Annotated in this window: 49 protein-coding genes and 2 riboswitches (1 of these 51 only partly in view); of the genes, 19 read left to right on the top strand and 30 right to left on the bottom strand. The window is 72.9% G+C overall.

Features of this window, described 5'->3' with window-relative positions; translation table 11 throughout:
* Positions 1 to 1,004, top strand: partial view of an exonuclease domain-containing protein gene (locus ACGIF2_RS11160; protein WP_396046567.1) — the 3' portion only. Its footprint begins 220 nt before the window's first position; only the last 1,004 of its 1,224 coding nucleotides appear in the window; its start codon lies off the left edge, out of view; the stop codon is at positions 1,002 to 1,004.
* A 19-nt stretch (positions 1,005 to 1,023) separates the two neighbouring features.
* Here ACGIF2_RS11160 and ACGIF2_RS11155 read toward each other — a convergent pair whose 3' ends face one another.
* Together ACGIF2_RS11155 and ACGIF2_RS11150 are read right to left on the bottom strand one after the other, a co-directional pair.
* Complete coding sequence (locus tag ACGIF2_RS11155; RefSeq protein ID WP_396046565.1) at positions 1,024 to 1,392, bottom strand: hypothetical protein; 369 nt, start codon at positions 1,390 to 1,392, stop codon at positions 1,024 to 1,026.
* A gap of 101 nt (positions 1,393 to 1,493) precedes the next feature.
* The gene (locus ACGIF2_RS11150) at positions 1,494 to 2,483 is read right to left on the bottom strand and encodes a TIGR03557 family F420-dependent LLM class oxidoreductase (protein WP_396046563.1); all 990 of its coding nucleotides are present in this window, start codon (positions 2,481 to 2,483) and stop codon (positions 1,494 to 1,496) included.
* A 99-nt stretch (positions 2,484 to 2,582) separates the two neighbouring features.
* On the opposite strand from ACGIF2_RS11150, the gene ACGIF2_RS11145 reads away from it, so the two are divergent.
* Both ACGIF2_RS11145 and ACGIF2_RS11140 read left to right on the top strand, forming a co-directional pair.
* On the top strand, positions 2,583 to 3,293 hold the full coding sequence (locus tag ACGIF2_RS11145) for an HNH endonuclease family protein (RefSeq protein ID WP_396046561.1): 711 nt from the start codon (positions 2,583 to 2,585) through the stop codon (positions 3,291 to 3,293).
* A 52-nt stretch (positions 3,294 to 3,345) separates the two neighbouring features.
* A complete protein-coding gene (locus tag ACGIF2_RS11140) occupies positions 3,346 to 5,280 on the top strand; it encodes a heavy metal translocating P-type ATPase (RefSeq protein WP_396046559.1) in 1,935 nt (644 codons plus the stop codon).
* Positions 5,281 to 5,437: 157 nt separating this feature from the next.
* Here the strand turns inward: ACGIF2_RS11140 and ACGIF2_RS11135 are convergent, their stop codons facing one another.
* The 5 genes from ACGIF2_RS11135 to ACGIF2_RS11115 all read right to left on the bottom strand — a co-directional run bounded on the left by ACGIF2_RS11135 (position 5,438) and on the right by ACGIF2_RS11115 (position 9,911).
* Complete coding sequence (locus ACGIF2_RS11135; protein ID WP_396046557.1) at positions 5,438 to 6,157, bottom strand: M50 family metallopeptidase; 720 nt, start codon at positions 6,155 to 6,157, stop codon at positions 5,438 to 5,440.
* A 1-nt stretch (position 6,158) separates the two neighbouring features.
* Entirely contained in the window at positions 6,159 to 6,848 is a 690-nt protein-coding gene (locus tag ACGIF2_RS11130; protein ID WP_396046556.1) for a DUF2993 domain-containing protein, read from the bottom strand.
* A 94-nt stretch (positions 6,849 to 6,942) separates the two neighbouring features.
* Positions 6,943 to 8,421 carry an SPFH domain-containing protein gene (locus tag ACGIF2_RS11125; RefSeq protein ID WP_396046554.1) on the bottom strand — a complete coding sequence of 493 codons (1,479 nt, stop codon included), beginning with the start codon at positions 8,419 to 8,421 and terminating at the stop codon, positions 6,943 to 6,945.
* Between the two features lie 125 nt (positions 8,422 to 8,546).
* A complete protein-coding gene (locus ACGIF2_RS11120) occupies positions 8,547 to 9,014 on the bottom strand; it encodes an NfeD family protein (RefSeq protein ID WP_396046552.1) in 468 nt (155 codons plus the stop codon).
* A 129-nt stretch (positions 9,015 to 9,143) separates the two neighbouring features.
* Positions 9,144 to 9,911: a DUF4190 domain-containing protein gene (locus ACGIF2_RS11115; protein WP_396046550.1), complete on the bottom strand. Its 768-nt coding sequence runs from the start codon at positions 9,909 to 9,911 to the stop codon at positions 9,144 to 9,146.
* A 147-nt stretch (positions 9,912 to 10,058) separates the two neighbouring features.
* On the opposite strand from ACGIF2_RS11115, the gene ACGIF2_RS11110 reads away from it, so the two are divergent.
* Positions 10,059 to 11,507, top strand: a complete 1,449-nt coding sequence (locus ACGIF2_RS11110; protein ID WP_396046548.1) for an MFS transporter — start codon at positions 10,059 to 10,061, stop codon at positions 11,505 to 11,507.
* Positions 11,504 to 12,043, top strand: coding sequence for an amidohydrolase family protein (locus ACGIF2_RS11105; RefSeq protein WP_396046814.1), 540 nt, complete (start codon positions 11,504 to 11,506; stop codon positions 12,041 to 12,043). Before ACGIF2_RS11110 ends, ACGIF2_RS11105 begins: the two co-directional genes overlap by 4 nt.
* On the opposite strand, the gene ACGIF2_RS11100 is transcribed toward ACGIF2_RS11105, so the two are convergent.
* The 4 genes from ACGIF2_RS11100 to ACGIF2_RS11085 all read right to left on the bottom strand — a co-directional run bounded on the left by ACGIF2_RS11100 (position 12,034) and on the right by ACGIF2_RS11085 (position 18,867).
* A complete protein-coding gene (locus tag ACGIF2_RS11100; RefSeq protein WP_396046546.1) occupies positions 12,034 to 14,607 on the bottom strand; it encodes an ABC transporter permease in 2,574 nt (857 codons plus the stop codon). The two genes, ACGIF2_RS11105 and ACGIF2_RS11100, sit on opposite strands and share 10 nt — an antisense overlap.
* Positions 14,607 to 15,386 carry an ABC transporter ATP-binding protein gene (locus ACGIF2_RS11095; RefSeq protein ID WP_396046544.1) on the bottom strand — a complete coding sequence of 260 codons (780 nt, stop codon included), beginning with the start codon at positions 15,384 to 15,386 and terminating at the stop codon, positions 14,607 to 14,609. Before ACGIF2_RS11095 ends, ACGIF2_RS11100 begins: the two co-directional genes overlap by 1 nt.
* Positions 15,387 to 15,487: 101 nt before the next feature.
* The gene (locus ACGIF2_RS11090; protein WP_396046542.1) at positions 15,488 to 18,058 is read right to left on the bottom strand and encodes an FtsX-like permease family protein; all 2,571 of its coding nucleotides are present in this window, start codon (positions 18,056 to 18,058) and stop codon (positions 15,488 to 15,490) included.
* On the bottom strand, positions 18,058 to 18,867 hold the full coding sequence (locus ACGIF2_RS11085) for an ABC transporter ATP-binding protein (RefSeq protein WP_396046540.1): 810 nt from the start codon (positions 18,865 to 18,867) through the stop codon (positions 18,058 to 18,060). The genes ACGIF2_RS11090 and ACGIF2_RS11085 overlap by 1 nt, the downstream gene beginning before the upstream one ends.
* A 243-nt stretch (positions 18,868 to 19,110) precedes the next feature.
* Between ACGIF2_RS11085 and ACGIF2_RS11080 the strand changes: the two genes are divergently transcribed.
* Positions 19,111 to 19,575 (top strand): hypothetical protein, encoded by a 465-nt coding sequence (locus ACGIF2_RS11080; RefSeq protein WP_396046538.1) that lies wholly within the window; start codon positions 19,111 to 19,113, stop codon positions 19,573 to 19,575.
* Between the two features lie 15 nt (positions 19,576 to 19,590).
* On the opposite strand, the gene ACGIF2_RS11075 is transcribed toward ACGIF2_RS11080, so the two are convergent.
* From ACGIF2_RS11075 to ACGIF2_RS11045, 7 genes are all read right to left on the bottom strand, one after another.
* Entirely contained in the window at positions 19,591 to 21,477 is a 1,887-nt protein-coding gene (locus tag ACGIF2_RS11075) for an ATP-binding cassette domain-containing protein (RefSeq protein WP_396046535.1), read from the bottom strand.
* Positions 21,478 to 22,632, bottom strand: a complete 1,155-nt coding sequence (locus tag ACGIF2_RS11070) for a peptidoglycan-binding protein (RefSeq protein ID WP_396046533.1) — start codon at positions 22,630 to 22,632, stop codon at positions 21,478 to 21,480.
* Complete coding sequence (locus ACGIF2_RS11065; protein WP_396046531.1) at positions 22,629 to 23,555, bottom strand: hypothetical protein; 927 nt, start codon at positions 23,553 to 23,555, stop codon at positions 22,629 to 22,631. Before ACGIF2_RS11065 ends, ACGIF2_RS11070 begins: the two co-directional genes overlap by 4 nt.
* A gap of 704 nt (positions 23,556 to 24,259) precedes the next feature.
* Positions 24,260 to 27,388, bottom strand: coding sequence for an AAA family ATPase (locus ACGIF2_RS11060; RefSeq protein WP_396046529.1), 3,129 nt, complete (start codon positions 27,386 to 27,388; stop codon positions 24,260 to 24,262).
* Positions 27,388 to 28,614, bottom strand: coding sequence for an exonuclease SbcCD subunit D (locus ACGIF2_RS11055; protein ID WP_396046527.1), 1,227 nt, complete (start codon positions 28,612 to 28,614; stop codon positions 27,388 to 27,390). The genes ACGIF2_RS11060 and ACGIF2_RS11055 overlap by 1 nt, the downstream gene beginning before the upstream one ends.
* A gap of 87 nt (positions 28,615 to 28,701) precedes the next feature.
* Entirely contained in the window at positions 28,702 to 29,049 is a 348-nt protein-coding gene (locus tag ACGIF2_RS11050) for an STAS domain-containing protein (protein ID WP_396046525.1), read from the bottom strand.
* Between the two features lie 152 nt (positions 29,050 to 29,201).
* Entirely contained in the window at positions 29,202 to 29,714 is a 513-nt protein-coding gene (locus ACGIF2_RS11045; RefSeq protein ID WP_396046523.1) for an aminoacyl-tRNA deacylase, read from the bottom strand.
* Positions 29,715 to 29,825: 111 nt separating this feature from the next.
* On the opposite strand from ACGIF2_RS11045, the gene ACGIF2_RS11040 reads away from it, so the two are divergent.
* Positions 29,826 to 30,695, top strand: a complete 870-nt coding sequence (locus tag ACGIF2_RS11040; RefSeq protein ID WP_396046521.1) for an alpha/beta fold hydrolase — start codon at positions 29,826 to 29,828, stop codon at positions 30,693 to 30,695.
* Here ACGIF2_RS11040 and ACGIF2_RS11035 read toward each other — a convergent pair.
* The 3 genes from ACGIF2_RS11035 to ACGIF2_RS11025 form a co-directional block, all read right to left on the bottom strand.
* A complete protein-coding gene (locus ACGIF2_RS11035) occupies positions 30,676 to 31,197 on the bottom strand; it encodes a hypothetical protein (RefSeq protein ID WP_396046519.1) in 522 nt (173 codons plus the stop codon). The two genes, ACGIF2_RS11040 and ACGIF2_RS11035, sit on opposite strands and share 20 nt — an antisense overlap.
* A gap of 3 nt (positions 31,198 to 31,200) precedes the next feature.
* Positions 31,201 to 32,172 carry a manganese catalase family protein gene (locus tag ACGIF2_RS11030; protein WP_396046517.1) on the bottom strand — a complete coding sequence of 324 codons (972 nt, stop codon included), beginning with the start codon at positions 32,170 to 32,172 and terminating at the stop codon, positions 31,201 to 31,203.
* Between the two features lie 398 nt (positions 32,173 to 32,570).
* Positions 32,571 to 32,726 carry a hypothetical protein gene (locus ACGIF2_RS11025; protein WP_396046515.1) on the bottom strand — a complete coding sequence of 52 codons (156 nt, stop codon included), beginning with the start codon at positions 32,724 to 32,726 and terminating at the stop codon, positions 32,571 to 32,573.
* A 264-nt stretch (positions 32,727 to 32,990) separates the two neighbouring features.
* Between ACGIF2_RS11025 and hrpA the strand changes: the two genes are divergently transcribed.
* The 5 genes from hrpA (at position 32,991) to metE (ending at position 42,118) form a co-directional block, all read left to right on the top strand.
* Positions 32,991 to 37,517 carry an ATP-dependent RNA helicase HrpA gene (gene hrpA, locus ACGIF2_RS11020; protein WP_396046513.1) on the top strand — a complete coding sequence of 1,509 codons (4,527 nt, stop codon included), beginning with the start codon at positions 32,991 to 32,993 and terminating at the stop codon, positions 37,515 to 37,517.
* Positions 37,518 to 37,613: 96 nt separating this feature from the next.
* The gene (locus ACGIF2_RS11015; protein WP_396046511.1) at positions 37,614 to 37,826 is read left to right on the top strand and encodes a hypothetical protein; all 213 of its coding nucleotides are present in this window, start codon (positions 37,614 to 37,616) and stop codon (positions 37,824 to 37,826) included.
* A gap of 48 nt (positions 37,827 to 37,874) precedes the next feature.
* The gene (locus ACGIF2_RS11010; RefSeq protein WP_396046509.1) at positions 37,875 to 38,477 is read left to right on the top strand and encodes a DNA-3-methyladenine glycosylase I; all 603 of its coding nucleotides are present in this window, start codon (positions 37,875 to 37,877) and stop codon (positions 38,475 to 38,477) included.
* 103 nt (positions 38,478 to 38,580) lie between these two features.
* A riboswitch (SAM riboswitch) is annotated at positions 38,581 to 38,678 on the top strand.
* Positions 38,679 to 38,744: 66 nt separating this feature from the next.
* A complete protein-coding gene (locus ACGIF2_RS11005) occupies positions 38,745 to 39,782 on the top strand; it encodes a methylenetetrahydrofolate reductase (RefSeq protein ID WP_396046507.1) in 1,038 nt (345 codons plus the stop codon).
* 2 nt (positions 39,783 to 39,784) lie between these two features.
* Complete coding sequence (gene metE, locus ACGIF2_RS11000; protein ID WP_396046505.1) at positions 39,785 to 42,118, top strand: 5-methyltetrahydropteroyltriglutamate--homocysteine S-methyltransferase; 2,334 nt, start codon at positions 39,785 to 39,787, stop codon at positions 42,116 to 42,118.
* A 116-nt stretch (positions 42,119 to 42,234) separates the two neighbouring features.
* Here metE and ACGIF2_RS10995 read toward each other — a convergent pair whose 3' ends face one another.
* From ACGIF2_RS10995 to ACGIF2_RS10955, 9 genes are all read right to left on the bottom strand, one after another.
* On the bottom strand, positions 42,235 to 42,726 hold the full coding sequence (locus ACGIF2_RS10995; RefSeq protein WP_396046503.1) for an Hsp20/alpha crystallin family protein: 492 nt from the start codon (positions 42,724 to 42,726) through the stop codon (positions 42,235 to 42,237).
* 166 nt (positions 42,727 to 42,892) lie between these two features.
* Positions 42,893 to 43,315 (bottom strand): (deoxy)nucleoside triphosphate pyrophosphohydrolase, encoded by a 423-nt coding sequence (locus tag ACGIF2_RS10990; RefSeq protein WP_396046501.1) that lies wholly within the window; start codon positions 43,313 to 43,315, stop codon positions 42,893 to 42,895.
* Between the two features lie 47 nt (positions 43,316 to 43,362).
* Positions 43,363 to 44,448, bottom strand: a complete 1,086-nt coding sequence (locus tag ACGIF2_RS10985) for a YeiH family protein (protein ID WP_396046499.1) — start codon at positions 44,446 to 44,448, stop codon at positions 43,363 to 43,365.
* Positions 44,449 to 44,560: 112 nt separating this feature from the next.
* Positions 44,561 to 44,794 carry a LuxR C-terminal-related transcriptional regulator gene (locus ACGIF2_RS10980; protein ID WP_396046497.1) on the bottom strand — a complete coding sequence of 78 codons (234 nt, stop codon included), beginning with the start codon at positions 44,792 to 44,794 and terminating at the stop codon, positions 44,561 to 44,563.
* 252 nt (positions 44,795 to 45,046) lie between these two features.
* A complete protein-coding gene (gcvH, locus tag ACGIF2_RS10975; RefSeq protein ID WP_396046495.1) occupies positions 45,047 to 45,418 on the bottom strand; it encodes a glycine cleavage system protein GcvH in 372 nt (123 codons plus the stop codon).
* 80 nt (positions 45,419 to 45,498) lie between these two features.
* Entirely contained in the window at positions 45,499 to 46,641 is a 1,143-nt protein-coding gene (gcvT, locus tag ACGIF2_RS10970; protein WP_396046493.1) for a glycine cleavage system aminomethyltransferase GcvT, read from the bottom strand.
* Complete coding sequence (gene gcvP, locus ACGIF2_RS10965; protein ID WP_396046491.1) at positions 46,641 to 49,730, bottom strand: aminomethyl-transferring glycine dehydrogenase; 3,090 nt, start codon at positions 49,728 to 49,730, stop codon at positions 46,641 to 46,643. The genes gcvT and gcvP overlap by 1 nt, the downstream gene beginning before the upstream one ends.
* A 156-nt stretch (positions 49,731 to 49,886) precedes the next feature.
* Positions 49,887 to 49,985: riboswitch (glycine riboswitch) on the bottom strand.
* A gap of 100 nt (positions 49,986 to 50,085) precedes the next feature.
* Complete coding sequence (locus tag ACGIF2_RS10960) at positions 50,086 to 50,544, bottom strand: hypothetical protein (RefSeq protein WP_396046489.1); 459 nt, start codon at positions 50,542 to 50,544, stop codon at positions 50,086 to 50,088.
* The gene (locus ACGIF2_RS10955) at positions 50,541 to 51,668 is read right to left on the bottom strand and encodes a lactate dehydrogenase (RefSeq protein ID WP_396046487.1); all 1,128 of its coding nucleotides are present in this window, start codon (positions 51,666 to 51,668) and stop codon (positions 50,541 to 50,543) included. The genes ACGIF2_RS10960 and ACGIF2_RS10955 overlap by 4 nt, the downstream gene beginning before the upstream one ends.
* A gap of 130 nt (positions 51,669 to 51,798) precedes the next feature.
* Between ACGIF2_RS10955 and ACGIF2_RS10950 the strand changes: the two genes are divergently transcribed.
* From ACGIF2_RS10950 to ACGIF2_RS10920, 7 genes are all read left to right on the top strand, one after another.
* Positions 51,799 to 52,755 carry a hypothetical protein gene (locus ACGIF2_RS10950; RefSeq protein ID WP_396046485.1) on the top strand — a complete coding sequence of 319 codons (957 nt, stop codon included), beginning with the start codon at positions 51,799 to 51,801 and terminating at the stop codon, positions 52,753 to 52,755.
* A 190-nt stretch (positions 52,756 to 52,945) separates the two neighbouring features.
* Positions 52,946 to 53,752, top strand: coding sequence for a hypothetical protein (locus ACGIF2_RS10945; protein WP_396046483.1), 807 nt, complete (start codon positions 52,946 to 52,948; stop codon positions 53,750 to 53,752).
* A 76-nt stretch (positions 53,753 to 53,828) separates the two neighbouring features.
* On the top strand, positions 53,829 to 54,386 hold the full coding sequence (locus tag ACGIF2_RS10940; RefSeq protein WP_396046481.1) for an MOSC domain-containing protein: 558 nt from the start codon (positions 53,829 to 53,831) through the stop codon (positions 54,384 to 54,386).
* A 90-nt stretch (positions 54,387 to 54,476) separates the two neighbouring features.
* Positions 54,477 to 55,361, top strand: a complete 885-nt coding sequence (locus ACGIF2_RS10935; RefSeq protein ID WP_396046479.1) for an HNH endonuclease — start codon at positions 54,477 to 54,479, stop codon at positions 55,359 to 55,361.
* Positions 55,362 to 55,439: 78 nt separating this feature from the next.
* Complete coding sequence (locus ACGIF2_RS10930) at positions 55,440 to 56,090, top strand: DUF6318 family protein (protein WP_396046478.1); 651 nt, start codon at positions 55,440 to 55,442, stop codon at positions 56,088 to 56,090.
* 126 nt (positions 56,091 to 56,216) lie between these two features.
* Positions 56,217 to 56,840, top strand: a complete 624-nt coding sequence (locus ACGIF2_RS10925; protein WP_396046476.1) for a DUF6318 family protein — start codon at positions 56,217 to 56,219, stop codon at positions 56,838 to 56,840.
* A partial coding sequence (locus ACGIF2_RS10920; RefSeq protein WP_396046474.1) for a hypothetical protein occupies positions 56,833 to 57,162 on the top strand: 330 nt, incomplete at its 3' end. The genes ACGIF2_RS10925 and ACGIF2_RS10920, both read left to right, overlap by 8 nt.

Here is a 57,162-nt window from a genome sequence, read left to right as displayed (position 1 = left end):
CGTGGGTCGCCCGGCTGCTCACCGACCGCGTCGTCGTGGGGCACAACGTCGCGTTCGACGTGCGCTTCCTGACCGCCGAGCTCGCCCGCGCCGGACTGCCCCTCGAGATCGACGCCGCGACCAGCCTGTGCACCATGCAGCTCTCGCGCGCCTACATCCCGGGCGCGTCGCGCGGTCTCGCCGTGTGCTGCGAGCTGGCGGGCGTACGGCACGACGGCGTGCACTCGGCGCTGGGCGACGCCCGGGCCGTCGCCGGCCTGCTGCGCCACTTCCTGAGCCTGGTTCAGCCCGAGGTCCCGTGGTCGGCGACGATCGAGAGCGCCACGCACCGCGCGTGGCTGCCCCCGAGCGACGTCCCGGCGCGTCCGGTGCCCGTGCACCGCGGCGACAGCCGGGCGACGCACCACTGGCTCGCCACGCTCGCGGACCGCCTGCCGCGGGTCACGAACCCGCCGCACGCCGACGAGTACCTCGCGCTGCTCGACCTGGCCCTGCTCGACCGCGCCCTGTCGGTGCACGAGCGCACGTCGCTGCTGGCCGCGGCGCACGAGATCGGGCTGAGCCGGGCCGACGTCGACCAGCTGCACCGCGGCTACCTCGCCGCGATCGCGCACGCCGCGCTCGCCGACGCCGCGCTCGAAGGGCGTGGGCTGAGCGGTGTGGAGGCCGGTGAGCTGCACGGCATCGCCGGGGCCCTGGGCCTCGACGGCGACGACGTCACCGCCGCGCTCGCCCCCGCCGGCATGTCGGTGCGGCGTCCGGTGTTCGCGCTCGCCGAGGGCGACCAGGTCGTGTTCACGGGCGAGCTGGGCCGCCCCCGCGACGAGTGGCGCGGGATCGCGCGCGACGCGGGGCTCGTGCCCTGGCCGCACGTCACCGAGGTCACCCGGCTCGTCGTCGCGGCAGATCCCGACTCGCTCTCCGGCAAGGCGCGGGCCGCCCGCCGCTACGGCATCCCCGTGGTCGACGAGCCCACGTTCGCCGGGCTGCTCGCCCGGGCCTGACCGACGCGCGGGTCGGGCTTCACCCGCTCCCCCACGGCGGCTCCTCGCCGAGCTTCTCGTAGTAGCGGGCGAGCTGGTCCTTGACCGCCGGGACGTCGGCCGCAGGCAGCCGGATGCCGCCACGGGACCCGTCGATCACGGCAGCCGCCGCGAAGATCGCGTGCGGCACCGCCTCGAGCGAGCCGTCCACGACGTCCGCGATCAGCAGCTTGTACGCCGTGAAGTCCTGCCTGCGGGACGCGTCGTACCAGAGGTGCGTGTCACGGTAGGCCGCGTTCGGGCCCTGCTGGGCGTGCGTGAACGCCCGCACCCGCCTGTTCGCGACGGCGCTGTCCCAGTGGCGGTCTCGCGGCGCCAGGGGGAAGTCCTGAAAGGCCGGGACTGCCATGAGCTCGTTCCTCTCGGTCGGACCGGTCGGGACGACCGGCGGTGCGGCAGCGGTGCGGTGGGCTGTGCGGTCGGCTGTGCGGTGGGACTGTGCGGCGGGGATCAGTCCGCGGGTGCCGCGGCCCGCAGCAGGTCGAGCAACGGGCCGGCGGCGAGGTCGAGGAACTCCTGCTGCTTCTCGTCACCCACCTGCACGAGCGCGATGTCGGTGAACCCCGCCTCCCAGTAGGGCGCAACGGCCGCGACGATCGCATCGAGGTCAGGGCCGCACGGGATCGCCCGGGCCACGTCCTCGGGCCGCACGAACTGGGTCGCCGCCTCGAACGCCTGCGGCGTGGGCAGGTCCGCGTTGACCTTCCAGCCGCCGCCGAACCAGCGGAACTGCTCGTAGGCGCGCGTGATCGCGGCGTCGCGGTCCCGGTCCCAGCTGATCGGGATCTGCCCGAGCGTGCGAGAGACGGGCAGGCCCATCGACCGGCGGGTCGTGCTCCAGCGGCGGACCAGGTCAGGGTCGGGCGCGGTCGCCACGAGGTGGTCGGCGACGGGCGCGAACCGGGCCACCGCCTGCTCGCCCGAGACGGCGATGCCGATCTGGACCCGGGCGTCGGGCAGGTCCCACAGCTGTGCCGAGTCGACCCGGAAGTGCGTGCCCTCGAACGTCACCCGTTCCCCCGCGAGGAGCTTGTGCACGATCCCGAGCGCCTCCTCGAGCATGTCGTGGCGCTCCCCGACCATCGGCCAGCGCTGACCGACCACGTGCTCGTTGAGGTTCTCCCCCGCCCCCAGCCCCAGCAGGAACCGGCCCTCGGACAGCACAGCCAGCGTCGCGGCCATCTGCGCGACCACCGGCGGCTGGTAGCGCATCGTCGGGCACGTCACATACGTCATGAGCTCGACGTCGTGCGTCGCGTGAGCCACCGCACCCAGCACCGACCACGCGTGCGGCGAGTGACCCTGCGCCTCGAGCCACGGGAAGTAGTGGTCGCTCGAGGCCTCGAAGTCGAACCCGATCCGGTCCGCGGCGACGGCGTAGCGCACCAGCTCGCGTGGCCCGCTCTGCTCGGTCATCAGCGTGTACCCGAATCGCGTCATCCTCCGAGCCTCGCACCGGTGCACCCCCCGGGCATCCGGTGCGCCGGCCACGCACTGACCTGCGTGCAACCTGTGGGCGGGATGTGGCAACGTGCGCCCGTGCCGAGAACCACGACAGACCGAACGAACCGCCGGGCGCCCTGGTGGCTGCTCCTGATCGTCGCCGTGGCGCTCGGCGTCGGGGTGCCGGTGTGGAACGAGCAGCACACGGGTGCCGACGTCCCCGTCACCGCGACCGACCTGGCCGACGCCCGGGCCAAGCTCGACGCGCTCCCCGTCAAGGGCCGCGCCCCGCGCACGGGGTACGAGCGCAGCCTGTTCGGCGAGGCGTGGGCCGACGTCGACCGCAACGGCTGCGACACCCGCAACGACGTGCTGCGCCGTGACCTGACCGACGTGACGTTCAAGGAGGGCACTGACGGGTGCACGGTGCAGACCGGCACCCTGGTGGACCCCTACGGCGGGGCGACCATCGCGTTCGAGCGCGGTGAGCGCAGCTCCGAGGTGCAGATCGACCACGTCGTCGCGCTGTCCGACGCGTGGCAGAAGGGCGCCCAGCAGTGGACCACCGAGGTCCGCACCGCGTTCGCCAACGACCCCGCGAACCTGATGGCTGTCGACGGGCCGCTCAACCAGCAGAAGGGCGCGGGGGACGCGGCCACCTGGCTGCCTCCGCTCAAGGGTTTCCGCTGCGTGTACGTGGTGCGCCAGATCCGCGTCAAGGCTGCCTACGGCCTGTGGGTGACGGCCGCCGAACGTGACGCGATGACCCGCGAGCTCGACCGCTGCACCACCGCCCCACCAGCCTGAGCGCAGCCTTTCCTTGCTGGCGGTGGCTGCAGCGCTGGCGTACACCAGAACCATGCACCGGTTCCGCGAGCTCGTCCGCACCTACCCGCTCGTCGTCGCCACCGTCGTGGTGGGCGTCGTCGGCGGGGTGCTCGTCGCCGCCGGTCAGGACGACGTCTCACGGTGGGTCATCAGCGGCTACGCCCTGCTCGTGGCGGCGGTCCAGGCCTGGGACATGCTCAAGGAGATCCGGCACGGAGCCTGGGGCATCGACGTGCTCGCAGTCACCGCGATCGTCTCGACGGTGGTCGTGGGGCAGTACTGGGCGGCGCTCCTGGTCGTGCTCATGCTCACCGGCGGGGAGGCCCTCGAGGACTTCGCCGCGGGCCGGGCGCGACGCGAGCTGAGCGCGCTGCTCGCGGGTGCCCCGCAGACCGCGCACCGCCTGACGGCCGACGGCACGGTGGCCGACGTCCCCATCGACGACGTCCGGCCGGGCGACGAGCTGGTGGTCAAGCCCGGCGAGCTCGTGCCCGTCGACTGCACGTTGCTCTCCCCTGCGGCGACGTTCGACGAGTCGTCGCTCACGGGCGAGTCGATGCCCGTCGAGCACGTCGAGGGCGACGCGCTGCTCTCGGGATCGGTCAACGGGTCGGCGGGGATCCGGGTGCGCGCGACGGCCGCCGCGGCCGACTCGCAGTACCAGCGGATCGTGGCCCTGGTGCAGGAGGCCGCCCGTTCCAAGGCTCCGTTCGTGCGGCTCGCGGACCGGGTCGCGGTGCCGTTCACGCTCGTCGCGTTCGTGATCGCCGGGGTCGCCTGGGCGGTCTCGGGCGAGGGGTTGCGCTTCGCCGAGGTGCTCGTGGTCGCGACCCCGTGCCCGCTGCTCATCGCGACCCCCGTGGCGTTCATGGCCGGCATGTCGCGCTCGTCGAAGAACGGCATCATCGTCAAGAACGGCGGGACGCTCGAGAAGCTCGCCCGCATCCGCACCGTCGCGTTCGACAAGACGGGGACCCTCACGTACGGCTCACCCGAGGTCGTCGACGTGGTCCCGCACGACGGCGTGACGCCCGACGAGCTGCTGCGGCTGGCGGCGAGCGTCGAGCAGTACTCGAACCACGCGCTCGCCGCGTCGATCGTCGCTGCCGCGACCGGCCGGGGGGCGACGCTGAGCCCCGCGCAGCACGTGCGCGAGAGCGCGGGCCACGGGGTCAGCGCCCGCGTCGACGGCCGCACCGTGGTGGTCGGGAAGGCGTCCTACGTGGCCGATCGCGTCGCGTCGCTGGCCAGCGTCGCGGACCGCGAGCCCGGATCGGGCGCGTTCCAGGAGATCGACCTGGAGCCCGGGCAGATGGCCGTGTACCTCGCGGTCGACGGGGTGTACGCGGGGGCCGTGCGGCTCGCCGACGTGGTCCGCGCCGAGGCCCTGCACACCGTCACCCGGCTGCGCGTGCTCGGGGTGCGCGACACGGTGATGCTCACGGGCGACGGCGAGGCCACCGCCCGCTACGTCGCTGACGCGCTCGGCATCGACGAGTTCCGCGCGAGCTGTCTGCCGGCCGACAAGGTCGCGGCGGTCGAGGCGCTCCCCGACCGGCCCGTGATGATGGTCGGTGACGGCGTGAACGACGCGCCCGTGCTCGCGGTCGCCGACGTGGGCGTGGCGATGGGCGCCAAGGGTTCGTCTGCGGCGTCCGAGTCGGCGGACGTCGTGATCCTGCTCGACGACGTGTACCGGACCGCGAAGGCCGTGAGCATCGGGCAGCGCACCATCCACGTCGCGATGCAGGCCATCGGCATCGGCGTCGGGCTGAGCCTGTTCCTCATGGTCCTCGCCGCGTTCGGCGCGATCCCCGCGATCGTCGGTGCGGGGCTCCAGGAGCTCGTGGACCTGACGACCATCCTCTGGGCGCTGCGGGCTGCGGGACCCGGTCGTCGCGAGCCCGCGGACCAGGTCCGCCCCGCCCCGCGCACCGCGGTCACGGCGTTGGCCCGCGCGGCCTGACCGGCTCGCGGGCGACCCGTGGGCGGCCCGTCCGGACTCCGGCCGTCCACAGGTGCACCAGTTCGCGTGATTCGTCGTGAACAGGGTGATCCACAGTTGTGGACAACCGTCCTGAATGTCGGAATCTGCGGCTGACCTGCGGCGCACGTGTCCGCGACTACCGCAGGACGGGTCCCGCGAGCCAGTCCGCCCCCAGCACGAGCGCCCCGAGGCACACCACGAAGAAGATGCCCACCCACACGATCCCGGGCAACGGGGTGAGCCGCGCGAGAGCGTCCGCGTCGGACGTCCCCCGCCCCCGGGCGCGCCGCCGGGAGGACTGCAGCTCGAGCACAGCGCGCGGCGCACCGAGCAGCAGGAACCACGTCACCAGGTACGCGAACGCCGACTGCACCTCCGCGCTGCCCCACCAGGTGACCGCCACCAGCAGCGCCCCGCTCACGAGCACCGACCACAGGCCGTACCAGTTGCGGATCTGCACCAGCAGCAGCGCCAGAGCGATCACGAACAGCCACAGCAGCCCCACGGCGTACCCCCGGCTGAGCAGCCAGGCGGCGCCGAGGCCCAGCAGCGCGGGCCCCACGTAGCCGGCGAACGCCGTCGCGACCATGCCCGGCCCGCGCGGCCTGCCGACCGACAGCGTCAGCCCCGACGTGTCCGAGTGCAGGCGGATGCCGGCGAGCCGGCGGCCCGTGAGCACCGCCGTCGCGGCGTGCGCCCCCTCGTGCACGATCGTGAGCACGTGCCGCGTCAGGTGCCACAGCACGGGTATCACGAGGCAGACGAGCGCCACCGCGGCCGCCCCCAGGACGACGCCGTCGGGCGGGGCGCCCTGCGGGGTGGTCGCGTGCCGCCAGATCTCCCGCACCACGTCCACGTCAGCGACCGCCCGTCAGCAGCACGTCGGTCCCGGTCGCTGTGAGCCGCACACCCTGGGCGACGACGCGCGCGTCGGTCACCGTCACACCCTCCGGGAGGGAGTCGAGCGGGATCGTCAGGTCGCTCAGCGCCGCGCCCGCACCCCCCGGCAGCGAGTCGACGTCGATGCTCGCGCCGGCCAGCTGCACGTCCGTCACGTCGACGCGCAGCTGCCCGTCCTGGGCGTGCGGCGACAGGCGCGCACCGAGCGGCAGCCCCAGCACGGTCCCGGTGGCGACGAGCTGGTCGCCCTCGACCGCCACGGCCACGTCGACCCCGGTGCGTTCGCGGACCAGGTCCTGGAGGGTCTGCGTGGTCAGCGTCGCGCTGAGCTGCACGTGCTGCACGGCGTACGGCTCGGTCGTGCTGACACCCTGCGCGGAGACGTCCACGTCGGTGAGCGTCGTTCCGTCGACGGTGAGCCCCTCGGCGTGGCCCGTCACGTCGTCGAGCGACCCCGCGAGGACCTGCGTGAGGAACGGGAAGCCGTGCACGTCGATCTCGGGGGTGCCCGTCAGGTCGAGCCGCTGCTCGACCTTCTCCCTGGCCAGCCGTTCGGCGGCCGCCGCCCCGACGCGGTCCACGACCACCGCGGCCACCACCACGAGCACGAGCACGACGACTGCCACGATCCCTGCGCGTCTTCCCATCGGGTCAGCGTAGAGAAACCGACGGGCGCGGGTGGCCGGGACGCTGGTCCCGGACGCCCGCGCCCGTCGGTCGGTGGGGCCGTGGCCCCCGTGGTCAGTTCTGCCGGGCGCTCCCGGCCTGGTTCGATCCCTGGACCAGACCGGCCACCGCGCCGCCCGCGACGCCGCCGAGCAGCGCGTTGAGGTCCAGACCGGTCAGCGACCTGACGACGTCCTGGCCCTCGCTGAGCACCTGGGCGACGTTCTTCGTCAGGGCCGACGCGCCGTCGGTCGAGACGACGGTGAGCGAGTCGATCGCGCTCATGGGCTCGGCCGCCGCCCGCACGATCTCGGGCATGAGCGCGATGACCTGCTGCGCGAGGACCGCGGCCCCCTGCTCGCGGAGCGCGTCCGCCTGCGCCTTGGTCGCCTCGGCGGCGGCCAGGCCCTCGGCCCGGGCGGCCGCGGCACGCGCGAGACCCAGGGCCTCGATGGCCTTGGCCTCGGCGAGCTGACGGTCACGCTCGGCGTTGCCCGCACGGATGGTCGCCTCGGCCGCGGCCTCGGCGTCCTGCACCGCGGCGACCTTGTTCGCCTCGGCGATGCGGGTGCGCTTGAACGCGTCGGCCTCGGTGGCCGCGTTCGCGGCGTCACGCTCGGCGTTGGCCTGCTGGACCGCCGCGTACGCCGCGGCCTCGGCGGGCTTGCGCACATCGATGTCGAGCTGCTCCTCCGTGACCTTGGCCTGCTCGGCGAGGGCCTCACGCTGCTGGGTCGCGACGAGCCGGTCCTGCTCGGCGCGGGCCAGCTGACCTGCCGCGTCGGCGTTCGCGTTGGCGCGGTCCGTCTCGGCCTTGATGCCGGCCTGCTTGAGCGAGAGGTCCCGCTGACGCTCGGCGATCTGCTCCATCGCGCTGATCTTGGCGAACTCCGAGACCTGCTGGGCCTCGGCCTCCTTGACCTCGGCGACCTGGCGGGCGCGGGCAGCCTCGGCGCGACCGAGGTTCGCCAGGTAGTCCGAGCCGGGCGTCGAGATGTCGGAGATGTTGAGCAGGTCGACCTGCAGGCCCTGCTCGGCCAGGTCCGCCTTGGTCGAGGCGACGACCGCGTCCTGGAGCGACTTCCGGTCGGAGATGATCTGCTCGATCGTCATGTCGCCGATGATGGCGCGCAGCGAGCCCTCGAGGGACTCCTTGATCACGTCGTTGAGCGTGGCCTGCTGCGACAGGAACCGCTGGGCCGCACGACGCACGCCCTCCTCGTCACCGCGGACCTTGAAGTTGATCGACGCCTTGATCGCGAGCTTGATGCGGTTGCGGTCCACACCCTCGACCGTGATGCCGATCTGGCGCTGCTCGAGCGAGATCGGGAAGCCCTGCTGCAGCACGGGCCACACGAACACCCGGCCACCCACGACGACCCGCTGGCCGGTGTCCTCGGCGTTCTTGCCGGCACCCCGCCCGACGATGATGAGCGCCTCGTTCGGGGGCACCCGGCGGATGCGCTTGGTGACGAGGGCGATGACCGCGACGAACGCGATGATGAGGGCGGCGACCGCGAGGACCGCGGCACCCCCTTGGAAGATGTCGGTCATGGTGGTCCCCGGTGACCCGGGGCTCCTTTCGTCGATGCGGACGGTCGGGCGTGCGGTCGATCAGGTCGAGGAGATCGACCAGGTCGGGCGAAGGTCCGTGCGGCAGGTGCTCAGGTGTCGGCGGGTCACGCCTTCGAGACCCGGACCCGCGACCCGGACACCCCGATCACGACGACGCGCTGCCCGGGCTCGAGCACCTCGTCGGCCCAGGCCAGGCGGCTCTCCAGGTCGCGCACACCCTCGAGCCGGACCTCGCCGCCCTCGGGCCCGGTCGTCGCCGTGAGCACACCGAACGCGCCCTCGAGCGGCGGCGGCGGAGCGTCCTCGCTCGCCGCGAGCCGGTTGATGAACTGCTGCGCGACCGCCGTCGAGAGCACCGCGAACACCACGCCGATGACGTAGGTCCAGAACGACGGCAGGTCGTTCGCGACAGCGATGACCCCGCTCGCGCCGAACACGACGGCACCGATGCCCATTGCGGAGCCGGACAGCCCCACGTCGCCGAGGCTGATCTCCTCGAAGACCTCACCGACCACCAAGGAGACGACCAGGAGCAGAAGGCCGAGGCCTCCGATGACGGAGAAGATGAGCACGGTGGCTGCTTTCGACGCGGGGGATGCGTCCGGTCAGTATGGCGGGGTGCGCCACCTCAAGGGCAGCCCCCGATCAGGTCATGTCCGACGCAAGAGACGACGACCCGCCGGGCCCGACGGCGCCGGCTCTCAGCCCAGCTCGACGCCGCACGCCGCCGCGAGCCGGTTGCCGGCGGCGTCGCCCGCCTCCGTGGCCGCCGTGAGCTCGGGCTCGGTCAGCAGGTACGTCTCGGGGGCGAACAACGTCTGCAGCGTCGTGACGTCCGCCGCGAGCGCCGGGTCCAGGTCGGCCCGGGCGGCGTCGAAGATCTGCCCGACGGTCGCGATCAGCCCCTCCGGGTCGGTGCCGTCGTCGGCGGTGAGCACCGACATGAGGCTCTCCGGGTCGCCGGAGAACAGGATCTCGCACGCACGCGCCTGACCCGTCAGGCCCGCCGCGGTCGCGGGCGCCGTCCACGTGCCGTCGGCGGTCGGGGTCTCGACCGCCTCACCGGCGGCGGCCGAGTCGTCGGCCGCGGTCGGGGACGGCTCTGCGGCCGTCGCGGTGGGCTGCGACGACTCGAGCGCCTTCATCTCGTCGTCGATGGCGTCCGAGAGCGGGCCACCCACCAGGACGAGCATGACGACGCTCAGGACCGTGCCGACGAACCCGAGCGAGGCGACCACGATGCCGCCGATCGCCAGACCCCTGCCACCCTGACCGCTCCGGCGCGTGCGCACGAGCGCCGCGATCGACAGCCCCAGCCCCACGGGCCACACGAGGAACGCGCACACGAGCCCGGCGATCGCCAGCGGGTCGGTGCCCACCGGGACGGGGGCGTACGTCGGCGGCCCGAGAGGGGGCGCGAGGGTGGGCGCAGCGGGCTGGGCGGGCTCGGCGGGGGTCTGGTCAGTCACGGTGTCTCCGTCTGCGGCGCGGTGAAATGGGGCGAAGCGTTCGACAGCGAGGGGAAGATGGCTGGTCGCGACACCCAACCACAGCGGGGTCCGACCTGTCCTGAACTTCTGTCTGGCGGCACGGCCCGATCTGCACCTGGAGTCATCGTGAGCACCCCCACGCCCCCCGCCCCGGCCTCGACCAGCCCGTGGCGCGGCGAGCACCGCATCGTGACGGCCGGGCTGGTGGCGCTCGCCACGCTGTCGGCGTTCGAGGCGCTGGCCGTCTCGACGGCGATGCCGACGGTCGCCGAGGCCCTCGACGGCTTCTCGTTGTACGCGATGGCGTTCGCGGCGCCGATCGCGTCGAGCGTCGTGGGCATGACGATCGCGGGGCGGTGGTCGGACAGGCGCGGTCCCGGTCCGGCGCTCGTGTGGGGCGTCGTGGCGTTCGTCGTGGGCGTGGTCGTCGCGGGCCTCGCGCAGAGCATGCCGATGCTCGTGGCGGGGCGCGTCGTGCAGGGCGTCGGCTCGGGGCTCGAGATCGTCGCGATGTACGTGGTGGTCGCCCGGGCGTACCCGGCGCTGGTGCGGCCCCGGGTGTTCGCGGCGTTCGCCGCGGCGTGGGTCGTGCCGGGGATCGTCGGCCCGTTCATCGCGGGGCTCGTGGTCGAGCACCTCGGGTGGCGGTGGGTGTTCCTCTCCGTCCCGGCCCTCGCGGTCCTGGCCCTGCTCGCGGTCCGGCCCGCGCTGCGCGGGCTGGGCCCGGTGCCGAGCACGGCGGCCTCGACCGCGACCGGTCGGCGCGCGCCCGGCAACCTCGCCCCCCTCTCGGTGCTGACCGCCGTCGCGGTGCTCGCGCTGCACCACGGCGGCCAGCAGCCCGGCGGGTCGGCCGTGGTGTGGGTGGTGCTGGCCGCGGTCGGGCTGGCCGTCGGCCTGCCGCCGCTGCTGCCGGTGGGGACGCTGCGCGCCCGGCGGGGGCTGCCGACTGCGATCCTGCTGCGCGGGCTGCTGAGCGCCGCGTTCTTCGGCGCCGAGGTGTTCTTGCCGCTGCTGCTGCAGACGCGCCACGGCCTGAGCCCGTCGGCCGCGGGGGCGGTCCTCACGTTCGCCGCGGTCACGTGGTCGCTCGGCTCGTGGGTCCGGGGCCGTGCGGTCACGGTGCCGGACACGGTGTTCCTGGGCGGCGGTGCACTGGTGATGGGGGTGGGCATCGTCGTGGTCGCGCTGCTCATCTCGCCGTCGGTACCCGTGGCGGTCGGGTATGCCGGGTGGGCGCTCGCCGGGTTCGGGATCGGCGTGGCGATGCCCACGACGTCGATCCTCACGCTGCAGCTGTCGCCGCCCGCCGAGCAGGGGGCCAACAGCTCGGCGCTGCAGACGATGGACGCGGTCGCCAGCGCGACGACCCTCGCGCTCGGCGGCACGCTGTTCACGATGCTCGGCGGGACCGCTGCCGACAGCGCGTTCCTCGCCGGTTTCGCGGTCGCGGCGGGCATCTCGCTCGTCGCGATGCTGCTCGCGGGCAGGGTCCAGACCGGTGCCCGGAGCTCGCGGATCCGGGGCGTCGAGCACGGCGCCGAGGGCGTGGTCGCCACGGACGACCTGGGCTGACCCGACCGCGCTGCTCGGCTCTCCGCGTTGCCGACGCATGGACCCACGTCGTCGTCGACACCACCCGCGCCGTGACGCGCCTGCACTACTCCAACACGTTCGCCCGCACCCCCGCCGTGAGGTACGTGCTGTCCCACGCAGGCGGCACGATCCCCTACCTCGCCCAACGCTTCGACCAGCTCGACTCGCTCGCGGTGGTACCGGGAGCCGAGGAGCGCGGCAGCGCCCGCGAGCAGCTCCGCCGCCTGTACTGGGACACCGCCCTCGCCTTCGAGCAGCCGGTCCTCGACCTCCTCCGTGACGTGATCGGCCTGGACCACGTCGTCTTCGGCAGCGACAGGCCCTACGCCCTCGCGCAGTCAGAAGCCGGCGCGGTGGCCATCCGCACCGCCGACCACCTCACCGCCGATGAGCGCGCCGCGATCAGCTGGCGCAACGCCCAGCACCTGCTGCCTCGTCTGCGGGACCAGCGCGCCTCGTCGACCGAGAGCTCCCCGACCAGCTCTCCACCTGGTCGCCGCGACGGCTACTCGTAGCTGACGGCGTCGAGCACCGGCAGCCGGGCCGCCCGGATCGCGGGCCACACCGCCGCGAGCACACCCACGACGACCGCGAGCACGACCATCGCGGCCAGGCTCGCCCACGGGATGCCCAGGTCGCTCAGCCCGTCGTCGGCGAACACGGTGGGCATGGTCGAGGCGAGCGCGACACCCACCGCGAGGCCCACGACGGTGCCGAACACCGCCGTGAGCACCGACTCGATCGTCACGGTCCCGGCGAGCTGGAGCCGCCCGAGCCCGACGGCCCGCAGCAGCCCGATCTCCCGGGTCCGCTCGATCACCGACAGGGCGAGGGTGTTGACGATGCCGAGCACCGCGATCACCACCGAGAGGCCGAGCAGCGCGTAGAGGATCACGAGCACCTGGTTGACCTGGTCGGCGAGCCCCGCGACGAACTGGTCGGTGTCGAGCACCGAGACCACGACGAACGGCTTGACGGCCTGCGTGAGCTGGTCGCGCAGCTCGTGCAGGTCGGTGCCGGGCGTGGCGGTCACGAAGACGGTGGGGATCGTGCGCGCGGTCGCGGGCACGAGCGCGTCGAAGTCGGTGGGCGACACCACGAGCGGCGCGGGGATGGCCGACGAGTCGATCACGGCACCGACCCGCAGCTCGCGCTCGCCCGAGGCGCCCACGAGCGTCAACCGGTCGCCCACGGCCCACCCCTCGTCCTTCGCGGTGCCGCGCTGCACCGCGACCTCACCCGCCGCGAGCGCCGTGCGCAGGTCGCCGTCGACGTCCTCGACCTGCAGGCTGCGCCCGACCGTCGCGGGGTCGATGCCGGCGAGCAACGCCGACGACTGGTCCCCGCCGCCCCGGTGCACGAGCACCTGACCCGCGTAGAACGCGTCGGCCGCGGCGACGTCGGGCAGGGCGCGGACCGCGGTGACGGCGTCGATCGGGATCGTGCCCGAGGCGGGCGTGGAGAGGATGAAGTCCGTCGTGGCCTCGCGCGCGACGATCGCGCGCGTCGACGCCGTGGTCGACGACGCGATCACGGCAGCCGCCCCGACCAGGGCCATGCCGATCATCAGGGCGCCTGCGGTGTTCGCCGTGCGGCGCGGGTTGCGCACCACGTTCCCGCGGGCCAGGCGCCCGATGGGACGCAACGCCGCGACGAACGGCACCGCGAGCACCCCGATGCTCGCGCGCGCGATCACCGGTGACAGCAGCACCATGCCGAGCACGACCCCCGCCGCGCCGTAGCCCAGCAGCTGCGGTGCGCGGTCGGCGCTCGGCCGCAGCACGGCCGCGACGACCCCGGCCACGCCCAGCACGCCGAGCACCGACCCCGTGATCGCGCGGCGGCGCAGCGACCTCTCCGGGACCGTCGTCTCGTCGCGCATCGCCTCGACCGGGGGGACGAGCGCGGCCCGGCGGGCCGGGACGTACGCGGCCACGATGCTCACGAGCGTGCCCACCAGCAGCGAGACCGTCACGGTCTGGGCGTCGAGCGGGATGCTCCCCGCCAGGTTCATCCCCGCTCCCCGCAGCACGAGCCGCAGCACCTCGACGAGCGCGAGCCCGCCGACCACACCGAGCGCCGAGCCGATCACGCCCACCACGGCGGCCTGCAGCAGGATCGAGGCGAAGACCTGGGCCGGTGACGCGCCCACGGCGCGCAGCAGAGCGAACTCGCGCATCCGCTGGCGCACCGACATCGAGAACGTGTTCGCGATGATGAACGCGCCCACGAACAGCGAGATCGCCGCGAAGACCAGCAGGAACGTCAGCACGAAGCCGAGCACCGCCTCGATCGCCGCACGGCTCTCGGCGCGCGCCGCGTCACCCGTGACCGCCTGGGCGGGCGCGTCGGGCGGGGCGGCGGCCCGCACCACGGGCTCGAGGCGGTCCACGAGCGTCTGCTCGCTCACGCCCCGCTCGCCGTTCACGGCGATCGTCGCCACCTTGCCGTCGGGGGCGAACAGCGCCCGACCCGTCGCGGGGTCGACGTAGACGAGCGTCGCGCCCGCCGCCATGCCGACCGCCTGGACGTCACCGACCACCTGCACCTGCTGCAGCTGCCCGCCCAGCACCACCGTGGTGGTGTCGCCCAGCGCCAGGCCCGACGCCTCGAGCGTCGAGTGCTCGAGCGCGACCTGGTCGCCCTGCTCGGGCAGGTGGCCCGCCAGCAGCTCGACCCCGCGCGACTGCGGGTAGAGCACGAGCGCGAAGCTCGGCGCCTGGGTGCTCTGCACGGCCGTGCCGTCGGCACCGACGAGCACCGCGGGACCGGTCAGGTCCGGCAGCGCGGCGCTCACCCCCTCGACGCCCTCGATCGACTCGACCAGGCTGAGCGGCACCTGGTTGCGCGCGTCGGAGGACTCCGCGCCGATCGTCGACTCCCCGGGTGCGCGATCCGCACCGCGCACGTACGCGTCGCCGCGCATCGACGACGCGATGATGCCGTCGAACGTCGAGGACAGCATGGTGCGCAGCGCGAACGTGCCCGCCACGAACGCGACGCCCAGCGCCACGGCGAGCACCGACAGCACGAAACGGACCAGGTGGGCGCGGATGCCGCGCAGCGCGACCCGCAGCATCAGGGGGCCGGGGGCCGGGGCGCGAGCGCGTCGAGCACGGTGGCGGGGGTCGGGTCGACGAGCTCACCCACGAGCCGCCCGTCGGCCAGGAACACGACCCGGTGCGCGGACGACGCCGCGGTCGGGTCGTGCGTGACCATGACCACCGACTGGCCGAGGTCGTCGACCGAGCGCCGCAGGAAGCCCAGCACCTCGGCCGCCGATCCGGAGTCGAGGTTGCCGGTGGGCTCGTCCGCGAAGACCACCGCGGGCCGCGACACGAGGGCCCGCGCGCACGCGACGCGCTGCTGCTGGCCGCCCGAGAGCTCGGCGGGCTTGTGGTCCAGCCGGTCGCCGAGCCCGATCGCGTCGACGACCGTCGCGAAGAACTCGCGGTCCACGGGCCTGCGGGCGATGTCGAGCGGCAGCGTGATGTTCTCCGCCGCCGTGAGGGTCGGGACGAGGTTGTAGGCCTGGAACACGAACCCGAGCCGGGTGCGGCGCAGCTTCGTCAGCTGGCGCTCGTTCATCTGGCCGACCTCGTCGCCGTCGACCTCGATCGACCCCTCGGTGGGCCGGTCGAGCCCCGCCATGCAGTGCATGAGCGTCGACTTGCCCGATCCCGACGGACCCATGATCGCCGTCAGCTGCCCACGCCCGAGCTCGACGTCGATGCCCGCCAGCGCGCGCACCGCCGTCTCCCCCGTCCCGTACGTCTTGACGAGCCCCCGCGCCCGCACGATCGCGTCCACCACCCCACCGTAGAAGCACCACCCCCGCTCCGCCGAGGTAGAGCCCAACCCCCCTCGCCGAGAGAGAGCGCGAGCGCCGAGGTAGAGCCCTCAAGGGCTCTACCTCGGCGCGACGGCTCTATCTCGGCGATCGATGGGTGGGGTGGAGGTTATTCGTAGCTGACCGCGTCGAGGACGGGGAGGCGGGCGGCTCGGGAGGCGGGCCAGAGGGCGGCCAGCACACCGACGACCACCGCGAGCACCAGCATCGCGACGAGGCTGCCCCACGGGATCGCCAGCGTGGTGAGACCCGAGTCCTGGTAGACGCGGGGCACCACGGCCGCGAGCGCGACACCGACACCGAGACCCACGACCGTCCCGAACACCGCCGTCAGCACCGACTCGATCGTGACGGTGCCCGAGAGCTGCAGCCGTCCGAGCCCCACGGCCCGCAGCAGACCGATCTCACGGGTCCGCTCGATGACCGACAGGGCCAGCGTGTTCACGATGCCCAGCACGGCGATGATGATCGACAGGCCGAGCAGCGCGTACAGCACGGTGAGCATCTGGTTCACCTGGTCGGCGATGCTGGCCACGAACTCGTCGGAGTCCTGCACCGAGACCACGATGTACGGCGAGAGCGTGGTCGTGAGCGCCTCACGGACCTGCGCCGCCGGCACGTCGGCCGACGTCACGAAGACGTTGGCGAGCACCCGCTTCGTGGCCGGGATGAGCTCGTCGAACACGTCGTCGGGCATCGCGATCGACGTTCCGAGCGCGTGCGACGTGAACACCGACCCGACGGTCAGGGTCGCCGTCCCGGCGTCGCCCACGAACGTCAGCTCGTCGCCCACGCCCCAGCCCTGGGACTCGGCGTACTCGCTCTGGAGCGCGATCTGACCGGAACCGAGGGCGGCGACGAGGTCGCCCTCGTCCTCCTCGACCTTCAGGCTGCGCTCGAAGGTGGCTGGATCGGTCCCCAGCACGCTCGTCGCGGAGTCGGCGTCAGGGGTCGAGCCCGGCTCACCCACGAGGAACATCCCGAAGTACAGCGGGTCGGCCGCCTCGACCTCGGGCAGCGCGCGGACCTCGGCCAGCGCCTGCTCGGGGATCGCCGTGGACGTCCCGCCCTCCATGATGAAGTCGGCCGTGGCCTCGTTCTCGATCATCGAGCCCAGCGACACCTGGGTCGACGCGGCCAGGACCGATGCCCCGCCGACGAGCGCCATGCCGATCATCAGCGCACCGGCGGTGTTGGCGGTGCGGCGCGGGTTGCGCACCACGTTGGCCCGCGCGAGCCGCCCCACGGGCCTGACCAGTGCGACGAACGGCACCGCGAGCACGCCCAGGGTGGCGCGTGCGATGACGGGGGCCAGCAGCAGCATCCCGATCACCACGCCCACGGCACCGCACGCGAGAAGCGGCTCGGCGGCGTCGGACTCGGGCCGCACCGCAGCCACCACGACCGCCGCGGCGCCGAGGCCCGCGAGGACCGTGCCCGAGATGGCCCGCACGCGCAGCGAGCGGTCGGTCTGCGCGACGTCGTCCCGCATGGCCTCGACCGGGGGCACGAGCGCCGCCCGACGGGCCGGCACGAACGCCGCAGCGACGCTCACGACGGTGCCCACGACCAGCGAGATGACCACCGTGGAGGTGTCCAGGGGGATGTCGCTGCCCAGGCTCATGCCCATCGACTCGAACATCACGCGCAGGCCCGAGACGAGGCCCAGCCCACCCGCGACGCCCAGCGCCGAGCCGATGATCCCGACCACTGCCGCCTGCAGCAGGATCGAGGCGAAGACCTGCAGCGGCGAGGCACCCACGGCACGCAGCAGCGCGAACTCGCGCATGCGCTGACGCACCGACATCGAGAAGGTGTTGGCGATGATGAAGGCGCCCACGAACAGCGAGATCGAGGCGAAGACCAGCAGGAACGTGGAGATGAAGCCGAGCTGGCCCTCGATGTCCGCCCGGCCGGCCTCACGCAGCTCGGTACCGGTCACGGCCTCCGCGGGGACGCTCGCGGCGTCGGTCACCGTGGACAGGTTCGCGACGAGGGTCTCCTCCGAGACGCCTTCCTCGCCGAAGATCGAGATCGTCTCGACCATCCCGTCAGGGGCGAACTCGGCACGGGCCGTCGCCGGGTCGACGAAGACCATCGTGGCGCCGGCCATCGGGCCGCCGGGGTCGACCTCACCCGTGATCTCGACCTCGCGGATCTCCCCGGAGATCACCACGCGCGTGGTGTCGCCGATCTTCAGGCCGGACGACTCGAGGGTCGCCATCTCGAGCGCGACCTCGCCGGGCCCCTCGGGGGCACGGCCGTCGATGACCTCGTACGAGGGGTCGTTCGGGTAGAGGACCAGCCCCAGGCTCGGCGCCTGGGTCGACTGGACGGCCGTCCCGTCGGCGCCGACCAGCACGATCAGGCCGTTCACGTCCGGCAGCGCCTCCTTGACGCCGTCGACCTTCGCGAGATCGTCCGCGAGCGAGAGGGGCAACCGGTTGCGGGTCTCGCCCACCGTGGAGCCCGAGGCCGTCGCGCGGGCAGCGTCGTCGGCGCCGCGCACGTACGCGTCAGCGGTCATCGACGCGTCGACGATCCCGGTGAAGGTCGACGACAGCATGGTGCGCAGCGAGAAGGTCCCCGCGATGAACGAGACGCCGAGCGCGACAGCAAGCAGGGAGAGCAGGAAGCGGACCAGGTGTGCGCGGATGCCGCGCAGCGCGACCCGCCCCATCAGAGGGCTGCCGGGGCGGACTCGCGCGTGCGAGCGGTGATGGCACCCAGGGTCTCGAGCACGGTCGCCGGCGTCGGGTCGGCGAGCTCGGCGACCAGGCGCCCGTCGGCCAGGAACAGCACGCGGTGCGCGTAGGACGCGGCAGTCGGGTCGTGCGTGACCATGACGACGGACTGGCCCAGCTCGTCGACCGAACGACGCAGGAAGCCCAGCACCTCGGCGGCGGACGTCGAGTCGAGGTTGCCCGTGGGCTCGTCGGCGAACACGACCGCGGGGCGCGACACGAGGGCCCGCGCGCACGCGACGCGCTGCTGCTGGCCGCCCGAGAGCTCGCCGGGCTTGTGGCTCAGGCGGTCGCGCAGACCCACGGCGTCGATCACGGCGTCGAAGTGCGCGCGGTCCACAGGCTTGCGGGCGATGTCGAGCGGCAGCGTGATGTTCTCCGCCGCCGTCAGGGTGGGCACCAGGTTGAACGCCTGGAAGATGAACCCGAGGCGGGTCCGGCGCAGCTTGGTCAGCTGGCGCTCGTTCATCTGGCCGACCTCTTCGCCGTCGACCTCGATCGACCCGGCGGTGGGCCGGTCGAGCCCCGCCAGGCAGTGCATGAGCGTCGACTTGCCCGATCCCGACGGACCCATGATCGCGGTGAGCTGCCCGCGTCCCAGGTCGACGTCGATGCCCGCGAGCGCCTGCACAGCCGTCTCACCGGCGCCGTACGTCTTGACCAGTCCACGGGCGCGCGCGATGGGCGCCGTCGAGGTGTCGCGGGAGCCGGCGGCCTGGGGCTCGCCAGTCGGGGCGGAGTTCATGTGTCTTCCCATCCTGGGGTCACTCTTCATCTGTCACATGCATCGTGCCTGGTCGCAGGCGTGCGCACGATCCGTTATCGCCCTGATCCCACCCCGAGAAACCCCCGGGGGGACTCAGGGGGCACCCCTCCTCACGGAGGACGCCGCACCCGGTGGCGGCGTGTGGCCCATCTCACATTCCGTGCCTAACCTGGAGGGGCACGAGGGTGTGGCTCCGAATGTCTCGGGTAAGAGGTTCCGCAGATGCCGTGGTCGCTTGTGCTCGTCCTCCTCGTCCCGACGGTGTTCTTCCTGCTGCTGTGGGTCCTGTTCCCCAGCCCGGACGAGACGCCGCGGTGGCGCCGCCGTCTCGCGCGCTGGATCGGCTCGGGGTGGCGCAGGATCCGCCCGCACCGCCGGCGCCGCGCGAAGGGCGCGCACCTCAACGGGCGCCCCGACGCGGGCGAGGACGAGCTGCCCGACCCGTTCCTCGCGCTGCGCGTCCAGACGCGCCTCGGCAAGGTCGCCGACCTGGCCCGCACGATCGAGGAGGAGCCGCGCTCGATCGCCCGGGCCGAGCGGCTCATCGCGACCCAGCTCGCGTACGACGACCTGCTCACCGAGGCGTGCGAGCTGGCCGGGCTCGAGCTCCGCAACCGGGCCAAGGGCGACCCGCAGGAGCGGTTCCGCAAGGAGGTCGAGCTCGCCGAGCGCGGCTGGACGTGGTGACGCCGTGAGCTCAGGTCACAGTCGCAGCGCCGCGCTCGGGTCGATACGTGCTGCACGGATGGCGGCCAGCAGACCACCCAACGCCCCGATGCCGATTCCGGCACCAACGGCGAGCGGAGCCAGGCGCACGTCGAAGACCGGCGCCCACTGCTGGCTGATGGTGATGCCCAGAATCCCGGCGAACCCGAGCGCGAGTCCCACCACACCGCCGGCGGCACCGATCAGCGCGGACTCATGGAGGACGAGGGCGATGATGTGACGGGCACGGGCCCCGATCGCCCGCCGCATGCCAATTTCCTGTCGACGGTCGAGCACCGACATGACCATGGCGTTGCCGAGGCTGAGCACGGATGCGACCACGGCTATGAGACTGAGCACCAACAGTGTCGTCCGCACATCTGATTCGACTTCCGCCCGGAGCGTCCCGGGGTCGACTGGAGCACTGACGTCTAGGTCAAGCTCGTCGGCCGGGTCGATGAGCGTCCTCGACTGCTGCGCGACCTGTGGTGCGGCACCGGCGAGAGTCATGATGATCGCGCGGCGGTACGTCGTCTGGCCGAATGCTGCGCCGTGACGCAGCGAGACGACGACGGCGGCGACCGCCTGAGGCACCCTGGTTGACGACTCGACGATCCCGGCCACGCTGACCTCGCGGCCGTCGAGCAGCACCCGAGGTCGACCGGAGAGCGGCCCAAGGGCGACCTGCGTGGCCAAGGTGCGGCCGAGCAGCACCTCGTCATCATCCAGTACTCGGTCTTCGCCCGACCAGGTGATGTCCATCTCAGCCGCCACGGGCAGGCGCCCGGAGATGCCGACCACGGTGGGTTCGGTCGCCTTGCGCTGCAGTGAGAGCTGGAGCGAGTGCGGTCCGTGATCGTCGACCAAGCCAGCAGCTGTGACGCCGGCGAGGCCCTCGAGTCCGGCGACAAGCGTCTCGCTGTCGCGCCCCCATCCATCCGGCGTCGACGCTGGTGGCCATGCCACCGTGACCTGCTTGTTCGAGTGGGCGTCGAAGCTCGCGGTCACCTGACTTCGGGCGGATTGGGACAACCCCAGAGTGGCGATGACCAGAGCGACTCCCACGGCGACCGCCGTCACGAGGCCCAGGGTGCGGCCCCGCCGAGACACGAGCGATCCGATCGCGTCACGCAAGACGTCCGTACGCCTGAGTACGGCACCGCGGCCGGGAGGAGACGTCGGAGAAGCCGCGAGCGCGGCGCCAGAGCTCACGGGAGACTGGTCGACCAGTCGACCGTCACGGACGAAGACCTGCCGGTCCGCGACCGCCGCGACCGACAGGTCATGCGTCACCAGGACGACAGTGACTCCGGACTGGTGCACCTGACGCAGATACTCGACGACCGTGGCACTCGTGGCCGAGTCAAGGTTGCCCGTGGGCTCGTCCGCGAGGAGCACCGGTGCCGTGGTCGCGAGCGCTCGAGCCAGCGCAACCCTCTGACGTTCACCTCCGGACAGCAGTGATGAGTCCCGGTCAGGAAAGCCTCCGAGCCCAACTCGCCCGAGCGCCTCGCGCGCGAGCCGGGCACGCTCCGACACCTTCACTCCGCGATACATGAGCCCCAGCTCCACGCTGGCGGTCACGGGCCGTCGCTCCAGCAGATGGAACGCCTGGAACACGAAGGCGAACGTGTCGCTCCGATGCCGAGTGCGCGCACTGTCACTCATTCCGGCGGTGTCCACACCGCCGATCAGATAGCTGCCTTCGGTGGGTGCGTCGAGGAGGCCAAGAATGTTGAGCAGCGTGGACTTCCCTCCGCCAGACGGTCCGACGATCGCGACGAACTCCCCCTGGGTGATGGTCATGGTCACGCCGTCGAGCGCCGTCACGGCGGGCGTACCGGCAAAGACCCGACGCACGTCTCTCAGTTCAAGGTCCGGCATCTAGTCCACCCTGACCAAGTCACCTGCGATCAAGGCTCCAGCCTCGATGGGAGCAACCGCGGTCCGACCACCCAACGTGCCGAGCTCGGTCACCGGGACCGCGCGGAACGAGCCGTTGTCCTGCTGCAGCAGGACGCTGGACGGGTCGTTCCCGCCCGGGACGACTGCGGCGGTCGGCACCACCAGCGACTGCCCCTGAACCTCTTGCAGGACAAACACCGCAAGAATGTCCGCGCCGAGCCAATCGGCAGTGAACCCTTCGGTTGGTCGCACGGTGATCGCAACCTCGGTCTGGTCGCTCACCGGAGGCAGCGTGACGATGGTCGCCGCGATCTGGTTCCCGTCGGCACGCGAAAGCCTGACGGGTGTCTGATCAGTGAGCCGGACCAAGAGCGATCCCGCGACATTGATCTGTCCGACGAGATCACCGGACGTGAGACCGACGGAGACGGGGTCTCCGCCGAGAGACGTCCCGACGGCCGGGAGCGTCACCGCCGTCGCGGGAAGCGACTGGATCGCGGTGATCTCACTGACGGGTACGACCATTCGTCGCGCCGTTGCCGGTGCGGGCGCTGGATCGTCCACTGCAACGGATGGCGCCGGGACCTCGACTTCCTCGTCGGGTACCGTGTATCCGGCCTTCCGATAGAGCTCTTTGACAGCCCGCTCGGTGCTCGACCCGAAGACTCCATCGGCGCGGACCGCGTAGCCGGTCGCGGCGAGAGCAGACTGGAGCTGCGTCACATCCGGACCCTCGTCGCCGGGCACCAGGTCGCGGTAGTAGGCGAATCGCCCTGGCAGTGCCATGACGGGTCGGCCATTCACCTCGGTCAGCACCTGGCCGGACTGGACCGTCGAACCCACGAGCGTGGGCGCCTCGGTCACCACCGCCACGGTGCCCACCGGGACCAGGGCGATCGTCTGGGTCGACGACTGCATGACGACACCGCGTGCCGAAGCGGTCTCCTCGAGCGCCTCCGAGACGACGGGGACCGACACCGGGCCAGCCGGTGGCGCGGACGCCGCTGCTTCACGTTGAGCCGGCGACTGGAAGTACGAGGCCGCCACCCAACCCGCCGCCCCTGCGGCGCCGATCCCGACCACGAGCGCCACGATGACAAGGCGCGCCCCACGATGAGGACCGTGGGCGGTCATCCGAGCCCACGCTCAGCCAGGACGGCCAGCGCGCGCTCCTCGACCTCTCGGTTCTCGTCCAGGATGCGCTCGAGCACATCGACGTTCTGCTGCACCGCGGTCACCTGAAGCTCCCACTCCGCCTCGTAGCGAGCCTCGCTCCAGCCCGAGGAGTCTCGGCACGCGGCGTCGAACGTCGCGATCTCAATCTCCCGTGCGCTGGCGGTGGACTCGGCTGGTGGTACTGCTTCCGCTGCCCTCTCACCCCTGCCGAACTGGCTCCGGAGTGACTCCGAGGGCATCTCTGATGGCACATCTGGCAGGTCCGAGATGCCCAGCGGCTCCATGCATGCACTCCACCGGTCGGCTGCCGCCAGCACATCGCTGTCCACACGAACAGCCTGGTCGGCCGCCATACCAAGGGAGGAGGCGAAGTTCATGGCCTCGCTCGACGCGGGCGGAAGCTGGTCGGCACGCACGTCGGAGACGCACTGCCAGAACTGGTCGTCCGATCCTTCGGGGAGCGGCTGAGTCACGGCCGCCTCCTGTGCCGCCGCGTTCTGCTGTGTGCTGGGAGCGGGAAGATAACCCCAGGTCGCGGCGATCTCCTGGCCGAAGAGTTGGCGGTTGACGGCGTTGCTGGTCGGGGACGCCGGGGCGTGGATGTCGAAGGCTGGAACCGCCCAGGTGTACCCGGCGGCCGCCATGCACTCACTGACGAGCACGTTCTCGGCATAGTCGAGCATCAGCTGATGCTGCGGGACGTACTGGTCAACCGGCATGACCCATCGGTCGATGTCCTTGGCCGGTAGGGCGCCCGCGACGCTGGAGACGTCGGCGTCGGCGTCCGATCCGGAGCAGGCGGACACCGAGAGCACGGCGATGAGCGCCATGCCGGCTGCGGAGCTGCGGAGGAGAACTGCATCAGAACCATGCTTGGTCATCGAGATTCTCCTTCGCGACGCGAATGCACCACGCACATACGCCGCGGTCGAGTGACTGACTGTGTTGCGATCAGCTCTGGCAGCCGCCCAGGCAACTGACGAACGCAGCGCTCGTGAGGCCTTGTCGAATTCGTCGAGGCCGCCTCACGCCACGTTCCCCACTTCGCCACTCAGGTTCCATTCGCCAGGCACCATTAAGGGTTCCCAAAGCTGTAGCACGAGCAACTCGGTCTATTGAACGCGTACATGGTTCTGGGCGGACGTCGCAGCGACAGTGTTTCGCCCGAAGCGCGCGGCACATTGGGTAGATAACATTTCACGCGAGACAGCGAACCGCTTTACATGGACGACAGGACCAATCCATCTCGTCAGACGCCGTCATCACATTGTTGACTGTCGTCATGGCGGCAGCAAAGACGCTAGCAGGATCGACGCGGGTGCGGAGCGGAAATGCGGCTTGATGTTGGGCCTGTCGATGGCCGCTCTCTACACCCTCGGTCTCGACGCACGCAGGTGTCCGGCGCGATCAGCCGGCGGTCGAACCCGGACAACGAGCGTCAGGCCGGGTGGCACGGTGCCCGTACCTCGTCGAGCCTCGTGACCGCCGTCCCTCCGCCCCCGAGCCAAGTTCGACGGGACCGACGGCTCGCCGGCACCGGGACCCTGACCGCACGCTGCGCCGGCGGCCCCGGCCCGGCGCTGCCTCAGCCCGCGCGCACCGCGAGCGTGCTCGACCCGTCGGGCAGCCGGCGCACCTCGATGCGCTCGGCGATCGAGGCCTTGAGCGCCTCGACGTGCGAGACGACGCCCACCACGCGGCCACCGGCCCGCAGCCTGCCCAGCTCGGCGAGCACGGCGTCGAGCGTGTGCGGGTCGAGCGACCCGAAGCCCTCGTCGACGAACAGCGTGCCCAGGTCGATGCCGCCCGCCTCGGCGGTCACCACGTCGGCCATGCCGAGCGCGAGGCACAACGACACGTAGAACGTCTCCCCGCCCGAGAGGGTGCGGGGGTCGCGGGCCGTCTCGGTGCGGTGGTCCACGACCCGCATCGACAGGCCGGTGCGCCGTGAGCGCACGTCCTCGCGCTCGTCGCTGCGCACGAGCTCGAAGCGTCCGTCGGACATGAGCAGCAGCCGTTCGTTGGCCGCGGCCACCACGTCCTCGAAGCGCCGCACCAGCACGTACGTCGCGAGGGTCAGCGCCCGCGCGTTGTCCCCGCCCGCAGCCGCCGCGAGCCCCGCCATGCGCACCACCGGTGCGGCGTCGGCCAGCGCCGTCCCGAGCGCTGTCGACGCCGCCACGACCTGCGCGAGGGACGCCCGCGCCAGCGCGACCCGCTCGGCCGCGATGGTCACCGCGCCCGTGATCCGGGCCGCCAGCTCGCGGCGCTCGACGTGCAGCGCGCGGGCCGCCGCGAGCTGAGAGCCGAGCGCGTCGGCGTCCTCTGCGTCGTCGGGCAGGTCCGCGAGCGCCGGGTCGGCCAGCCCGGTGCGCACCCGTTCGACCGCTGCCTGGTGCGCGCGCACCGTCGCCTCGAGCTCGGCGAGGACCGGGGGGTCGAGCAGCGAGGCGCGCGCGTCGTCGACCTCGAAGAAGCCCTGCTCCTCGAGACCCCGGGTCAGCTCGGCGACCCGCACGTCGCGGTCACGGGACGCCCGGTCCACCTCGGCGAGCGCGTCGATCACGCGGGTCGCAGCGGCTGTGCGCCGGGCCAGGGCCCGCTGCCGCGCCTGCACGGTCGGATGGTCGTCCCGGGCCTCGGCCACCTCCTGGCTGTCGCGCTCGAGCTCGGCCTCGAGGCTGGCCAGCCGGGCCTGCTCCGCCGCGGCGAGCTGCTCGAGCTCCCCGCGACGGCCCCGCGCGATCTCGGTCTCCTCGTCGTGGACCGCGAGCGCGTCCAGAGCGCGCGCCCGGGCGGCCTCGCCCGACTCGGCCATCGTGACGAGGATGCGGGCCTCGGCGACCCTGCTCCTGGCCTCCTCGAGGCTCAGGCCGCCCGCACCCTCGCGGGCCCCCGCCAGGCGCTCGGTCAGCGCCACGACCTCAGCGGCACGCTCGGCCAGGACCTCCTCGGCGTGGGCCCGCTCATGGGTCGCGCGGTCGACGTCCTCCGGGCTCGTGCGGTCCTCCGCGTGGTCGGCCTTCGCTGGGTGCTCGCGCGCGCCACACACCGGGCACGGCTCCCCGGGGGCCAGGCCGCCCGCGAGCTCACCCGCGATCCCCGCGATCCGGGCGTCACGGGCGCGGGCCTCGTGCTCGACGGCCCGGTGCGCCGCGGCGGCTGCGGCGTCGCGCGCCGGGACTGCCGTCGCGAGCTCCTCGGCGGTGCGCTCGGCGACGCCCGCGGCGGCGAGCACAGCCTCGGCCGCCCGCTGCTCGGCGCGTCGGGCACCGAGCTCGCTCACGAGCTCGGTCGCGGTCGCGAGCTCGGCCACGAGGTCCGCACGCTCGGCGGGGCGACTGGTGAGCTCGACCGCGAGCCGCTGCGCCTCCGTGCGCGCGCTGTCGACCGACAGGCGCAGGTCGCGCACCGCACGGTGCCGATCGGGCAGCTCCGACTCGAGCACGACGAGCCGGGTCAGCGTCGCCGCGGTCCGTTCGGCGCGCGACCGCTCGGCCGTGAGCGTCTCGCGGAGCTGCACAGACACCCGGCCGGGATCGGCGTCCTCGTCCCCCGGCAGCTGCTGGGGGCGGTGCCCGAGCAGCCCGAACGCGCGCGTCTGGGGCGGCAGCAGGTCCTCGGGGGCGTCGTCCACCGCGACGCGGACCGCCTCCTCGGCCGCTGCGAGGGCAGCCTCGGCCGAGTCGAGCCCGTGCACCAGTGCGCGGACCGCGAGCGCGCGCCGCGCCCGCTCGTACCGCTCGACGTCCTCGCGATGGGTCCCGGCGAGCTCGTCGAGCCGCTGCTGCTCGGCGCGCAGGTCGGCGCGCCGCGCGAGGGCTGCGACGGTGCCGGTGAGCCGGTCGACCTCCCGGCGGGCCTCCTCGAGCGCCGCGTCGGCGGCCACCCGCTGGACCTCGAGCCGATCGGCGACCTCCGCGAGGTGGTCGACGTGCCCCTGCGCGAGCTCGACGGCCTGCGTCGACCCCTCGTCTGCGGCCTCCTCGAGGGCCCGGGCCGCCTCGACGTCGAGCGACGCGGCCCCCGCGAAGTGGGCCGCGGCGCTGCGCAGGTCGCCCCGCGCGTCGCTCACCGCGCGCTGCACCTCGCGGCGCATCTCCTCGAGCCGCTGCTGGACGCGCTCGTACACCTCGGTGCCGAAGATCTTCTGCAGCAGCGAGCGCCGGTGCTCGGGGTCGGCCCGCAGGAAGCTCGCGAACTCGCCCTGCGGCAGCACGATCGTCTGCACGAACTGGGTGCGGTCGAGGCCGATGATGCGCTGCAGCTCGGCCCCCGCCTCGTCGGGCCTGGTCGAGAGGATCTCCCCCACGGGACCGCCGTCCGCGCCCGGGTCCGCGTCCAGGTCGGCCGGGAGCCGCCACAGCTTGACGCTCGACTGCTGGCGCACGGTGCCGTGGCCGCGCTTCTTGGGCCGGTCGTACGCCGGGGTGCGGCGCACCCGGAAGACACCGGCGCCGGTCTCGAAGACCAGGTCGACCAGGCTCTCGACGTGCTCGGGGGCGAACGCGGAGCGCAGCCGGTCCTCGCTGGCGGACGGTGAGGCGACCTTGCCGTACAGCGCGAACACGATCGCGTCGATGATGGTCGACTTGCCGGCCCCGGTGGGGCCCTCGAGCAGGAACAGCCCCGAGGCGCCCAGCGCGGCGAAGTCGATGGTGAACGACCCGGCGAACGGCCCGATGGCCTGCAGCTCGAGCGTGCGCAGGTGCATCAGGCGCTCCGCTCGGCCGCGGTGACCTGCTCGTACGCGCGGCGCAGCACGTCGGCTTCGGCCTGCGTGGGTTCGGCGCCGCTCACGTGCTCGACGAACTCCGTGGCGACCTCGAGCACGTCGTGGGCCGCTGTCACCACCCCGGTGCGGACCCCGGAGCCGACCCGTTCGGGGGGCCGGTGCTGCACCACCAGCGCGTGCGGGAAGCGGGCGCGGACCCGGCCGTACAGGTCCTCGGGGCGGTGCGGATCGGTCACCGTCACCCGCAGCCAGTCCTCGACGTGCGCCTCGCCCGCGGCGCCGAGCAGGTGCTCGAGCGGGCCCGTGAGCTCCGCGAGCCGGCGCGGCACGGGTGCCGCGACGAGGCTCACGCCGACGCCGAGGGGCGCGTCGTCGGGCGCGCGGAGCGCGGCGTCGAGGTCGAGGTCGAGCAGCACCGTCGACTTCGTCTGCCGCAGCTCGGAGAACGAGTACGCGAGCGGCGAGCCGGAGTACCGCAGCAGCGGCGCACCGGGCAGCCCGGCGCCGATGCGCTGCGCACCGTGCAGGTGCCCCAGCGCGACGTAGTCGACCCCGGCGAACACGCCCGCCGGCACCGCGTCGACGCCTCCTACACGGATGTCCCGCTCGGAGTCGGAGGGCTCACCGCCCACCACGAACGCGTGCGCGACGACGACCGCGCGGGGTCGGGGGGCTCCGGTGTGGGCGGCGCCCGCCACACGGCGCGCCAGGTCGGCGCGGATGCGGGCCATGGCCGCCGTGACGACGGCCTCGTGCGAGCGGGCCAGGGGCTCGGCGCCCGGCTCGGCCAGGTCGTGGCGCACCACGTCGGGGTCCAGGTACGGCATCCCGTACACGAGGGTGTCGCCGCGCTCGTCGGGCAGCACCACCGGGTCGGCGACCCCCGCGACGCGGGACCTGACACGGACGCGCTCGCGCATCAGGGCGGCGCCGAAGCCGAGGCGGGCGGCCGAGTCGTGGTTGCCGGGGGTGAGGACGACGGTGGTGACCTCGGCGAGGCGGGCGAGGGTGTCCGAGAGCAGGGTGACGGCCTCGACCGGGGGCACCGCGCGGTCGTACACGTCCCCCGCCACGAGGACCGCGTCGACCTGCTCGCTGCGCACGACCTCGACGAGGTGGTCGAGGTGCGCGGCCTGGTGGTCCAGCAGGTCCACCCCGTGCAACGTGCGACCCAGGTGCCAGTCGGAGGTGTGCAGGAGCCGCATGCCGTGAACCTAGCCGACGCCCCTGACCCGCGCCGCGCCGCGCCGCCCGGCCGTCTGCGCCCCCGACGGCGCGGCGCTGGGGGTGGCTCAGGCGCGGACGGGGTCGCCCTCGGGCTGGATCTCGTCCGCCATGCCGATCATGGCCAGCAGGTCGGTGACCGTGCCGTGCGGGTCGTGCAGGGTCACGCGTCGGCCGGTCTCGGTCGCCGCGAGGTGCAGCTGCAGCACGAACGCGAGACCCGACGAGTCGATGAACGTCACGTCGCTCACGTCGATCACGACGCGGAGCGGGCTGGTCAGCGCCGCGGCCATCGACTCGCTGGCCTGCTCACGGAGGGCCGCGTCGACCTCCCCCTGCATCGTGACGACGGTGACGTCGTCGACGTCGGCCACCCCGATGCCGCCCGCAGCACCGTTCTTCTCGATCAGGTGCATCGTTCTCCAGCCTTGCTGTTCTGGCACGTCCCACGGTCGGGACGCGAGGGTCCCGGAAGGACCGGCCCCCGACGCTACCTGCCGACCCCGACACCCGCGCGGCGTGCTGTCCTCCAGCAGGAGAACGTCAGATGGCCGTCCGGCAGTTCCCCTCAGGTGGCCGGTTCCGGGTCGGTCACGTCCGCGACCGTGGCCCCGAGCACCGCGACCAGCGCCGTCCCGTCGACCGTCGCGCCGACCCCGTGGCCACCCGCGCCGATCGACACCTCACGGCCCAGGACCCGCTCGTCGGCCACCACGGGCCAGGCGCGCAGCGACCCGAACGGGGTGATCGTGCCGCGCTCGTAGCCGGTCACGTCCTTCGCGGTCGCCGCGTCGGGCATCGACAGGCGGTTCACGCCCAGCAGCGCGCGCAGCCGCGGCCACGAGATCGTCCGCCCACCGGGGACCAGCACGAACAGGTAGTCGTCCTCGCCGCGGCGCACCACGATCGACTTGATCAGCGCGTCCTGTTCGACGCCCCGTGCCGCGGCAGCCTCCGCGAGCGAGGACACGCGCCCGTGGTGGACGACCCGGTGCGCGATGCCCGACGCGGCGAGCGCCTGCGCGGCGCGCTCCTCCCCTGACGACTCGGCGGGTCCGGGCTGCGTGGCAGGCTCGCTCATGCGACCCAGCGTACGAAAGACCCGTGGCCCGCGACGGGAACTCGACGACGCTCGCGACGTAGCCCGAGCCTGTCGATCGCCGGGCTGGGTGCCGGTCGCTAGCCTCGCGTCATGGCCGAGCCGATCGGGATCGTGCACGACATCACCCTGCGTGACGGGCGCACGCTGCGTGCCCACGACGTCGGCACGTCCGACGACGCCCGCCCGACGGTCCTCTGGCACCACGGCTCACCGCAGAGCGGCACGCTGCTCCCCCCGCTCGTGGCCGCCGCGGCCGCCACCGGGCTGCGGCTCGTCTCGTACGCGCGGCCCGGCTACGGCGGCTCCACCGCGGCACCGGGCCGGGACGTCGCGGGGGCGGCGGACGACGTCGCCCAGCTAGCCGACGCGCTGCGCATCGAGCGGTTCACGGTGATGGGCGCTTCGGGCGGCGGGCCGCACGCCCTCGCGTGCGCGGCACTGCTGCCCGATCGCGTCACGGCCGTGGCGTGCCTCGCCGCGATCGCCCCACCCACCGGGCGGGAGGACTGGTACACCGGCATGGCCGACCTCGGCGGCCTTCGGGCGGCCGCCACCGGCCGGGAAGCGCGAGCCCGCTACGCGCAGACCGCGGAGTTCGACCCGACCTCGTTCACCGACGCCGACTGGGCGGCCCTGGCCGGAGCCTGGGCCTCGTTGGGCGACGACGCCTCGCACGCGGGCGAGGCGTGGCCGGGTGGGCTGGTGGACGACGACGTCGCGTTCGCCCGCGCCTGGGGGTTCGACCTGGCGCAGGTCGGTGCGCCCGCCCTGCTGGTGCAGGGCGGGCGGGACCGTGTGGTGCCCCCCGCGCACGTCGACCTGCTGGCGTCCGCGTTGCCGGACGTCGAGGTCTGGCGGCACCCCGAGGACGGTCACATCTCGGTGCTCCACGCGTGTGCCGACGCGATGGTCTGGCTGCTGGCGAGGGACGTCCCGGCGGTCACCCGCCCGCGGACCTGAGCGGCGCCGTCCGGTCATCGAGCAGGGCACGCCTCCGCGCGATGGTCGCGAGCCGGTCCAGCTCCGCGATCTGCTGGTCGGCGGCCACGGTGAGCTCGTCCAGGCGTTGCGGGGAGATGCCGAGCTCGCCCGACCACTCCAGCAGGGTCTGCCAGCAGCTCCGCTTCCCGACCACCGCTGACCGCATGAGCTCGAGCTCGAGCAGTGCGGTCAGCGGTGACGTGCGCACCACCCTGCCGTTGGTCTTGAGCCGCCCGACGCGCTCACCCACCCACAGCCCGGCCTGCTTCCACCGCGCCAGATGCACCCCCAGTGAGGCGGCGGTGTCGATGAGCCACTCCCGCTCGCCGGCGATCTGGGCTGCGATGTCGGCGAGGCTCGGGCCCAGCGGCGTGTCCGCGTACGCCCGCGCCATCCGCTCGATGCGGCCAGCACCAGCGGTCGCGCCGGCCACGTGGTCGCTCAGGTAGATGCGCAGGAGCTGCCGGTCGACGTCTCTCATCGGTCAGAGGGCCGTCCGAGGTGCGGGGGCGACCGGACCGTACAGGGGCTGGACGTCGGACATCTCCAGGTCTGCCGTCGCCTGGATCAGGGCCAGCAGCTCGGGGTCCAGGCCGGGCGAGAACTCTTCGACGCGTTCGACCGCGATGGTCGACGGGACACCCACGGGCGCCTGCTCGCTGGCGTCGAGCTCGGTGCCGTCCTTGGACGGGGACATCCCCTGGAAGATCTTCCCGGCCTCGGACTGCGCGGCCAGGTCGAACGTGTACTGCTTGCTCTGCAGACCCAGGTCGAGGAGCTTCTTGACCTCGGGGAACTTCTCGGCGTTCGTCTTCGGGATCGGCAGCACCTTCGCCCAGTCGACGCCCAAGGTCTCCAGCGCCCGGGCATAGGCGTTCTCGTGCGCCTGGTCCCGCACGATCAGGTACGCGACGGTCGAGCGCGCCGTCTTGTTCGCTGTCATCTCGTAGATGCGGCACTTCTGCAGCCGCCCGGTGGACTCCAGCATCAGGTTGTACAGCAGGTCCAGGACGAGGTTGCCCGAGTTGTAGACGTAGGAGCCGCTCCACGGGTTGCCCGCGGCGTCCACCGGCCGCGCACCCTGGGCTGCGACCAGGTAGTGATGGATGTTGCTCTGGTCCAGCGCGATGGCCAACGGCGTGGCGCCCCCGGCTCCGGGGGTGTCCAGCGGGTCGGTCGGGCTGCCCTGGTAGCGGGGCGAACCGTCCAGGAGCCGGGCGATCGTGGTGCCGATCAGCTCCACATGGCTGATCTCCTCCGTGCCGACGCCCTGCAGCAGGTCCCGGTACGGCTTCGCGTCCGGACCTCGGAAGTTGATGCTTTGGAACAGGTACTGCATCATCGTGCGCATCTCGCCGAACTGACCGCCCAGCCCCTCCTGCAAGGCGTTCGCGGCGGCCGGATCCGGCTCGTCGGCGACGATCTCGTTGATCAACCTCTGCACGTGCAGGTACATAGCTGTCTCCTCCGCGCTGAGTCATCACCCCGCCTGACGACGAGGGCGCAGAACCACAGTGGCCCGGGAGGGTCGATGTCGCATCTGGGGGGTTTCACCCACTAAAGCCCGATCGTATCCAGCTCGGCGAGGTCGTCGTCGACCTGGCGTATGGCGTGGGCCGCGACGCACGGGTCGACGTGCTCGCGCGAGCGGTCAGGCGGGCAACGAATTCATGGGTCGAATTCTCCGAGGGCCCGAGCCCGAAAATCATCCCTTGATTTGCTCGAGCGGAGAAAGCTGTCACGGTCACGCATTCTGCAGCGCCCCGGCACCGCCCCGACAGCACGATGCCCAGCAGACCCCGAGGGCGGCTGGGCATGTGGTCAGTTCGGGCCCGTCATCGGGTCCGGTGCAGGTCAGCGAACGAACGGCGTCATCCCCGACAGGCCGATCAGATGGGCCATGTCGCGGCGTTCGGCTGCGGTGAGAGCACGGCTCGAGAGGATCATGGGGCGGCGGCGTGCGCGGCGGACAGGGGTGGCGTCCGACTTTCGCGAGGTGTTGATGTTCACGCAGCAAACAATACTGATCGGGCGCTCGCCTGGCCACGCATTTTGGGCCCGCACGAAGGTGTTTCACGCACGCACTCACCCACTTGCCACAAGTGCTCCGGACGATCCGGACGAACGGTGGGCCGCCCCGGCCGGACGAGGCAGGAAGAGGGCTCGGCCCGGTGGGTCAGCGGACCGAGTGTCCACGGCGGCCAACCGCCGCGGCGACCCGCGCCGGAGATTGTGGGCGACGGCTCGCAGGTTCACCAGGGAGAATGGGCCGTCGTGAGCACCGCCGGAGACCATCAGCCCAGACCGGAGGGGACCGACCCCGGTTCCCGCCCGGCTCGGCGACGCCGTCCTCCCCGTCGTCGCCCACGCACCGACCCGCCCGCGACCTCTGCGACCTCAGCGACCACGCCACCGGCCCGCGACTCCTCGCGCCCCGACCAGTCGGACGGTGGTCACCGCCGCGAGCGCCGCGCGCAGGCCCGCCGCGACGTGGTCGTCCCGCCCATCACGTATCCCGAGCAGCTGCCGGTGTCGGCCCGCCGCGAGGACATCGCGGCGGCGATCCGTGACCACCAGGTGGTGATCGTCGCGGGCGAGACCGGCTCGGGGAAGACCACGCAGCTGCCCAAGATCGCGCTCGACCTGGGCCGGGGTCGCGAGGGGCAGATCGGGCACACGCAGCCCCGGCGCATCGCGGCGCGCACGGTCGCGGAGCGCATCGCCGAGGAGCTGGGCACGTCGATCGGCGAGCTCGTGGGCTACCAGGTGCGGTTCACCGACGAGTCGAGCGAGCGGACGCTCGTCAAGGTGATGACCGACGGCATCCTGCTCGCGCAGATCCAGCGCGACCCGATGCTGCGCGGCTACGACACGCTGATCATCGACGAGGCGCACGAGCGCTCGCTCAACATCGACTTCCTGCTGGGGTACCTGACGCGGCTGCTGCCGCAGCGCCCGGACCTGAAGGTCGTCATCACGTCCGCGACGATCGACTCGGAGCGGTTCGCGCGGCACTTCTCCGGACCGCCCACCCCCGAGCACCCGGACGGTGTCCCGGCCCCCGTCATCGAGGTCACGGGCCGCACGTACCCGGTCGAGGTCCGCTACCGCCCGCTGACCCCCGACCCGGAGCCCGAACCTGAGCCCGGGGAGCAGGGCGCGCTCAAGGCCGCGCCGCGCGGCGGGAAGAAACAGCGTGAGGTCGAGGACCGCGACCCGCTGACGGCGATCTGCGAGGCCTTCGACGAGCTCGCCGCCGAGGGGCCGGGCGACATCCTCGTGTTCTTCTCGGGCGAGCGGGAGATCCGCGACGCCGAGGAGGCGCTGCGCTCGCACCTGGGTGAGCGGGCGAACGACCTGCGCCGGCCCGACGCCGTGGAGATCCTGCCGCTGTACGGGCGGCTGTCGGCGGCCGAGCAGCACCGGGTGTTCCAGCAGCACGGCAACCGCCGCGTGGTGCTGGCCACGAACGTCGCCGAGACGTCGCTGACCGTGCCGGGCATCCGGTACGTGATCGACCCGGGCACGGCGCGCATCTCGCGGTACTCGAAGGCCACGAAGGTGCAGCGGCTGCCGATCGAGCCGATCTCGCAGGCGTCGGCCAACCAGCGCTCGGGCCGGTGCGGGCGCGTCGCGGACGGCATCGCGATCCGGCTGTACTCGCATCAGGACTTCGAGTCGCGGCCCGAGTTCACCGAGCCGGAGATCCTGCGCACGTCGCTCGCGTCGGTGATCCTGCAGATGATCGCGGTGGGCGTCGCGACCACGCCCGACGACATCGCGAAGTTCCCGTTCGTGGACCCGCCGGACACGCGCGCGGTGCGCGACGGCACGCAGCTGCTCACCGAGCTCGGGGCCCTCGGTGCCGGGGACGACGCCGGCGCCGGCCTGACGAAGGTGGGCCGCGACCTGGCCCAGCTGCCCATGGACCCGCGCCTCGGCCGGATGATCGTCGAGGCCGGACGCCGCGGGGTCGCCCGCGAGGTCATGATCATCGCCGCCGCCCTGTCCATCCAGGACCCGCGCGAGCGCCCGATGGAGCAGCGCGCGCAGGCCGACCAGCAGCACGCGCGGTTCGCGGACCCCACGTCGGACTTCCTCACGTACCTGAACCTGTGGCAGTACCTCAAGGAGCAGCAGCGCGAGCTGTCGGGCTCGGCGTTCCGCCGCATGTGCAAGGCGGAGCACCTCAACCACCTGCGCATCCGCGAGTGGCAGGACGTCGTCACGCAGCTGCGCGAGCTCGCCAAGCCGCTCGGCATCGTGGTGAACCCGCCGCCGCAGCGCACCCCCCCGCCGGCCGCCGCGACGTCGGGCACCACGCCGTCGGGTACGACCGCCCCCGCCGGACCCCGCCGCCGCACCGCCCCCGGCGCGGCCCAGACCGTGCTCGCCTCGGACACGGCCGAGGGTCCGGGCACGCTGCGCCTCGACTGGGACGCGGACCGCATCCACATGAGTCTGCTCGCGGGTCTGCTGAGCCAGATCGGCATGCAGGAGGCCACCGAGGTCACGCCTCCTGCGGCCGGCCGGGGCAAGAAGCCGGTGACGGGACGGCCCGACCGGCGGGGCCGCAACGAATATGTCGGCGCGCGCGGCGCCCGGTTCGCGATCTTCCCGGGCTCGGCGCTGGCGAAGCGTCCCCCGGCGTGGATCATGGCGGGCGAGCTCGTCGAGACGTCGCGGCTGTGGGCGCGCGACGCGGCGCGCATCCAGCCGGAGTGGGCCGAGGAGCTCGCGCAGCACCTGGTCAAGAGGACGTACTCAGAGCCGTCGTGGTCCACCAAGCAGGGTGCGGCGATGGCCCTCGAGCGGGTGCTGCTCTACGGGGTGCCGATCGTGGCCCAGCGCCGGGTGCTCTACGCCAAGCACGACCCCGAGCACGCGCGCGAGCTGTTCATCCGGCACGCGCTCGTCGAGGGCGAGTGGACCACGCACCACGAGTTCTTCCACGAGAACCGTCGCCTGCTCGCCGAGGCGGAGAGTCTCGAGGCCCGCGCCCGACGCCGCGACCTGGTCGTGGACGACGAGGTGCTGTTCGCGTTCTACGACGAGCGCATCCCGGCGGACGTCGTCTCGGCGCGGCACTTCGACCAGTGGTGGAAGACGGCCCGACGCACCGACCCCGATCTGCTGAGCTTCACGCGCGAGCTGCTCGTGGCCGACGAGGGCGCGACGGTGAGCGACGCCGACTTCCCGTCGACCTGGCCGCAGGGCGACCTCGAGCTGCCGCTGACGTACCAGTTCGAGCCGGGGGCCGACGCGGACGGCGTCACCGTGCACGTCCCGCTCGTGCTGCTCGCGCGGGTGCGGCCCGACGGCTTCGGCTGGATGGTGCCCGGCCTGCGCGAGGAGCTCGTCACCGCGACCATCCGGGCCCTGCCCAAGCCGGTGCGCGTGCAGCTCGTGCCCGCCCCCGACGTGGCGCGCGGCGTCGTCGCGTGGTTCGACGAGCACCTCGCGAGCTGGGAGGACACGGTGCGGGCCGGTGAGCTGGCCCCGTCCTTCCATGAGGCGTTCGCGCAGGCCGTGCGCGCGCTGCGTGACGTCGAGGTGCCGCCCGACGCGTTCGACGACGAGAAGCTGCCCCCGCACCTGCGCGTCACGTTCCGCGTCGAGGACGACGGGCGGGTGGTCGAGGAGGGCAAGGACCTGATCGGCCTGCAGCGCCGGCTCGCGCACCGCACGCAGGACGCGGTGAGCACAGCTGTCCGGACGGCGGTGCGGGACGCGATGCGCGAGGTCGCGGGGGGACGCGGCGACCGACGCGGACGCGGCGGGGGCACGCTGCCCGTCGCCGAGCCGTCCGCTGACCCCGCCACCGCCCCCGCGCCGGACCGCGCGGTCCCCGCCACCGAGCGGCTCTCCCCCGGCATCGCCGAGCGCACGGGCCTGACGCAGTGGCCTGCGGACCTGCCCGACGACGGCACCGTGCCGCTGACGGTCGAGACGTCCGGCCGGGGTGGCCTGCGCGTGCGCGGCTACCCCGCCCTGGTCGAGGAGGACGGCGGCACCGTCGCGCTGCGCGTGCTGGCCGACCCGGCGACCCAGGTCGTCGAGCACCGGCGGGGCCTGCTGCGGCTGCTGCTGCGCGACGTCGGGCTCGCGACCCCGCGCGTGACCACGCGATGGTCGGGCCAGCAGGCCCTGACCCTCGCGGCCAGCCCGTACCCGAGCACCGACGCGCTGGTGGCGGACGTGCAGCTCGCGGCGATCGACCACCTGCTCACCGAGCACCTGCAGGGACGCCCGGCCACCGAGGTGCGGACCGCGGCCGCGTACGCGCAGCTGCGCGCGGCGGTCCGTGACCGGCTCGAGGACACCGTGCACCGCACCGTCACGGACCTGGTGGCCGTGCTGGGGGCGGCCCGCGAGCTCGACGCCGAGGTGCGCGCCTCGACGAGCCTCGCGCTGCTGGCCACGTTGCAGGACGTCCGGGAGCAGGCGGCACGGCTGGTGCACGTCGGGTTCGTCTCGGAGGTCGGCATCACCCGGCTGCCGCACCTGGCCCGGTACCTGCGCGCCGCCCGGCACCGGCTCACCAAGGCCGCCGCGAACCCCGACCGGGACGCGTCGCTCGCGTGGACCGTCGCGGAGCTGACCCGCGAGTACACGACCGCCCGCGCCCGGGCCGAGGCGACCGCGAGCCGCACGCAGGCCGTCGACCCCGATCGCCGGGCCGCGTTCGACGCCGTCCGCTGGATGATCGAGGAGCTGCGCGTCTCGCTGTTCGCGCAGCAGCTCGGCACCGACGGCCCGGTCAGCGAGAAGCGCATCCGCAAGGCCCTCGCGGAGGCCTGACCTGCGCTCCCACGACCGGGCGAAAAGCCGTCGGCAGCCCGGGTGAGGTTGCGTGGCGCGGCTGCCCGCGGACGGGACGCCGACTACAGTGCCCGCATGACGACCCGGCCCGACCGCGACGATGCGGACCGCGCAGCATTCGGTTCCTTCGCGGGACCGGGTGCTGCACCGCCGAGCGAGGAGATCCTGGCGGCCGTCCACGACGGGCTGGCCAAGGTCCCGGCGGGCTCGCCGACGTCCTGGTTCGAGGTCCCGCGGCAGCGCACGCCGTCCCCCGGCACCACGATGGACCGTCGCCGCACGCTCTGAGCTGGACCTCTCGCGTCGGCTGTCAGCGCCGCCCGGCACACTGGGCCCATGACCTCCGACGCCCCCGCGGTCCCGTTCGCGGCCCCGGTCGCCACCCGCTGCTTCGGCGACGGCGACCCGCTGTACGAGGCGTACCACGACACCGAGTGGGGCGTGCCGGTGCACGGCGAGCGTGAGCTGCTCGAACGGGTCGCGCTCGAGGGCTTCCAGTCCGGGCTCGCGTGGATCACCGTGCTGCGCAAGCGCCCGGCGTTCCGGTCGGCGTTCGCGGACTTCGACCCGGCAACGGTCGCGCGCTTCGGCGACGACGACGTCGCCCGCCTGCTCGCCGACGTCGGCATCGTGCGCAACCGGGCAAAGATCGAGGCGACCATCGCGAACGCCCGCGCGGTGCTCGCGCTCGAGGAGCAGGGCCGCTCGCTCGACGAGGTGTTCTGGTCGCACGCGCCCGACCGGTCGGCGCACGTGCGCCCCGCGACGTGGGCCGACGTGCCGCCGGTGACCGCCGAGTCGCGGGCGCTGGCCCGTGAGCTGAAGTCGCTGGGCTTCCGCTTCATCGGTCCCACGACGGCGTACGCCGCGATGCAGGCGTGCGGGCTGGTCGACGACCACCTGGCGACGTGCCCGGTGGTGCTCGCCCGCAGCGCCTGATCCACTGGTCGTGAACGGGTCTCCGGGCGCGTTCACCGTCCGGACCAGGAATCTCGCCAGCTGAGAGTGGTTGCCCACATGTCGGTATGGGCATAGGCTCGCGCCACCATCCAGAGCGGCCGAGAGACCTGGCTCGACGACGCCGCAGCAACCCCCCTCGTTCCGCGCGGGTGTGGGTGCTTCCGCCAGGGTCGATGGAGCTGCCATGACCTGCATGGATCGTTGTCGTCCCGCCGCACCGCCCTGTGCGCCCGCCCGGAGCCCCCGGTGAGCGCCCCGGACGCCTGGCGCACGGCCCCCACGGGAGCCGGCTCGCGCGACCACCTCGCCGTCGTCGACCGGCCCACGATCTCGTTCGAGCTCTACCCGCCGCGCAACCCCGAGGCCGCACCGCGGCTGTGGGAGACCATCCAGGCGCTCGGGTCCGCGCGACCCGACTTCGTCTCGGTCACCTACGGGGTCGAGGGCAAGACGCGCGACACCACGCGTCGGCTCGTGCGACGGCTGCTGCGCGAGACCTCGCTCAACCCGATCGCTCACCTGACCTGCGTGGGGACCTCGCGCGCCGAGGTGGTGGAGGTGGTCGAGGAGTTCCTCGACGAGGGCGTGCGCTCGTTCCTCGCGCTGCGCGGGGACCCGCCCGCCGACCAGTCCGCGTGGCACCCGCACCCCGACGGCCTGCGCACCGCCGCCGAGCTCGTGGCGCTGCTGCGACAGATCGAGGCGCGGCGCTGCGCGACGAGCCCCGCCCAGGCGGTGCGGGCCACGGTGCGGCCGCTGTCGATCGCGGTCGCGGCGTTCCCGCGCGGCAACGCCCCGGTGGGCAGCACGCGCGAGCAGGACATCGCGGCGCTGCTCGACAAGCAGTGCTCGGGGGCCGACTTCGCGATCTCGCAGGTCTTCTACGACCCGGCGGCCTACCTCGACATGGTCGCGGGCGCCCGGCGGGCCGGGGTCACGATCCCGATCATCCCGGGCATCATCCCGACCACCGACCCGGCCCGGCTGCTCCGCGTCGAGGCGCTCACCGGCGTCCCGGTCCCGCGCGACCTGCTGGACCGCCTGGGCGCGGTCGACGACGAGGCCGAACGCCACCGCATCGGCATCCGCGCCGGCGTCGACCTGGTCAACGCCGTGCTCGACGGCGGGGCGCCCGGCGTCCACCTCTACACGTTCAACACGCACCACGCCGCACTGGACCTGCTCGAGGGCGCACACCTCGTCGGCGGAGGCCCGCTGGCCCCCGACCGGGCCGTCGGGCCGCAGGTCACCACGACATCCGACAACCCGACCCCGAGGGACTGAGCATGACCGAGACCACCACCCCCGCGTTCCCCACCGGCTCCGTCCTGGGCTACCCGCGCATCGGTCCGCGCCGCGAGCTCAAGAAGGCCCTCGAGTCCTTCTGGGCCGGACGCACCGAGGCCGCGGACGTCGAGACCGTCGCCGCCGACCTGCGCCGCCGCACCCGCACCCGCCTGGCCGAGCTGGGCCTGCGCACCGACGTGCCGGCCATCCCCAGCGCGTTCTCGTTCTACGACCAGGTGCTCGACGCGACCGCGCTGCTGGGCGCGGTGCCCGAGCGCTTCGCCGACCTGGCCGACGCCGACGGCCGGCTCGACCTCGCGGGCTACTCGACGCTCGCCCGCGGGCGCGGCGACGACCTGCCCCTCGAGATGACCAAGTGGTTCGACACCAACTACCACTACCTGGTCCCTGAGATCGGCCCCGAGACGACCTTCCGGTACGCGAGCGACCGCCCCGTGCGCGAGCTCGCCGAGGGCCTCGCGGACGGCGTGCTGACGCGGCCCGTCGTGGTCGGCCCCGTCACGTACCTGGCGCTCGCCAAGGCGACCGAGGGCTCACCCGCTGACTTCTCCCCGATCGACCGGCTGCCGGACGTGCTGCCCGTGTACGCGGCGCTGCTGCGCGACCTGCGCGCGGCCGGGGCCACGTGGGTCCAGCTCGACGAGCCCGCGCTCGTCTCGGACTCGGTCGACGTGCCCGCCGAGCGCCTGTACGCCGCGGTCATCGAGGCCTACCGTGCGCTGGCCACCGAGATCCCCGCCGACGAGCGCCCCGCGATCCTCGTGGCCGCCCCCTACGGCGACCTCGGTGCCGCGTGGCCCGTGCTCGCCGCGACCGACGTCGACGCGATCGGCATCGACCTGGTGCGCGGCTCGGTCCCCGAGGCTGTGCCGGGGCTCGGGACCACGACGCTGGTCGCCGGCGTGGTCGACGGCCACAACATCTGGCGCGCCGACCTCGACGCGAAGCTCACGGTGCTCGAGCAGCTCGAGGGCCTGGGTGCCGCGGCCGTGACGGTCGGCACCTCGACGTCGCTGTTCCACGTGCCGCACGACACGGCCGACGAGCCTGCGCTCGACCCGACCCTGACGAGCTGGCTCGCGTTCGCCGACCAGAAGGTCAGCGAGGTCGTCACGCTCGCCGAGGGTCTGACCGAGGGGCGCGAGGCCGTCCACGACCAGCTCCTCGCGGCCGCCGAGGCGCTCCGCTCGCGCGCCACGGCGCCGGGGGTGCGACGCCCCGAGGTGCGCGAGCGCACGGCCGCGCTCACGGCCGACGCGTTCACGCGTGGCTCGTTCGAGGAGCGCAAGGTCCAGCAGGCCGCCCGTCTCGAGCTGCCGCCGCTGCCGACCACCACGATCGGCTCGTTCCCGCAGACCACCGACATCCGCAAGGCCCGAGCGGCCCACGCCAAGGGCGAGCTGACCACCGCGCAGTACGAGGACGAGATGCGGGCCGAGATCCGCCGGGTCGTCGAGCTGCAGGAGGAGATCGGGCTGGACGTGCTGGTGCACGGCGAGCCCGAGCGCAACGACATGGTGCAGTACTTCGCCGAGAACCTCGACGGGTTCGCCGTGACGCAGAACGGCTGGGTGCAGTCCTACGGCTCGCGCTGCACGCGCCCGTCGATCCTGTGGGGCGACGTCTCGCGCCCGGCCCCCATCACGGTGAGCTGGACGTCGTACACGCAGTCGCTCACGAGCAAGCCGGTCAAGGGCATGCTCACGGGTCCGGTCACGATCCTGGCGTGGTCGTTCGTGCGCGACGACCAGCCGCTGGGAGAGACGGCGAACCAGGTGGCCCTCGCGCTGCGCGACGAGATCGCCGACCTCGAGGCCGCGGGCATCGCGATCGTGCAGGTCGACGAGCCGGCCCTGCGCGAGCTGCTGCCGCTGCGCGAGGCCGACCACGCCGCATACCTCGACTGGTCGGTGCGTTCGTTCCGGCTGGCCACGTCCGGGGTGCGCGACGACACCCAGATCCACACCCACCTGTGCTACTCGGAGTTCGGTGAGGTCATCGGTGCGATCGACGGGCTCGACGCCGACGTGACGTCGATCGAGGCGGCCCGCTCGAAGATGGAGATCCTCGGGGACATCGCCGCGGCGGGCTACCCGCGAGCGATCGGCCCGGGCGTCTACGACATCCACTCCCCGCGCGTGCCCTCGGAGGAGGAGGTCACCGAGCTGCTCACCGAGGCCGTCAAGGCCATCGCCCTCGACCAGCTGTGGGTCAACCCCGACTGCGGCCTCAAGACCCGCCGCTACGAGGAGGTCACGCCCTCGCTCGAGGCGATCCTCGCCGCGACCCGGACGGTCCGCGCGACGCTCTGACCCGATGCACCGCTGCACCGCACGCACGAGGACCCCCGGTCGGGTGACCGGGGGTCCTCGTGCGAGGGGTGGCCGGCCGCGGCCCGAGGGGACCGGACTCCGGACGCCCGTCGGTGTCAGGCCGAGCCGCTGGTGCCCGAGCCCTCGACGCGCTGACCCGAGCCCACCGACGCGCCTTCGTTCCGCTCGATGGTCGGGTGCGACTCACGCACCCCGCGCTGCACCTCGACGCGGTGCGGCTTGGCCGACTCGGCCACCGGGATGGTCAGCGCGAGCACGCCGTCCGCGTAGGTCGCCGAGATGTCCTGCAGGTCGAGCCCGCGGCTGACGGTGAGCTGGCGGGCGTAGGTGCCGCTCGGTCGCTCCCGCGCGAGCCACTGCACATCGGTGTCGGTGCGCGGGGTGCGCTGGGCACGGATCGTCAGCGTCCGGTCCTCGACGCTCACGTCGATCGTGCCCGGATCCGCTCCGGGAAGGTCGACGAGCAGCACGTAGTGGTCCCCGGAGCGGTACAGGTCCATCGGCATGGTCGCGGCCGCGCGTGCGCTGCCGAACATCTGGCCGACGAGCCGGTCCATCTCCTGGAACGGGTCGTATGCACTCACCACTGCCAACACCTCCTCGTCACGAGACCCTGGACCCCCCGGGGCCTCAGCCCGGGCCGGTCGCGTCCTGCGGGTGACCAGGCGGGCACCCTTCGACAGTGACCCCGTGCGCGTCACGGCGCCACGGCAGGGGTGGGGTCTCGCGCAGGGACAGCAGCCCGCGGGGAGGTCAGACGCGTGCGACGTGCTCCGACAGGGCTTCCACGATGCGGACGTCCGCGTCCAGCCACGGGACGGTCAGCCACCGGCCGAGAGGCAGCCAGCGCAGCTCGTCGTGCTCGATCAGGGGCTGGGGGGTCCCCGTGGTGACCCGGGCGAGCCACAGGCGCATCTCGTACCGCTCGGACAGCTGCCAGGCACCGTCGTCGGGCCCCACGAGCTCCCGACCGAGGGCGACACCCACCCCGAGCTCCTCGGACAGCTCGCGGTGCAGGCCCTCCTCGGGCGACTCCCCCGGTTCGACCTTGCCACCGGGGAACTCCCAGCGTCCGGCGAGGTTCGTGGGTACCGAGCGGCGCGCGGCGAGAAGGTGGCGCGGTGCGTCGAGGTCGTCGACGATCGCCGCGGCCACGACGAGGGCGGGTGGGGTCATGGTCGAAGTGTCTCAGCGGCCGCTGGACACCCGCGCCCCGAGCGCCGTCAACCGACCAGGAGCAGCCCACCCAGGCTCACGGACATCGCGACCATCGTCGCGACACCGCCGAGGGCTGCCGCCCGTCCACCCGAGCGCACCAGGCCGCCGACGTGCACCTGCGTCCCGAGCGCGACCATCGCGGCACCGAGGGCCACGGTCGTCGCGGCCTTGATGCCCGGGGCGGCCGCGTCGGGCACCACGCCGAGCGTGCGCACAGCGACCGCGACCAGGAACCCGACCACGAAGACCGGCACGATGGGCGGCCGCGTGGTGGTGCTCGCCGCGGACCTGCCCTGCCGACGACGACGCGCGATCCCGACGCCCGTCACGAGCGGGGCGAGCAGCACGACGCGGGCCAGCTTCGCGACCACAGCCACGGCGAGCGCGACGGTCGAGATGGCTCCTGCGGCAGCGACCACCTGGGCGACCTCGTGCACCGAGAGGCCCGCCCACAGCCCCGCGGTCCGGTCGTCGAGGCCCATGAGCCCGGACAGGACCGGCACCAGCAGGATCGCCAGGCTGCCGTAGAGGGTCACGAGCGCGACGGCGGTCGCCACGTCGTCGTCATCGGCGTCGGCCACCGGGCTCATGGCCGCGACCGCAGCGGCACCGCAGATCGAGAAGCCCGTCGCGACCAGCAGCGTGAGCGCCCGTCCAACCCGGAGCCGACGACCCACCCACAGCGTCACCGAGAACGTCGCAGCCACCGTGACCGCGAGGACCCCGAGCTCGGCCGGTCCGAGGGCGAGCACGTCCCGCGCGGACAGCTGCAGGCCGAGCAGCACGACCCCCGCCCGCAGCACGTACCGGGAGGTCCACGCGAGGCCCGGGACGAGCGACGTGGGCACCGCGCGGACCGCACGCGCGAGCACACCGACCGCGATGGTCACGAGCAGCACCGGGAAGGTGGGCAGCCAGGTGGTGAGCAGGACGCAGGTGCCCGCGACGAGCAGTGCGACGACGACACCGGGGACAGGGCTCGGACGCGCAGGAGACGGGCGCGCAGGAGAAGCGGTGCCGGTGGTGGGCGCCACCTCGAGCCGGTCGGCCGGCGGAGGGCTGTCGGGGGTGGGGACGTGCAGGGGGTTCACGGTGCCACCGTGCCCTGCTGTGCGGCCAGAGCGAAATTCGCCTCCGGTCCCGCACCCCGGTCCACCTCTCGTGGACCACGTGTGCGGCCGCTGCGAGCGGCCGCAGGGGTCGTCAGCGGAGCCCGGCGGCCTCGGCCCAGGCGACGGCCTCGGCGCGCGTCGAGACGCCGATCTTGCGGTAGACGCTGCGCACCTGGGACTTCACCGTGTTGCGGGTGACGAACAGGCGCGTGGCGATCTCCTCGAGCGTGACGTCCTCCGCCAGCTCGCCGAGCACCACGCGCTCGCGCCGTGTCAGCGGCTCGGTGAGCTGTGTGGTCTCGCGGGTGATCTGCAGCGTGCTCATGGTGTCCTCCAGGTGTACTGCGTCCCGGCCCCAGCCGGACCGTGTGGTGCGATCCCTCACCACATGAGATCGGCAGCTGGACGGCCTATGACGCAGAAATCACCCACCAATCACCCTCCGATCCACCCCCAGACCCGGCACTCCGCCTCAAAAGTCGCGAAACCGCAGGTCACACGAGTAACGGTCCGAGGTCGGACGATCGCATTCATCCGAAAGGGTTCACCCGTTCGGCCGATTACCAATCAGTAACTTCTACTCTCCGACGAGCGCCGTGTACTCAGCAGCGGTCAGGAGCGGTCCGGCCGAGGTGACCTCCACCTTGAGCAGCCAGCCCGCGCCGTAGGGCTCGGAGTTGACCACCGACGGGTCGGCGACAGCGGCGTCGTTGACCGCGATCACGGTGCCCGAGACGGGTGAGTACAGCTCGGAGACCGACTTGGTCGACTCGATCTCGCCCACCACGCTGCCCGCGGTGAGCACGTCGCCGACAGCCGGCAGCTCGAGGTACACGACGTCACCCAGCGCGTCGGCCGCCGTCGCCGTGATGCCCACCGTCGACGGGTCGCCCTCCAGGACCCACTCGTGCTCGGCGGTGTACATGAGGTTCTCGGGGATGCTCGTCATCGGTCTCTCCAGGTCGGTCGGTCGTTCCGGCTGCGTCGCGGTCGGTCGCAGCCAGCGGGTGGTGGGTGGTGAGGCTCGGTCTACCGTGCTCGACGGTAGAAGGGAAGGGCGACGACCCGCACCGGCTCACGCCGACCGCGCACGTCGACCGCGAGCTCGGTGCCCTCGGCGCTCAGCTCAGGGGTGACGTAGGCCATCGCGACCGGGTGCCCGAGCGTCGGCGACGGCGCGCCGGACGTCACGAACCCGACCGCGGGGCTGTCGGGCGCGGTGCTCGCAAGCACCTCGTAGCCGTGGCGCGCTGCCCGGCGCCCCTCCGCGACCAGCCCCACGAGCACGCGCGCGGGCGGCGACACCTTGCGGGCGGCGAGCGCCTCGCGGCCCACGAACGGCAGCGGCGTCCCGTCGGGCAGGGTCTTGTCGAGCTTGACCACGCGGCCGAGCCCCGCCTCGTACGGCGTGGTCGTCACGTCGAGCTCGTTGCCGTAGAGCGGCATCCCGGCCTCGAGGCGCAGGCTGTCACGCGCCGAGAGCCCCGCAGGCACGAGCCCGTGCGGGGCCCCCGCCTCGAGCAGCGCGCGCCACAGCGCGGGGGCGTCGTCCGCGGGCACGAACAGCTCGAAGCCGTCCTCGCCCGTGTAGCCCGTGCGCGCGACGAGCGCGGGCAGCCCGGCGACCGTCGCGTCGACCGACGCGTAGTACTTCAGGCCGACCACGCCGTCCACGTCGTCGGGCGCCGTGAGCGAGCTGACGATCTTCTCGGCCGCCGGGCCCTGGACCGCGACGAGGGCCGTCGTGAGCGACGCGTCGGTCAGCTGGGCGTCGAAGCCGTCGAACCGCTGGACCAGCGCGTCGCGCACCACGGCGAGGTTCGAGGCGTTCGCGACCACGAGGAACCGCTCGTCGGCGAGGCGGTAGACGACCAGGTCGTCGAGCACGCCGCCGTCCTCGGCCGTGAGCATCGTGTACCGGGCGCGGCCCACCGCGAGCGCGGTCAGGTCGCCGACCAGCGCGTGGTCGAGCGCGGTCGCGGCCTGGGGGCCGGTGACCTCGAGCTCACCCATGTGCGACAGGTCGAACAGCCCCGCGGCCGAGCGCACCGCCTGGTGCTCGGCCAGGTCGGACGTGTAGCGCAGCGGCATCTGCCAGCCCGCGAAGGACGTGAGGGCGGCGCCGAGCGCGACGTGCTCGTCGTGCAGCGGGGACAGGACGTCGTCGGCCATCAGAGGGCACCTTCCGTGGGGGTGAACGTGTCGTCGAACGCCTCGGGCGGCGGGCACGAGCAGACCAGGTTGCGGTCACCGTGCGCGTTGTCGATGCGGCGCACCGGCGGCCAGTACTTGTCGGATCGCAGGCTCGGCAGCGGGTAGGCGGCCCGCTCGCGACCGTAGGGCAGGTCCCACGTGTCGGCCGTGACCGAGGCCGCGGTGTGCGGGGCGCGGCGCAGCGGCGAGTCAGCGAGCGGCCAGGTGCCGGCCGCGACCTCGTCGATCTCGTGGCGGATCGCGACCATCGCGTCGACGAACCGGTCGAGCTCAGCCAGGTCCTCGCTCTCGGTCGGCTCGACCATGAGCGTGCCCGCGACCGGGAACGACAGCGTCGGTGCGTGGAAGCCGTAGTCCTGCAGCCGCTTGGCCACGTCCTCGGCCGTGACGCCCGTCTGCTTGGTGAGCTCGCGCAGGTCGAGGATGCACTCGTGCGCGACGAGCCCCGCGGGGCCCGTGTAGAGCACCGGGAAGTGCTCCGTGAGGCGTGCGGCCAGGTAGTTCGCGCTGAGCACCGCGGTCTCGGTCGCCCGGCGCAGCCCCTCGCCGCCCATGAGCGCGACGTACGCCCACGAGATCGGCAGGATGCCCGCCGACCCGAACTGCGCCGCGGCGACCGGGGCCGTCACGTGCTCGGCGCCCGACGGGCCGCTGCCCACGCTCAGCCGCGGGTCGGTCGGGTCGCCCGGCAGGAACGGCAGCAGGTGCTCGCCCACGCCGATCGGGCCGACGCCGGGACCGCCGCCGCCGTGCGGGATGCAGAAGGTCTTGTGCAGGTTGAGGTGCGAGACGTCGCCGCCGAACTCCCCCGGGCGTGCGAGCCCGACCAGCGCGTTGAGGTTCGCGCCGTCGATGTACACCTGGCCGCCGGCCCCGTGCACCAGGTCGCACACGGTGCGCACCTGCTCCTCGTAGACGCCGTGCGTCGAGGGGTAGGTGATCATGATCGCCGCGACCTGCGGGCCGTGCGTCGCGAGCTTCGCGCGCAGGTCCTCGAGGTTCACCGAACCGTCCTCGGCCGTGGCCACGACCACCACGCGCATGCCCGCGAGCGCCGCCGACGCCGCGTTCGTGCCGTGCGCCGAGGCCGGGATCAGGCAGACGTCGCGCACCGGGTCGCCCGCGGTGCGGCGGCTCGCGTGGAAGTCGCGGATGGCCAGCAGCCCCGCGAGCTCGCCCTGCGACCCGGCGTTCGGCTGCACCGAGACGCCCGCGTAGCCGGTGACCTCGGCGAGCCACGTCGACAACGTGTCGATGAGCTCGGTGTACCCGGCGGCCTGCTCACGCGGCACGAACGGGTGCAGCCCGGCGAACTCGGGCCACGAGATGGGCTCCATCTCGACCGTCGCGTTGAGCTTCATGGTGCACGAGCCCAGCGGGATCATCGTGCGGTCCAGCGCCAGGTCCTTGTCGGACAGGCGGCGCAGGTAGCGCAGCATCGCCGTCTCGGAGCGGTGCGCGTGGAACACCGGGTGGGTCAGGTAGTCGCTCGTGCGGCGCAGCGCGGCGGGAAGAGCCTCCGGGTGGGCGTCGAGCGTCATGAAGCCGCCGGGGCTTGCGGGCTCGGGATCGACGGTCGTCGCCCCCGCGTCCACGAACGCGCCGACCACGGTGTGCACGTGGTCGAGCGTGGTCCGCTCGTCGCACGCGACCTGCACGTGGTCGGCGTCGGTCGCCCACAGGTTCACGCCACGCTCGGCCGCGGCGGCGACCACTGCCGCGGCGCGGCCCGGGACGCGGGTGCGGACGGTGTCGAAGAACGCGTCGTGCACCACCTCGACACCCACGGCCCGCAGGTTCCCCGCGACCGTCAGCGCCCGCGTGTGCACCCGTTCGGCGATCTCCCGCAGCCCGTCGGGCCCGTGGTAGACCGCGTACATCGACGCGACGATCGCCAGCAGCGCCTGCGCGGTGCAGATGTTGCTCGTGGCCTTCTCGCGGCGGATGTGCTGCTCACGGGTCTGCAGCGCGAGCCGGTACGCCGGGGCGCCGTCCGCGTCGACCGAGACCCCGACCAGCCGGCCGGGCAGCATCCGCTCGAGACCCGCGCGCACCGCCATGTACGCGGCGTGCGGGCCGCCGTAGAACAGCGGCACCCCGAACCGCTGCGACGAGCCGACGGCGATGTCCGCGCCGAGCTCGCCGGGCGGGGTCAGGAGCGTGAGCGAGAGCAGGTCGGCGGCGACCGTCACGAGCGCCCCCGCCTCCTTCGCCGCGGCGATCAGCGGCGTCAGGTCACGCACCACGCCCGACGCGCCCGGCGCCTGCAGCACCACGCCGACCAGCTCGGCGCCGCCCAGGTCGGGCAGCCCGTCGCTCAGGTCCGCGACCACGACCGGCAGGCCCATCGCGTCCGCACGGCCCCGCGTCACGGCGACCGTCTGCGGGAAGCACTCGGCGTCGAGCACCACCACGCCGTCGTCCTTGCCGCGCACCGCCCGGCGCATCAGCGCCACGGCCTCGGCGACCGCCGTCGCCTCGTCGAGCAGCGACGCGTTGGCCGTGGGCAGCGCGGTCAGGTCCGAGACGACCGTCTGGAAGTTGAGCAGCGCCTCGAGCCGGCCCTGCGAGATCTCCGGCTGGTACGGCGTGTACGCGGTGTACCAGGCCGGCGACTCGAGCACGTTGCGCCGGATCACCGCCGGCGTGACCGTGTCCGAGTACCCCTGGCCGATCATCTGCGTCAGCACGGTGTTCTTCGCCGCGATCGCCCGCAGGTCCGCGAGGACCTCCTCCTCGCCGCGGGCCACCGGCAGGTCGAGCGGCCGGTCCGTGCGGATCGCGGCCGGGACCGCGGCATCGACCAGCGCGTCGAGCGAGTCGTAGCCGAGCGTCCGGAGCATCGAGGCGACCGCCGAGGACCGCGGGCCCACGTGCCGGTCCGCGAAGTCGCGGGCGGCATCGGTGCGGTGCGCGAGGTCGTCGCGGGTCAGGGACGTCTGCGCGGTCTGCTGCGCGGTCGCAGCGTCGTGGAGATCGGTCACGGTGGCTCCTCCGGGGGCGCCCGGCGATGCCGGGACGGACGGGTGGCCTCCCCGCTCTGTCATCAGACGCGAACCACCCGGAGATGGGGTCGCCGACCTGAGAGTTTTGCCGGTCCGCCAGCGGGCCGTGCCGGTCCCTGGGGACGAGCAGGACCCCGGGGCGCGCCGACTTGCACCGTCGGTGAGCCGCCCTCACGGGCGACTGCTTTCCAGAGTTGCCTCGCCGCGGCGGTACGGGGGCCTGAGAGTTTCCCGGGGAGGGCTTGCTCCTTCGGCGCCTCGACGCACGTGCGGGGAGGACTCTCCCGCCGCAGTTCGAGCAGCGTGTTCAGTTGTGGTCCTCACGTCAGCCTACGGGCATGCGGCCCACCGCACGCACGTCGCGACCACGGGGTGGACGACGCGTCTGCGCTGGTCGTCAGGCGCTCAGCACGACCGTCGCGGTCGCGGTGGCGCCCTGCTCACGGGCCCGGGACACGACGGTGCCGACGTCGGCCAGCGAACCCTCGACCAGCACGGGCTGACCGATGGCCGCGTCACCCGACCAGCGCACAGCGACGGTCGGCGGCGGGGCGAACGGCACCCCCGGTGGCATCTGCACCACGCCCATGGCCCGCACCCGCGGGTCCGACGCCGGACGCACCACCACCGACTGCACGGCGGCGAGCCGTTCGACGGTGCGCACCAGGTGCTGCTGGCGGCGCAACGACGCGTGGAAGGTCACCGCGATGCTGCCCGACCCGCCGTCGACCGCCCCCGTCGCGAGCGAGTCGAAGCTCACCCCGCGTGTCGAGAACACCCCGGTCAGGGCCATGAGGGTGCCCGGGCGGTCGGCGCCGCGCACCAGGGCCACCCAGCGTTCCGTGGCGGCGCTCATGCGACCGGCTCCGCGTCGAGCACCACGGCTGGCCTCGCCGGTTCGGGCCTCGCGTGCCCGTGACCGACGGCCGCGAGCAACGCGTCGATCCGGTCGCGGCTCGCGAGCAGCAACCGTTCCTCGTCGGGAGCGAGGTCGTCGAGCATCACGCGCGTCCACCCTTCGGGGCCGAGGACCACGGGCACGCCCAGCACCCCGCGCAACGGCTCACCGCCGAGCTGCACCTCACCGTCGAGCGCGACCTGCCCCGCGACGACCGTGTCGCGGCCGTCGAGCAGCGTGGCGAGCAGCCCCACCGTCGCGTTCGCGGTGCCGTTCGCCGTCTTCGCGCCGCTCGTGTGCGTCATCCAGGGCCGCGTGACCACCCGCAGGTCCGGTGGCCAGGAGTCGATCAGGTCGAAGGCCGCGCCGGTGTCGTCGGCCGCGACCTGCGTGAGCAGGCGCTGCGCGTCCACGATCTCGGCGCCGAACGTGTCGAGGGTCCGATCCCGGCGCAGCCCGGCCAGCGCCGCACGGCGCTCGTCCACGTCGAGGCCGCTGATCCGCACCGTCGACCACAGCGGCACCAGGTCCTCCCCGTGCTGCCCTGCCACGAAGCCGCCGATGCGGTGACGGCGCAGCCCCAGCGACACCGCGAGCTCGCGGCGGAACCGCAACGTGTCGAGCCACGCGCCCATGCCGATCACCCGGTGCCGGCCCAGCACCCGCGCCATGACGGCCACGCCCAGCTCGACCGGGTTGGACACGACGATCACGACCTCGTGCCCCGACCCGTGCTCCGCGAGCGCCCGCGCGTACGACTCGAACACCGGCAGGTTCGTCGCCGCGAGCTCCGCCCGGGTCGTCGAGGCGCCCGCGACCGCCGGGGTCGTGCGGCCCGCCGCGACGACGACCACGTCGGCCACCACCTCGTCCGGGCTCAGCGCGACGTCGAGCAGCGGCGCGTGCTCGTCATAGGCGTCGATCAGGTCGGCGCGCAGCCCGTGCGTCGCCCGGGCCGACGCACCATCGGCGCGACCCACCAGCTGAAGCCGCGACGACGTCGGCAGCACCCGCCGCTCGACGAGCTGCGTGCACACCTGTCGTCCGACATCACCCGCTGCTCCCAGCACCGCTACGTCCATGCTCGGAGACTACGGGCGACGTGTGAACTGGACGTTGCCAGCTGGACGCCTCCGCGGGGGGGCAGGGCCGTTCGGGTGGTTCGTGCCGGAACGCGATCAAGGTCGGCTCGCGTGCCACCGATGCCCTCCCATGAGCAGTGAGGGCGCGACGATCCCTGGTGCCGCCGGACGACTCCCGCTCGCCTCGGTAGCCGTGCTCGCCGTCACGGGGGCAGCGCTGTCCGCGGCGCGATGGCACGCCCTCCTGTGGGAGGACTACCGCTTCAACATCAAGATGTTCACCACGATGCAGGCGCGCGCTGCCGAGCTGGGCCTCCCGGGGCTCGACGCGTCGTACACCCCCACGCCACCCGACCTGTGGACGTCGACCGTCTACGGGATGTCCGACGGTCTGATGGTGGCAGCGGTCGTACTGCTCGGCGTCGCCCTCGTCACCGCGGGACTTCGCGTCTGGGGGATCGTCGTCCCGCTGCTGCTCAACGTCCCGCCGCTCGTCGTCGGCTGGACGCTCACCGACGTCGTGGTGATTCCTGGCAGCGTCGACGTCGCCGCCGGCCCGCTGCCCTGGTACGGCAACGCGCTGCTGATCGGGATCGCGATGACCCTGCCCGCAGCCCTCGCCGTACGCGGTCGGTCCAGCACCTCGACGGCACGCATCCCGACCCGCACGGCACTGCGCCGGGCGGGCACCGTCGCCGTGATCGTGCTCGGCGGCACCCTGCTCTGGGCATGGAGCCTGCAACCGTGGTGGGACTGGAGCGGAGAACTCGCGCAGCGCGGCGGCACAGCGGTGGTCATCGTCTCGACGGGCTTGCTCGCCGCGGCGCTGCCCGTGATGCGCCTTCGCCGCTGGGCCATCGTGGCAGCCGTCCTCGTGGTCCTCGAGACCATCGTCGCGAGCGGTGTGCTGGCACCCGGGGACGGCTACTGGTTCGACGTGTCGGAGCCGCTCCTCCAGGTCGCGACGCTCGCGATCGGGCCGCTCGCCGTCCTGGCCGCCCCCGCCGCAGGGCGCGCGTGGCGGTCCGCGTTCCGCCGGGGGCCTGGCACGCGACGCGACGCGGCGGCCGGTCCGACACCCGCGTGACGGCGTCGGACGTCGGTGTCGGGCACGCGATGGCGCCTGGGTCGGTCGACCATTCGGGTGAAACACCCATGACGCCCTCAAGGTCGGGATACCTGGTGCCGAGACTGGACCCATGTCGTCTGAGGTAGGACGCGTTCGAGGTGTGGGGTCGCCATGGGCCCTCGGGTTCGCCGCCACCCTCGCCCTGGCCATGACGGTGCTGTCTTCGGTCCAGTCGCAGGCGCGGCAGGGCGAGGTCCCGATCACCCTCCCGATCGCCCTCGGGCTGCTCGACGGGCTCGTCGCCGCCGCAGTCGCTCTGCTCGGACTGGCACTGGTCACCGTCGGCTACCGCACCTGGGGTCTGGCCGTCCCTCTGGCCCTCATCGCGCTTCCGCTCACGGCCGGCCGGACCTTCGTCTCGATGGAGGTGTGGCCCGGTGCGAACGACGGGGCCGCCACCCCCGGATGGGGCTCCGGGCTGGTGATCGGGCTGGTCCTGATGCTCCCCGCCGTGCTCGCCGCGGTCGCCCCGCTCGTCGCATCCGGTGGGCCCGAACAGAGCCCCGCACCCCGTCGGCGGATCTCGACCGGTACGGCGCTGCGCCGGTCCGGGGTGGCCGCCGCGATCATCGCCGCGGGTGGTCTCCTCTGGGACGCGGTGTCGTCGACGAGCTCGACGTCCACGAGGTACTCGCTCGCCGTCCAGGTCGCCATCGCCGTCGTCATCGTCTCGACCGGACTGCTCGCGGCAGCACTGCCGGCCCGGCACCTGCGTCCCTGGGCCGTCGTCGCCCTCACCCTCCTCGTCGCCCACTCGCTCGTCATGCTCGTCGCGCTGAGGCTCACGGGGTTGTGGTCACCGTGGTCCAACCTGTCGGGCCTGCTGCACCACCTGCTGGTGCTCGCCGCCGGGCCCGTCGCCGTGCTGGCGACACCCGCGGTGCGTGCCCGGACCTCCACGTTCCGGCACGCGCACTTCGGCGGAGCCGGCACGAGCGGATCCACGGCTGCGTGAGGCCCGCAGCCCCGCTAGATCCGCCACCCGAAATCGGCGCTTCGTCGCGACAACTCCCCGCGATAGCGTCCGGCCCATGACCGCACCGCTCGACGCGTCCGGGTCCGTCGTCGCCGTGAGCCGCAGCGCCCGGCACGCGTTCAGCAAGGTCAACCAGCCCGAGGTCCGGATCGCCGTGGGCGTCGGGGTCGAGGGCGACGCGCACTCGGGCGCCGCGGTCCAGCACCTCTCGCATCGGAGGCCCGCGCCGCCGCCGAACCTCCGCCAGGTCCACCTCATCCACGCCGAGCTGTTCGACGAGGTCGCCCGCGCGGGGTTCACCGTGAACCCGGGCGAGCTCGGGGAGAACGTCACGACCCGCGGCGTGGACCTGCTGGCCCTGCCGCGCGGCACCCGCCTCCACCTGGGCGGGCGCGCCGTCGTCGAGCTCACCGGCCTGCGGAATCCATGCAAGCAGATCGACGGCTTCCAGGACGGGCTCATGCGGCTGCTGGTCGGGCGGGCGGCGGACGGCACGATCGTCCGCAAGGCCGGCGTGATGAGCATCGTGCTGGTCAGCGGCCTGGTCCGCGCCGACGACCCGATCGGCATCGAGCTGCCCGTCGGCGCCCACGAGGCCCTCGTCCCCGTCTGACCCGGCGGTACGGCCGACCGGGCGACGACGGCCGGCGCGTCGCCCGTCGCCGCCACGCGCCCCGCGTCGGGCGTGGCAAGCTTCGCCGGCATGGAGACCGTCGTCGAGCGCGAGTTCCGGCGGGCACTCATGGACGCCCTGCGTGAGCACACCTCGCGAGGCGACGGCACGATGACGCGCGCCGAGCTCACCGCGTTCCCGCACGGCGACACGACGTGGCGGCTGATCGACCAGTCGAGGGGCATCTGGAACCCGCGCAGCCTGGCCGCGACCCTGTCGATCGTCTCGTCCCCCACCGGCCCCTACGCCGACCAGGAGCTCGCGCCCGGCGTCTGGCGCTACGACTACCGCGCCGGGTCCGTCGAGGGCGACAACACCAAGCTGCGCCGCGCGCACCAGCTCGACCTGCCCGTGATCCTGCTGCGGAAGATCCGGACGGGCGTCTACCTGCCGGTCTTCCCCGTGTCCGTCATCGCCGAGGACACGACCCGACGGAACTTCACGATCGCGCTCAGCGATCTGGACCTGCTGCGTGACCCCGCGCACCCGACGAGCGCCGAGCGGCGCTACGCCGAACGCGTCGTCCAGCAGCGGCTGCACCAGCCGATGTTCCGCGGGATCGTGCTGCGCGCCTACCGCAGCCGGTGCGCGGTGTGCGCGCTCAAGCACCCCGAGCTGCTCGACGCCGCGCACATCGACGGCGACCGGGCGGCGCTGGGCGAGGCGGTCGTGACCAACGGCATGTCGCTGTGCAAGATCCACCACACCGCGTACGACAAGAACTTCATGGGCATCTCCCCCGACTACACCGTGGGGATCAACACCGCCCTGCTCGCCGAGGTCGACGGCCCGATGCTCAAGCACGGCCTGCAGGAGATGCACGGCCTCACGATCGGCCTGCCCGAGCGCCCGAAGGACCGGCCCGATCGCGACCGCCTCGCCCGACGCTTCGCGGAGTTCACGGCAGCCTCGTAGCGGACACAAACGTCCCGCCGTCCAGAGAGTTGGCAGAACCGATCACTGGGATGCCCGCCTCTCGCTAGTTTCGCGGGCATGGTCTTCCCGTCGCGCGCGCCCGATGCCGCCCGGACCGTGCCGGTGACCGGGTCCGTGCGTCGCCCGACGGCGGTCGCTCGCGTCGCGATCCTTGCGGCCCTGGCCCTCACGCCGGTGACCGGGTGCACCTCGACGCCGGATCCTTCGCCGAGCCCGACCGTCACCGAGGCCGTCGCGACACCCACCCCGCCGCCGACGCCCACCTCGACCCACAGCCCGAAGCCCGAACGACCCGCCGCGATGAACGACCCCGGCGTCGACGGCGCCATCGCCGCAGCAACCTACTTCGTGTCGCTGTTCCCGTACGTCTACAGCACCGGCGAGCTCGCCGAGTGGAACGCGCTGAGTCATCCCGAATGCGAGTACTGCTCGAGCGTTCGCGACGACGTCACCGAGATGCACGTGGCCGGTGAGAGTCAGCGCGGCCCGGAAGTCGCGGTCACCTCGACGCAAGGCGTGCAGATCGATCCATGGTGGTACTCGGTCAAGCTCGATCTGAAGCAAGGTCCCTGGGTGATCGTCGATTCGGCGGGAGCCACAATTCGCGAGGACGTCGCGACGACGACCCTCCACATGGAACTCGCAGTCATTCCTCATTGGGACACGTGGCTCGTTCGCGCAGTTCAGGTCGAACTGACCGACGACTAGACGAACGATCATCGGTTCGAGTGAAGGCGAAGGTGGGGCCGGTGGACTCACCACCCGCGGCAACCCATGTCCACAGACAGGGTGAACCGGTGACCGGGATGCCCGCCTTTCGCTAGGTTCGCGGGCATGGTCTCCACGTCGCGTGTGCCCGATGCTGCCCGGACCGCGCCGACGACCCCGCGCCTCGCCGTCGCCGCGGCCCTGGCCCTCACGCTGGTGACCGGGTGCACCTCGTCGACAGATCCGTCGCCGAGCCCGACCGTCACCGAGGCCGTCGCGACCCCCACCCCGACGCCGACGCCCACCTCGACCGCGAGCCCGAAGCCCGAACGCCCCGCCGCGATGAACGACGTCACCGTCGAGGGCGCGATCGCCGCCGCGACCTACTTCATCTCGCTGTACCCGTACGTCTACAACACCGGCGACCTCACCGAGTGGAACACCCTCAGCCACCCCGAGTGCATCTTCTGCGCCAGCGTCAAAGACAGCGTCGTCGAGATGCAGGCAAGGGGGGAGAGCCAAACCGGAGCGGCGACTTCCGTCTCGGCGTCGCAGGGCGTCGAGATTGATCCCACTTCGTACTCGGTGGAACTCGATGTCACACAGGGCCCCTGGAGCGTGGTCGATTCATCGGGAGTGACCGTGCGTGAGGACGTTCAGGCGCATCCGTACCGCATGCTGCTGGTGGTCGTGCACGACGAGGCTGTGTGGCGCATGCGCGCGGTTCAGTATGAAGCGACCGATGACTAGGAGGAGCTTCGTCAGCGTTGGCGTCGCACTTCTTGCAATGACGGGCGTGTGTTCGCCTGCCGCCGCCGACGGACTCAGCACGCCGATTGCCAGCGACGATGCAGTCTCAGTTGGTGCGACTCTCGGTGTGAAGCAGGAGTCGGCCTGGGCGGCGGCCAAGGCTGCGAGTGATCCGGCGGCGTTGTTGGTCGAGTACCGGCGGATGGAGCAGTGCGAGACATCGAACGGGAGCGTCTACCCGGCCGAGAACGGGCCCTGTGCGGCGACCGACGGGTACGTCCCGCTGCCCGACTGCGGCGGGTTCACCCCGCTGCTGCACCTG

It is taken from the genome of Cellulomonas sp. P22 (assembly GCF_044392165.1).
This window is presented reverse-complemented; position numbering and strand designations above follow the sequence as displayed.

Excerpts from the sequence above, each read along its gene's own strand:
- ACGIF2_RS11065 (WP_396046531.1), bottom strand. The coding sequence starts at position 23,555 with ATGACCAAGCATGGTTCTGATGCAGTTCTCCTCCGCAGCTCCGCAGCC.
- ACGIF2_RS11085 (WP_396046540.1), bottom strand. The coding sequence starts at position 18,867 with ATGAACTCCGCCCCGACTGGCGAGCCCCAGGCCGCCGGCTCCCGCGAC.
- ACGIF2_RS11070 (WP_396046533.1), bottom strand. The coding sequence starts at position 22,632 with ATGACCGCCCACGGTCCTCATCGTGGGGCGCGCCTTGTCATCGTGGCG.
- gcvP (WP_396046491.1), bottom strand. The coding sequence starts at position 49,730 with ATGACAGAGCGGGGAGGCCACCCGTCCGTCCCGGCATCGCCGGGCGCC.
- ACGIF2_RS10955 (WP_396046487.1), bottom strand. The coding sequence starts at position 51,668 with ATGGACGTAGCGGTGCTGGGAGCAGCGGGTGATGTCGGACGACAGGTG.
- ACGIF2_RS10930 (WP_396046478.1), top strand. The coding sequence starts at position 55,440 with ATGGTCTTCCCGTCGCGCGCGCCCGATGCCGCCCGGACCGTGCCGGTG.
- metE (WP_396046505.1), top strand. The coding sequence starts at position 39,785 with ATGACCGAGACCACCACCCCCGCGTTCCCCACCGGCTCCGTCCTGGGC.
- ACGIF2_RS10990 (WP_396046501.1), bottom strand. The coding sequence starts at position 43,315 with ATGACCCCACCCGCCCTCGTCGTGGCCGCGGCGATCGTCGACGACCTC.
- gcvT (WP_396046493.1), bottom strand. The coding sequence starts at position 46,641 with ATGGCCGACGACGTCCTGTCCCCGCTGCACGACGAGCACGTCGCGCTC.
- ACGIF2_RS10960 (WP_396046489.1), bottom strand. The coding sequence starts at position 50,544 with ATGAGCGCCGCCACGGAACGCTGGGTGGCCCTGGTGCGCGGCGCCGAC.
- ACGIF2_RS11155 (WP_396046565.1), bottom strand. The coding sequence starts at position 1,392 with ATGGCAGTCCCGGCCTTTCAGGACTTCCCCCTGGCGCCGCGAGACCGC.
- ACGIF2_RS10945 (WP_396046483.1), top strand. The coding sequence starts at position 52,946 with ATGACGGTGCTGTCTTCGGTCCAGTCGCAGGCGCGGCAGGGCGAGGTC.
- ACGIF2_RS11040 (WP_396046521.1), top strand. The coding sequence starts at position 29,826 with ATGGCCGAGCCGATCGGGATCGTGCACGACATCACCCTGCGTGACGGG.
- ACGIF2_RS10940 (WP_396046481.1), top strand. The coding sequence starts at position 53,829 with ATGACCGCACCGCTCGACGCGTCCGGGTCCGTCGTCGCCGTGAGCCGC.
- ACGIF2_RS11100 (WP_396046546.1), bottom strand. The coding sequence starts at position 14,607 with ATGCTGCGGGTCGCGCTGCGCGGCATCCGCGCCCACCTGGTCCGTTTC.
- ACGIF2_RS11010 (WP_396046509.1), top strand. The coding sequence starts at position 37,875 with ATGACCTCCGACGCCCCCGCGGTCCCGTTCGCGGCCCCGGTCGCCACC.
- ACGIF2_RS10980 (WP_396046497.1), bottom strand. The coding sequence starts at position 44,794 with ATGAGCACGCTGCAGATCACCCGCGAGACCACACAGCTCACCGAGCCG.
- ACGIF2_RS11150 (WP_396046563.1), bottom strand. The coding sequence starts at position 2,483 with ATGACGCGATTCGGGTACACGCTGATGACCGAGCAGAGCGGGCCACGC.
- ACGIF2_RS10925 (WP_396046476.1), top strand. The coding sequence starts at position 56,217 with ATGGTCTCCACGTCGCGTGTGCCCGATGCTGCCCGGACCGCGCCGACG.
- ACGIF2_RS11045 (WP_396046523.1), bottom strand. The coding sequence starts at position 29,714 with ATGAGCGAGCCTGCCACGCAGCCCGGACCCGCCGAGTCGTCAGGGGAG.
- ACGIF2_RS11035 (WP_396046519.1), bottom strand. The coding sequence starts at position 31,197 with ATGAGAGACGTCGACCGGCAGCTCCTGCGCATCTACCTGAGCGACCAC.
- ACGIF2_RS11090 (WP_396046542.1), bottom strand. The coding sequence starts at position 18,058 with ATGGGGCGGGTCGCGCTGCGCGGCATCCGCGCACACCTGGTCCGCTTC.
- ACGIF2_RS11015 (WP_396046511.1), top strand. The coding sequence starts at position 37,614 with ATGACGACCCGGCCCGACCGCGACGATGCGGACCGCGCAGCATTCGGT.
- ACGIF2_RS11055 (WP_396046527.1), bottom strand. The coding sequence starts at position 28,614 with ATGCGGCTCCTGCACACCTCCGACTGGCACCTGGGTCGCACGTTGCAC.
- ACGIF2_RS11030 (WP_396046517.1), bottom strand. The coding sequence starts at position 32,172 with ATGTACCTGCACGTGCAGAGGTTGATCAACGAGATCGTCGCCGACGAG.
- ACGIF2_RS10935 (WP_396046479.1), top strand. The coding sequence starts at position 54,477 with ATGGAGACCGTCGTCGAGCGCGAGTTCCGGCGGGCACTCATGGACGCC.
- ACGIF2_RS11130 (WP_396046556.1), bottom strand. The coding sequence starts at position 6,848 with ATGGGAAGACGCGCAGGGATCGTGGCAGTCGTCGTGCTCGTGCTCGTG.
- ACGIF2_RS11140 (WP_396046559.1), top strand. The coding sequence starts at position 3,346 with ATGCACCGGTTCCGCGAGCTCGTCCGCACCTACCCGCTCGTCGTCGCC.
- ACGIF2_RS11125 (WP_396046554.1), bottom strand. The coding sequence starts at position 8,421 with ATGACCGACATCTTCCAAGGGGGTGCCGCGGTCCTCGCGGTCGCCGCC.
- ACGIF2_RS11080 (WP_396046538.1), top strand. The coding sequence starts at position 19,111 with ATGCCGTGGTCGCTTGTGCTCGTCCTCCTCGTCCCGACGGTGTTCTTC.
- ACGIF2_RS10950 (WP_396046485.1), top strand. The coding sequence starts at position 51,799 with ATGAGCAGTGAGGGCGCGACGATCCCTGGTGCCGCCGGACGACTCCCG.
- ACGIF2_RS11060 (WP_396046529.1), bottom strand. The coding sequence starts at position 27,388 with ATGCACCTGCGCACGCTCGAGCTGCAGGCCATCGGGCCGTTCGCCGGG.
- ACGIF2_RS11075 (WP_396046535.1), bottom strand. The coding sequence starts at position 21,477 with ATGCCGGACCTTGAACTGAGAGACGTGCGTCGGGTCTTTGCCGGTACG.
- ACGIF2_RS11050 (WP_396046525.1), bottom strand. The coding sequence starts at position 29,049 with ATGCACCTGATCGAGAAGAACGGTGCTGCGGGCGGCATCGGGGTGGCC.
- gcvH (WP_396046495.1), bottom strand. The coding sequence starts at position 45,418 with ATGACGAGCATCCCCGAGAACCTCATGTACACCGCCGAGCACGAGTGG.